General features: G+C 34.2%; 23 protein-coding genes and 1 tRNA gene (2 of these 24 running past the window's edge). 12 read left to right on the plus strand and 12 right to left on the minus strand.

The window, feature by feature from the left end; all coding sequences use genetic code 11:
- Both DK441_RS13925 and DK441_RS13930 read left to right on the plus strand, forming a co-directional pair.
- Positions 1 to 4,724, plus strand: the 3' portion of a protein-coding gene (locus tag DK441_RS13925; protein ID WP_109851266.1) for an immunoglobulin-like domain-containing protein. The gene continues 1,447 nt to the left of window position 1, outside the view; the window shows 4,724 of its 6,171 coding nt (coding positions 1,448–6,171); its start codon lies beyond the left edge, outside the window; its stop codon occupies positions 4,722 to 4,724.
- A 245-nt stretch (positions 4,725 to 4,969) separates the two neighbouring features.
- Positions 4,970 to 5,809, plus strand: coding sequence for a GIN domain-containing protein (locus tag DK441_RS13930; RefSeq protein ID WP_109851267.1), 840 nt, complete (start codon positions 4,970 to 4,972; stop codon positions 5,807 to 5,809).
- 193 nt (positions 5,810 to 6,002) lie between these two features.
- Here the strand turns inward: DK441_RS13930 and DK441_RS13935 are convergent, their stop codons facing one another.
- From DK441_RS13935 to DK441_RS13990, 12 genes are all read right to left on the minus strand, one after another.
- Positions 6,003 to 6,398 carry a thioesterase family protein gene (locus DK441_RS13935; protein ID WP_109851268.1) on the minus strand — a complete coding sequence of 132 codons (396 nt, stop codon included), beginning with the start codon at positions 6,396 to 6,398 and terminating at the stop codon, positions 6,003 to 6,005.
- Positions 6,399 to 6,461: 63 nt separating this feature from the next.
- Positions 6,462 to 7,817 carry a magnesium transporter gene (gene mgtE, locus DK441_RS13940; RefSeq protein WP_109851269.1) on the minus strand — a complete coding sequence of 452 codons (1,356 nt, stop codon included), beginning with the start codon at positions 7,815 to 7,817 and terminating at the stop codon, positions 6,462 to 6,464.
- 82 nt (positions 7,818 to 7,899) lie between these two features.
- Positions 7,900 to 8,766 carry a 16S rRNA (adenine(1518)-N(6)/adenine(1519)-N(6))-dimethyltransferase RsmA gene (gene rsmA, locus DK441_RS13945; RefSeq protein ID WP_109851270.1) on the minus strand — a complete coding sequence of 289 codons (867 nt, stop codon included), beginning with the start codon at positions 8,764 to 8,766 and terminating at the stop codon, positions 7,900 to 7,902.
- Positions 8,759 to 9,073, minus strand: a complete 315-nt coding sequence (locus tag DK441_RS13950) for a DUF4286 family protein (protein ID WP_109851271.1) — start codon at positions 9,071 to 9,073, stop codon at positions 8,759 to 8,761. Before DK441_RS13950 ends, rsmA begins: the two co-directional genes overlap by 8 nt.
- Positions 9,074 to 9,157: 84 nt before the next feature.
- Positions 9,158 to 10,945: a tetratricopeptide repeat protein gene (locus DK441_RS13955; RefSeq protein ID WP_109851272.1), complete on the minus strand. Its 1,788-nt coding sequence runs from the start codon at positions 10,943 to 10,945 to the stop codon at positions 9,158 to 9,160.
- 58 nt (positions 10,946 to 11,003) lie between these two features.
- On the minus strand, positions 11,004 to 12,275 hold the full coding sequence (gene serS, locus DK441_RS13960; protein ID WP_109851273.1) for a serine--tRNA ligase: 1,272 nt from the start codon (positions 12,273 to 12,275) through the stop codon (positions 11,004 to 11,006).
- A 214-nt stretch (positions 12,276 to 12,489) separates the two neighbouring features.
- Positions 12,490 to 14,388, minus strand: coding sequence for a histidine kinase (locus DK441_RS13965; protein WP_109851274.1), 1,899 nt, complete (start codon positions 14,386 to 14,388; stop codon positions 12,490 to 12,492).
- A gap of 376 nt (positions 14,389 to 14,764) precedes the next feature.
- Positions 14,765 to 16,090 carry an HTTM domain-containing protein gene (locus DK441_RS13970; RefSeq protein WP_109851275.1) on the minus strand — a complete coding sequence of 442 codons (1,326 nt, stop codon included), beginning with the start codon at positions 16,088 to 16,090 and terminating at the stop codon, positions 14,765 to 14,767.
- Complete coding sequence (locus tag DK441_RS13975; protein WP_109851276.1) at positions 16,087 to 17,019, minus strand: bifunctional riboflavin kinase/FAD synthetase; 933 nt, start codon at positions 17,017 to 17,019, stop codon at positions 16,087 to 16,089. The genes DK441_RS13970 and DK441_RS13975 overlap by 4 nt, the downstream gene beginning before the upstream one ends.
- A 165-nt stretch (positions 17,020 to 17,184) precedes the next feature.
- Positions 17,185 to 17,811 (minus strand): aminoacyl-tRNA hydrolase, encoded by a 627-nt coding sequence (gene pth, locus DK441_RS13980; protein WP_109851277.1) that lies wholly within the window; start codon positions 17,809 to 17,811, stop codon positions 17,185 to 17,187.
- A 200-nt stretch (positions 17,812 to 18,011) separates the two neighbouring features.
- Complete coding sequence (locus DK441_RS13985; protein WP_109851278.1) at positions 18,012 to 18,647, minus strand: 50S ribosomal protein L25/general stress protein Ctc; 636 nt, start codon at positions 18,645 to 18,647, stop codon at positions 18,012 to 18,014.
- 24 nt (positions 18,648 to 18,671) lie between these two features.
- Positions 18,672 to 19,613, minus strand: a complete 942-nt coding sequence (locus tag DK441_RS13990; RefSeq protein ID WP_109851279.1) for a ribose-phosphate pyrophosphokinase — start codon at positions 19,611 to 19,613, stop codon at positions 18,672 to 18,674.
- 146 nt (positions 19,614 to 19,759) lie between these two features.
- On the opposite strand from DK441_RS13990, the gene DK441_RS13995 reads away from it, so the two are divergent.
- The 10 genes from DK441_RS13995 to DK441_RS14040 all read left to right on the plus strand — a co-directional run.
- Positions 19,760 to 19,841 (plus strand) — tRNA-Leu (locus DK441_RS13995).
- Between the two features lie 1,446 nt (positions 19,842 to 21,287).
- Positions 21,288 to 21,875, plus strand: coding sequence for a UpxY family transcription antiterminator (locus DK441_RS14000; RefSeq protein WP_109851280.1), 588 nt, complete (start codon positions 21,288 to 21,290; stop codon positions 21,873 to 21,875).
- Positions 21,876 to 22,137: 262 nt separating this feature from the next.
- Positions 22,138 to 32,688, plus strand: coding sequence for an SDR family NAD(P)-dependent oxidoreductase (locus DK441_RS14005; protein ID WP_109851281.1), 10,551 nt, complete (start codon positions 22,138 to 22,140; stop codon positions 32,686 to 32,688).
- A gap of 15 nt (positions 32,689 to 32,703) precedes the next feature.
- Positions 32,704 to 34,473 carry an aminotransferase class III-fold pyridoxal phosphate-dependent enzyme gene (locus DK441_RS14010; protein WP_109851282.1) on the plus strand — a complete coding sequence of 590 codons (1,770 nt, stop codon included), beginning with the start codon at positions 32,704 to 32,706 and terminating at the stop codon, positions 34,471 to 34,473.
- Positions 34,470 to 38,267, plus strand: a complete 3,798-nt coding sequence (locus tag DK441_RS14015) for a beta-ketoacyl synthase N-terminal-like domain-containing protein (protein WP_109851283.1) — start codon at positions 34,470 to 34,472, stop codon at positions 38,265 to 38,267. Before DK441_RS14010 ends, DK441_RS14015 begins: the two co-directional genes overlap by 4 nt.
- 93 nt (positions 38,268 to 38,360) lie before the next feature.
- Entirely contained in the window at positions 38,361 to 40,943 is a 2,583-nt protein-coding gene (locus tag DK441_RS14020; protein WP_109851284.1) for an RND family transporter, read from the plus strand.
- A 207-nt stretch (positions 40,944 to 41,150) separates the two neighbouring features.
- Positions 41,151 to 42,038, plus strand: coding sequence for an outer membrane lipoprotein-sorting protein (locus DK441_RS14025; RefSeq protein ID WP_109851285.1), 888 nt, complete (start codon positions 41,151 to 41,153; stop codon positions 42,036 to 42,038).
- 223 nt (positions 42,039 to 42,261) lie between these two features.
- Positions 42,262 to 43,527: a GMC family oxidoreductase N-terminal domain-containing protein gene (locus DK441_RS14030; protein ID WP_109851286.1), complete on the plus strand. Its 1,266-nt coding sequence runs from the start codon at positions 42,262 to 42,264 to the stop codon at positions 43,525 to 43,527.
- Between the two features lie 81 nt (positions 43,528 to 43,608).
- Positions 43,609 to 44,439 carry a hypothetical protein gene (locus tag DK441_RS14035; protein ID WP_109851287.1) on the plus strand — a complete coding sequence of 277 codons (831 nt, stop codon included), beginning with the start codon at positions 43,609 to 43,611 and terminating at the stop codon, positions 44,437 to 44,439.
- Between the two features lie 185 nt (positions 44,440 to 44,624).
- Positions 44,625 to 57,671: the 5' portion of an SDR family NAD(P)-dependent oxidoreductase gene (locus tag DK441_RS14040; protein WP_160112096.1), read on the plus strand. The gene runs 5,397 nt beyond the window's last position; only the first 13,047 of its 18,444 coding nucleotides appear in the window; its start codon is at positions 44,625 to 44,627; its stop codon lies off the right edge, out of view.

Here is a 57,671-nt window from a genome sequence, read left to right on the forward strand (position 1 = left end):
GAATAAGAGAAAACTCATTAACTACTCTTGATATAACCAACAATATTAATTTAACAAGACTATATTGTGGAGATAATTCCTTATCAAGTATAGATGTAGCCAGTAATACACTTTTAGAAACGCTAAGTTGTGGCGGGAATCAGTTTGCAACCATAGATGTGAGTGCCCTTACCAAGCTAACAGATTTATCGATTGAGAACACTCCAACGCTTACAACATTAGATGTATCTAGCAATATAAACCTTGAAGATATTGAGGTGTATAACAATACCTTGTTAACCACTCTAGGTGTATCTAGTAATACAAAATTAATAGAGGTTTATATCAATAACACAGGTATAGCTACATTAGATTTTAGTAATAGTCCACAATTGGAGTATGTAGAATGTCAAAACAACAATACATTAACTTCTTTAAATTTTAAAAGCGGGAATACGAGCAGTATCGATGAAATGTATGCTACAGGCAACCCAAACCTTATATGTATTCAGGTAGATGATCCTTCTGCTAGCTATTTAAATGGTTGGGATAAAGATGCTACAGCTAGTTTTAGTGATGACTGTAACTGGACCTATGTGCCCGATGATAATTTTGAAAATTACCTGGAAACCCATGATGCCGATGGTAATTTTGTTTCAGTTGGAGATCCAACTAGTATGGGTAATGGAATTGCAAATGATAATTATGTGAAGACAGCCCAAATAGAAAATGTTTTAAATCTATTTGTGGCATTCCAAGGGATAACAGATTTTACAGGTATCGAGGATTTTACCGCTTTAGAAACATTCTTTTGTTTTAATAATGTGATCAATACAAGTTTAGACTTGACCAGTAACACCAACTTAAAAAGAATAGATGGGGGAGATATGGGATTAACTACTATCAATGTTACCGGATTAACAGCTTTGGAAAGATTAGATATACCTCGTAATAATTTTACAACGATTGATCTTTCCACAAATACGGCGCTAAAAGAATTAATAATTTCTTCAAACGATTTAACCGGATTAGATGTAAGCAACAATATTTTGCTAGAAGATTTACAAATTCACGAAACTACATTAAGTAGTATCGATCTAAGTGCTAATGTTAACCTTACTCGAATCATTGCATCCTTGAATCAGTTTACAGCATTGAATATCGAAAACAATACATTGTTAGAGCGTTTAAACTTAAGTAGAAACCCATTTTCATCCTTTGATGTGAGTCACTTAACAAACTTAGAGGAACTAAATTTAGATGAGACAAATATTGCTTCAATAGATATTAGTAAGAATAGTAATTTGGTAGAATTCAAGGCAAGAAAAATAGATGAATTAGTCGAACTGAATGCAAAAAATGGAAATAATAGCAGTTTTACAGAGTTTGAAGTAGACGATTGTCCCAACTTAATGTGTATCGAAGTAGACGATCCTACTGCAGGGTATTTAAGTGCCTGGGTAAAAGATGCTACGACTAGCTTTGCGCAATACTGTCGATTTACTACTATTCCTGATGATAATTTTGAAGCCTATTTAGAAACTCATAACAAGTTTGGAGGAACAGTTGCTTTAGGAAGTGCTAATAGCTTGGGTAATGGAATTATTGATGACAATTTAGTACCAACAGGAAAAATCGAGAACATACAACTCTTAACTCCAAGAAATGAAGGGATTGAAGATTTTACAGGAGTAGAAGATTTTGTGAGTTTAATTCGTTTGTGGATAGATGACAATGTACTAACCAATACTAGTTTAGATCTCACCAATAATACACTCTTAAAAAGTATAACGGTTACCAATATGGGACTCACAAGTATTGATTTAACAGGGTTAACCGTTTTAGAAGGCCTCGAAGCTGAAGATAACAACCTTACAAGTATAGATATATCTACCAATGCTACGTTGGAGTTTTTGAATGTAGCAGATAATGATATAACCAATATAGATGTAAGTACTAATGATTTAACAAGCCTAACCATTACTAATAATAGATTAGGGTCAATTGATGTAAGCACACAGACTAATCTAGTTTCGTTATACTGTGAAAACACGAATATCACTTCATTAAATATTGAAAACAATTCATTGTTAGAAAATTTAGAGTGTGGTGCTAATGCTTTAATTAGCTTAAATGTAACTCATCTTACAGATCTGTTTTATTTATCATTTAGTAATACCAGCATTGCTAGTATTGATTTAAGTAATAATACGAATCTAAGTAGATTAGTTTGTGATGTTACACCACTTTCTTCTTTGGACTTAAGTAATCAAAATACCTTAGACGATTTATCCTGTAAGAATAGCTTATTAGAGTATTTGAATTTAAGAAGCGGTAATAATAATGATCTTGATAATGTTGACGTTACCGGAAATCCAAATTTAACTTGTATAAGAGTAGATGATCCAACTGCTAGTGTATTGACTGGTTGGTTAAAAGATGCTGCAGCGAGCTATGCAGAATTTTGTAGATTGACCTATGTGCCCGATGATGTTTTTGAAGAATTTCTGGAAAATGCAGGCTATGGTAATGGAGTAGTTGATGATTATGTATATACTGCATTAGTTGAAGTTTCGGAAGGGATCGTCTTCCAAAACAAAACAGCATCTGACTTAACTGGTATTGAAGATTTTAGAGATGCATGGTACTTTGTGATTCGTAACAACCCTAACATCACTGGTGTTGATTTAAGTAAAAATGTTAAGTTGACAACACTTTCTTTACAGAATAATGATTTGACAAGTATTGATTTAAGTAATAATATCCTAATGGATAAATTATATATTGGAGATAATGCGAGATTAGGAAATGTTGACGTTTCAACACTTTCAGTTTTAACTACATTAAGTGTATCCAATACGGGTATTAACACCATGGATATCTCTAATAATCCATTATTAAGAGTATTAAATTTAAATGATAATAATTTCACTGAATTAGATATTTCTGGGTATTCAAGTATTATTCAATTAAGAATTGCAAATAACCAATTAACGTCCTTAAATGTTGCGAATGGAAATAACGATAATTTCACTTGGTTTGATGCACAAGGAAATCCGGATTTAACATGTATTAAAGCTGATAAAGTAATTCCTTTGTTTCCAGATATTTGGGAAAAAGATGCTACGGCGAATTTTGCGATTTATTGTGATTTAACGTATATCGCAGATGCCAATTTTGAAAATTACCTAGAAACGCATGATGCCGATGGAAATGTAGTTGCTCTTGGAGACGCTACAAGTATGGGTAATGGTATTGCAAATGATAATCAAGTAGCAACTTTAAAAATTGCGAGTGTCGTTACCTTAAATATTGCTAGTCAAAACATAGCCGATCTTACAGGAATAGAAGACTTTACGGCACTAGAATCCTTAAACTGTGATTATAATGACTTAACTTCATTAGACTTAAGCAACAATACCAGTCTAAAAGTTTTAGATGCAGCAGAAAATGAATTTACATCTATAGATGTAACAGGATATTTATCATTAGAAGAAGTAAATTTACGTTCTAATTCCATTACAAATTTATTGGTTGATAATAACCCCAACTTAAAAAAGTTAAAAGTTGGTAAAAATGCACTTACAACATTAGACGTAACAGCTTGTACTCAATTAGAAGAACTTGCTGTTCACCAGAATTTATTAGCATCTTTAGATGTTAGAAATGGAAATAATAACTTAATCACTGATTTCTTTGTTCTTTACAATCCTAACTTAACCTGTATTCAGGTTGATGATCCAACCGCTACTTATTTAAGCAGTTGGGAAAAAGATGATATTGCTAGTTTTAGTGAAGATTGTGTTACACCTGTAATTACTTTACTAGGAGACAATCCTCAAGTAATAGAATTAGGATCAGGATATACCGAGTTAGGAGCTACGGTTGATGATGGAGTAACCAATGTAGTGATTGACACTTCCGATTTTCAGGATACAGTTGGTAGTTATACAATCAGATATAATGCTACCGATGCTTCGGGAAATGTAGCTATAGAGGTAACTAGAACTGTGAATGTAATCAATAGCTGTCCGATCGTAAGTTTACCAGCAAATAATTTTACAATCACTACCACAAGTGAAACGTGTACCGATAAAGATAATGGAACAATTGCTATTAGTGCTGTTACCGTATTAGATTATAACACTACAATTAATGGAGTAGAGTATAGTTTTACTTCTGCATTGACAGTAGATAACCTACCACCAGGTACTTATCCTGTATGTATTGCCATAGAAGGCTTTGCAAGTTGTGAACAATGTTTTGAAATGGTTATTGAAGAAGCAGAGAGTTTAACAGGGAAAACCGAGCTACTTGCAGAAGCAGGAACTGCAAAAGTAAATGTTGAGGTAACTACAGGTACTGCGCCCTATATTGCGAAGATCAATAACAAAATAGTAGGAGAGTATACAACGAAGAATTTCATTCTAGATGTACAACATGGGGATGAGTTAGAAGTGTCTTCAAGTATAGATTGTGAAGGCAAACTATCTACCAAAGTTAGTTTGTTTGATCAAGTAAGTATTGCACCCAATCCAACGAAGGGAGATGTTACGCTTACTCTTCCCAATACTCAATTACAAACGATAAATGTGTCGATGTATAATGCATTAGGGACTCAGGTTTCTTCTGGGGAGTATATTATTACTTCGGGACAAGTCATATTGCCTATGAAGCAATTACCACAAGGTATTTACTTTGTGTCAATTGATCATAGAGCTACGTTTAAAATTGTGAAACAATAAAGAGAAAACCTTCATTTTTATCATTTCAACTTAACTGACCCTAAACCTGGTCCAAAGGTTCAATGTGATCGTAAAGAATAAAGAAATAGGAAATGAAAAGTATGATGATATATAGCCTTAGTAAGATACTGCTTAAAGAATATTTGGTAGTAAAATAAAGCTTCAGATTTTTTTTAAAGGATTCAAATGTGACTTTTTAAAAAAACGGTGTCCTATATTATAAAGACACTTAAACACAAATTGAAATGAGCCTTAAAATAAAAAAATCAATATGTATAGTTGCTTTATTATCCTTTAGTATATCTGTTTTTGCACAAAAAAAACCAAAAATTAAGGGCAACAGGGTTGTAAAAGAACTTACCAAAGGTATTCCTGAAACATTTAATACTATCGAAATTGATGATGAATTAAAAATAATTTTAAATCAAAATGATCAAAATGAATATTACCTAAAAACTGATGAAAACCTAATTGATATCGTTCAGTTTAAAGTAACAGATAGTGTATTAAAAATATATACAACCAATAGAATTGTGAGAAGTAGAAAACTAGAAATTAGTTTAAATGTAAAAGAGATAGAACATATTATACTTAAAAATAATGCTAAAATAAAAAGTGATAAAAAATTATTTTCTGAAAAACTATTTATCACTGGTTATGATTCTAGTTATTTGGATTTGAACGTAAAAGTAGATGATGTTAGAATTACTTTATATGATAAAGTGAAAGGGAAAATCAAAATCAAATCAAAAAACGCAGCAATTACTATGAATGGCAAAACAGACCTTAAAGCGTATGTTATTGCAGATAAAGTAAAAGTTGCCATGACCAAAGCTGCCGAATTAAGTATGGATGGAGATACAGATTATGCTTCTTTTGATGTTAAAGATTCATCGAAACTTAAGGCAAAAAAAATGAAAACTTCTTCTACAGACCTAAATACTTATAATTCTGCAGATGTATATGTATATGCTAAAAGAAATTTAGAGCTTTATGCACAAGGAAAAAGTATAGTGTACGTATATGGTAATCCCGAATTAGATGTTAAAACCCTTACTGATCGGACTAAAATCATAAAAAAGTAATTAACACTACATTAAATTATTTTTTATTACCAACTATAACTTGACTTGACGAAGGAGGGTGTTTGATTTATCAGACACCTTTCTTTTGTTTATAGTCGATTATATTTAAACTGTAAATTTATATCCTATTTATGCTGTATTATTGTTGTTTTTCTTTTCAAGAAACAATACACACGATGTGTCTCTTTATTATTTAAAGAAACAGAGAAGTAATTTCATCTGGGATCCTTGCCGGCCTTAGAGTCTCTTTATGTAAAAAACACCAACTTGTCTTTGCAGAAACTAATACCTTTTGAGTGGTTGTATTTATAATTTTAGTATGACGCTCACTCCTAACACCTCTATAATTATCGATCCAGGTTTGTAGCGTGACTTTATCATTTTCAAAAGCAGGACTATGATATTCTATATAATGATTAAGAACTACCCAAACATAAGTATTCCTAATGCCTTCATTGGTTCTGGATTCCCAATGCTTTTTGGCAACATCTTGTACCCATTGTAGATACACTACATTATTTACATGATCCATATCATCTATTGCTGATTTTGGAACAGTAAAATGGAATTCAAAAATTTCGGATTTCATGAATAGAAGAGTTGAATAGATTAAAAGTACAACTATTTTAAAATTTGAAAGAAGATTTGTGATCTAAAACCCTAAAATAAGTTTTGCTATATAAAAGAATAAGAAGATCCCAAAAATATCATTACTGGTTGTAATAAAAGGACCTGTAGCAATTGCAGGATCAATACCTCTTTTATCCAGAATAATAGGAACAAAAGTACCGATAAGTGCTGCTACGATAATAACACTCATAAGTGCTGCTGCTATTGTTAAGCTAAATGAAATTTCATACTTCATAATAAAACCAAAAACAATAATAAGTAGTGCTAATGCAGAACCATTAATTAAGCTAAGGCTTACTTCTTTTAATAATCGATTTAATAAACTTCCTTTTACTACATTATTTGCCAACCCTTGTACTATGATTGCAGAGGATTGAACACCAACATTTCCTGCCATAGCTGCAATTAGCGGAGTATAGAAAAATAAATCTCTAATTCTTGGATTGGTCATTACACCTTCAAAGCCCTGCATGATGAATACACTTCCTAATCCTCCAAAAAGGCCTAAAATCAACCAGGGTAATCGTGCTCTGGTAAGCTCCCATACATTATCATCTGCTTCTACATCTTGAGAAATACCCGCAGCTAATTGATAATCTTTCTCAGCCTCATCCTTAATAAAATCTACAATATCATCTATAGTTACTCGACCAACCAATACATTTTCTTTGTCTACCACAGGGATGGCTTCAAGATCATATTTTTGCATAATACGAGCTACTTCTTCTCCTTCGGTATCTACATCTACAGAATCTACTTTTGGAATATATACTTCGCTAATATGAGTTTTTGCAGAGGCAGTAAGTAAATCTTTAAGAGATAGTCTACCTTTTAACTTTTCATCTTTATCTACAACGTAAATAGAATGTACCCGAGTAACATTTTCTGCCTGTCGTCGCATTTCTTTAACACAACCAGCTACGGTCCAGGTTTCTTTTACCTTTACTAGTTCTTTAGCCATTAGTCCACCTGCAGTATCTTCATCATAGGTAAGAAGCTCTTTAATATCTTCTGCGCGTTTTTCATCCTCTATCTCTGCAATTACTTTTTCTGCACGATCATCAGGAAGCTCGGCAACAATATCAGCAGCATCATCAGTATCCATTTCTTCTAACTCTTCTGCAATCTCTTTTGCAGAAAGGTTTTCAAGAATACGTTCACGAAAATCTTCTTCGAGCTCCATAAGAGCTTCGGATGTTTTTTCGCTATCTAATAATTTAATAAGGTAGGTAGCTTCAGATAAGCCAAGTTCACTAATGATTTCTGCAACATCAGCAAAATGAATTTCACTAAGCATTTCGCGCAGACGAGTATCACCTTCTTCACGGATAAGGCGTCGTACCTGTTCGATTAACTCATTAGAAACTTCAAATTGCATATACTCAGTATTTAGTGATCCCCTTCACAAACGCCCACAAAGATAACCAAAGAATTTAATTGGACTTTATGAGTGTGTTAAATCACTTAACCTGTTGTTTTTCAATTAATAATGTCAATTCTATAAATTGATCAACAGACAATTGTTCGGGACGTTTAGTCAGGATTTCTAATGTTTTGATCTCATCATTCAATTCAAAAGTTTTAAGACTATTTCTTAGGGTTTTACGACGTTGTCCAAAAGCAGTCTTTACGACTCTGAAAAATAATTTTTCATTACAAGGGAGAGAGTATTCATTTTTTCTAATCAATCGCAATACCCCACTATCTACCTTAGGAGGAGGATTAAAAACATTGGGAGGCACGGTAAATAAATATTCTGCATCATAAAATGCTTGAGTAAGTACCGAAAGAATACCGTATGCTTTACTACCAGCTTTTTCGCAAATACGTTGGGCAACTTCTTTTTGAAACATCCCCGTAAATTCAGGAATTCGGTCTTTGTTTTCCAATGTTTTAAAAACAATTTGTGTAGAAATATTATATGGAAAATTACCCGTTATTGCAAATTGCTCTTTATCGAATATAACATCCAGATTAAATTTCAGAAAATCTGCTTCTATAACCCGAAATGTAGTGTTTCCTCTTAATGCTTCTGTATGCTCGAGATGAAAATTAGTGTTAAGATATTCGATAGACTCCCTGTCTAGATCCATAGCGATAACATCAATATCTTTTTGAAGAATATACTTGGTAAGAACTCCCATCCCCGGGCCAATTTCAATAACATTTTTATAGCCTTGCAGAGTAAGGGTATCGCCAATCTTTTTGGCAATATTCTCATCCTTTAGAAAATGTTGCCCCAGGTGCTTTTTTGCCTTTACCGCAGTTTTTTCGAAAGAAGATATAGGGTTTGAATTGTATTTTTTATTTTTTTTTGGTTTACCCATTCCGTTCACTTACAATTTCTAACTCTGTTCTAAACGCTACAAATTTACCAGTAAAGCGATTAGATTTTGACCTAAGGCGATCTGCATCCTCGTTATAGTATTTTTGTAAAGTTTCTTTATTGCTTGTAGTATATTGTACAGAATAGGTGATACCTCCCATTTCTTCTTCTACCAATACCTTGGTCATTAATGCTTTACTAAATTTTCCTGTAGAAAGCATATCAGGTATATGCTCTTCTTTCATCCACTCTAACCATTCATCATGGATAGTTTCTTCTATATTTATGGTAACGTTATATATGTACATGTTTATTATTAATGTTTTTGGAAGTCGTATTTAGTATAATGACCAAGGCGCAAAGTTACAAAGAAGTAAAGAGCTACAGGTGATTTAATTTATAGCATCTCCTCTTAGGGTTCTGTATTTTTTTCGTGCTTCTACAAAATAAATACTATCAGCGTGATTAAAAATTATCTTTTCGTATAATTCTTTAGCTTTTTCAGGCTCTCCCAGTTCATTCACATAGAGTTCGGCTAGCCAATAATAAGCATCATCAACAAGAATATCATCGTTATAAAATTCGATAATTTTTAGATAGTTGATTTTAGCCTTTTCGAATTGCTTTTCTTTTTCAAATAGCTTTGCCTGACGTAAAAAAGCTTCATCCTCAATTTTTTCACCTTTATGCTGAGTTAAAATAATTTCATACATCGTAATTGCGTCCTGATTTTTATTCTGAAAAGCTAATAGATCGGCTTTTGCAAAAATCTTTAAAGCAGTTTGAGTAGAGTCTTCAAGAGAATTATCACTGATAATTAGACTTAACTCCATGGCATCATTTGCAATCAATTGAGAGGTAGAAGATTTTAGTACATCGAGTTGTGTTTGTGCCCAAGCGAAATCCCCTTTGTAATAACTGGTTTTTGCGACTTTAAATCTGGCATCTTGTGCTAGGAAATTATTTTTTAAAGCATTTTGCACCTGGGTATAGTAAATTAACGCCTGATTAAATTTTTGATCCAATACCAGGATATCTGCAATTTTCATTTTTATTCTGGAAGACTGAAACCTTGATAGAGGTTCTCTATCCAGTATATCTTTTAAAAATAGAATGGCTTCCTGTTTTTTATCCTGATTAAATGCTAGAAAATGTGAATAATCAATTTGTAATCCTATAGTTTCTCTGCCTTTTCCATATTCCTCAAATACAGTATTATACTGTGCTATAATAGTTTTATGTTCTTTTTTGGAAGCATTATCTACTTTTGCTTTCAGGATGATTTTATGAGCAGTAAGCTTCATATCTTTTGAAGCAGGCGTTTCTAGAATATAATTTAGAATTTCTACAGCAGATTTAATGTCTTTTTCCGAAATAGCAATTCTGGCCAGATCTATAATGCCTTCTGGGCTTTCCTGTTTACGTTTGTATATTGCTTTTTCCTGTATAAATGCTTTTTTAAATTCCTTTTGTTGTACAAAAAGCCAGCTTAGCATTTCGTTGTATAAGATATCAGGATTCTGCTGAAGTTTTTTAATCAATAATTTTCTAAATATAACATTTGCCTCACTTGTTGGGGTATCTGTTATGTAGTCACTAAAATTTCGTTGTACAATATTTATATAATTAGGTTGTAATCGTAATAGTGCTAAGTAACTATCGAACATTTTTTCGAGTTTTCCCTGTTCTCCATAAATTTTGGCTAATTGTACATTAAAGTTTGCTCTGGGATTATTCTTCATCCCTTTTTCATAAATTAAAGCTGCTTCATCTAACAGGCTATATTTTTCAAAAGTTTGAGCAAGAGAATAGGCATGATTCGCATTATTGTTATCATAAGTTTCTATAGCCTTATTGTAGTATGTGCGAGCTAGCTCTGTTTTACCTTGTAGATCATAATGATGTCCTAATTCGACTAGAATTTGGGCATTATTTGGAACTTTCTCAATTCGCTTTTTTAGAATACCCTCAGCTTTATCAAAATGTTCTAATTGTTGGTGAGATTCTACTAACCCTAATAAATAATTAATTCGGTTTGGGTTTTTGGTATATAATTTTTGATAGATAGAAAGTGCTTTTTCGTATTGTCCCTGCTGAATATAGTTTTTTGCTAACTGCTCCGACTGCGCAATCGTCGAAAACGTAAAGAATAGGGCAATATAGAAAAAGATAAAGCGCATTTTGCAAGTTTTTTTGTAAAGATAACAAAATGCGCTTTAGTAATATGTTATGGATCCCTTAATCTATATATTCAAATCCGCAGTAAGGAACCAGTACTTCGGGGATTTTGATACCATTTGGAGTTTGGTAATTTTCTAATATACCTGCAAGTACCCTGGGTAATGCCAATGAACTTCCATTAAGTGTATGTGCCAATTGATTTTTTCCATTTGCATCTTTATATCTTAATTTTAAGCGATTAGCTTGATAAGATTCAAAATTAGATACAGAACTAATCTCTAACCAGCGATCCTGTGCTGTCGAGAAAACTTCAAAATCATATGTTAGTGCAGAAGTAAATCCAATATCTCCACCACAAAGGCGTAGTATACGATACGGTAATTGTAAATCGTTAAGAATCCCTTTTATATGATCTACCATTCCATCAAGTGCCTTGTACGAATTTTCAGGGGTCTCGACACGTACAATTTCTACTTTGTCAAATTGATGCAATCGATTTAATCCACGTACATGTGCACCATAAGAACCTGCCTCACGTCTAAAACATGGAGTATATCCTGTACAGCAAATAGGAAGATCGCTTTCCTGTAGTAGCTCATCTCTAAACATATTGGTTACAGGAACCTCTGCAGTAGGAATAAGATATAAATCATCGCCGGTTACATGATACATTTGTCCTTCTTTATCCGGTAATTGCCCCGTACCATATCCCGATGCTTCATTAACAAGATGAGGTACCTGAAACTCTTTATACCCAGCATCAGTATTTTTATCCAAAAAATAACTAATCAAAGCACGTTGTAATCGAGCACCTTTTCCTTTATACACAGGAAAACCAGCCCCCGTTATTTTTACACCCAATTCAAAATCAATAATGTCATATTTTTTGGCAAGTTCCCAATGAGGTAATGCACCTTCTTCTAAAACAGGAATATCACCTTCACGAAAAACCTCTTCATTATCTTCATCACTTTGACCATTAGGAACAGAATCATGAGGAACATTTGGGATTGTATATAATAATTGTATTAATTTCTCCTGGATATCGGTGAGCTCTGTTGATAGTTGCTTAGAACCTTCTTTAAGTTGTGCAGTTTTCTCTTTTAGCAGATTTGCTTTTTGCTGTTCACCGTTTTTAAACAGTAGCCCTATTTCTTTAGAGAATTTATTAGAGTCTGCTAGAGTATTGTCTAATTTGGTCTGTGTGGCACGTCGACTTTCATCCAAGCCAATAATTTCTTCTAAAACAGCAGCCGCGTCAAAATTCCTTTTTGTCAAAGCTTTTATATACGCTTCTTTGTTTGCTATGATGTTTTGTACTACTAACATGATATCTTTTTTGGGCGATTTCCGGGCTATTCGTTATATCTTTTTCTTGATCATCCTCAAAACCTATTCAAGGACCTTAATAATCAAGAAAAAGGATGCCACTACTATCCCTATCGCAATGAAGGAGCAAATTTAAAGAAAAGTGGGGTTTTAGATTGTAGTTCTATAGTGAATTTTAAGAAATTTATTTAAACCTATTTGCGAGTATAAAAATTTATGCAACCGGTACTTCTATATTGATAACTGTACCTCTTTGAATTACAGAGTCTATGAACATATTTCCGGATAAGGTACTTAACCGAGTCTTTATATTTTTAAACCCAATTCCATCAACTGCTTTTCCACTTTCGAAACCTACTCCGTCATCTTCAAAAAGCAGTTGTATCGAATCATCATGGTGATTAAGATAGATGTCGATATTTTTGGCTTTAGCATGTTTAAGACAATTAGTTAATAGTTCTTGTATGATTTTAAATAATTCTTCTGTAAGTGTCGGACTTATTTGGTTGATCTGATTTTTTGGATATGGGTGAAATGATATTTGTTGCCCGCTACCATTGATCACATTGTTTATATATTCCTTTATTAAGGAAGTAATCGGATTTTTTTGAAACTTTTTGGGAATAAGGTTGTGAGAAAAATCTCTTACCTGATTGTAAGTTTCATCAACTTGTTTAATAATGCTAGCTTCCTGATCATCGGTTTTATCCGAGTTAGAAAGTTGCAATTTTATACTTGCCAGATTGCCCCCAACACTATCATGTAACTCTCGTGCCAGACGTTGCCTTTCTTTATCTTGCCCTTCCATTGTAGCTTTGATCAGATTTAATTCCTGATCCTTCATCAATCCATATACTTTTTGAGTATTTACCTCTTCTTGCGATTTGTTGAGTGCTATTTGAGTCTTTAATTTCTGGAAATACATAAACAGCAGGCCAACTACTGGTAGGAGTACAGCGAGAAAACCGATTAAAAATGCCTTTTTGATAGTTCGTTGTCTTTCAAGCTCACTTTCTTTTAATAGTCGCTCTTCTTTAAGCGATAAGATCTCTTTTTCCTTTTGTAGCGTTTGATATTTAACCTCTAGTTCTTTTACAATTTTTTTATTTTGTTTTGTTGTAATTCGATTAGAAACATCTACATATTGAGTCATTAATGCATATGCATTTTTATAATTTCCACGAGTAGCATAAAGACTTTTTAGCATCTCGATTACTCTTTTTTGTAACTCTAGCCTATTCCATTGTACAGCATTTACATATGCAGAGTTTAATATCATCTCTGCCGAATCATAATCTTCTAATTTATAATATACCCGACCTATTTGATATACTGCTTCTATATATAAGTCATAGAAATGGTTTTCTTGAGCTTGCTCTTTTGCAGGCATAAAGTACTCCATTGCTTTGATGGTTCGATCACTAAAAAGCTCGATTCGCCCAAGTTTTAATCGAACTTCTATTGATGTTTTATTTGGAGTATCTGGAAGATCTTCTAGTACAGAAAAATAATATGACTTTGCCTTTTCACTATTGTTTTTATAATAATAAATATCTCCTAAAAACTTTCCAGCCAGTATTATGGTTTCTTTATTCCTGGATTCTGCAATGCAAGATTCGAAGATGGGGAGTGCTAGTTCATATTTTTTTTGCTTCAGATATACAATACCCAATCCAAGTTGATGTTTGTAATGCATAGTTTGCATTTCGGGAATAGGAGAATTAGTAATACCTTCAATAAAGTGTCTCATTGCACCATCATAGAGCCCGTTTTTAAGTTTTCCGTGTCCGATAATATGGTTTGCTATAGAAAGATATAATGGTTTGTTGGTGATATTTTCTTTTAGTGCTGTTGTTTTTAAAAGATCACCATAATACGTTATAGAATCGGTATTGCCTGCCTGTAGGTGTATTTGAGCTATTTTTTCGATAAGCTGTAGGCGTGTGGTAACATCTGGACTGTTTTTAAGCTGGCGATATAACTGTGAATCTACGGTATTAGGTATAATACCAAAAAAAGTATAACCAGTATCTTTCTTGTTTTTTTGACTATGCGCAGAAAAGAAAAACAACAGAAGGATGCTACAAATTCCCTTTATTAGATATGAATGCATTGTAATGATTTTTGTGAGTCCGAAATGAACTACACAAATTAGAGTGTATAATTTCGGGTTAAAACCGTATTTCCTTGATTTTAAACTATGCAAAACTACATAAGGTTTTGCAATGAAGTACTATTGGGGTCAAAAAATAACTTAATTTTAGCTTGTTGTATTTAAAAAAAGAGCAGTTTAGTTCTTTTTTACGGCATAAATGATGATACCATTTACACTTTGAATTTACCGCAATAAAAATTTTCTTTTCCGCATATGCTTCAGAATAATAATTAACCATAGCTATGGCTATGCTGAACTTTTCTTCTTTGCATAAACAAAAAATAACTGATTTTCTTTAACGGTAAATTCAAAGTATAACTAGTATAAGACTATTTTATTCTTTTTCTTCATATTTGAGAATCCACGGATTTGTAGTAAAATAATTCCACGTAGCACTGGCTAAGTCAACTTTTGGATCGATAAGTGTTTGGTATTTTTTACCATTAATAGATACTTTACTACGTACATAGATTGCAATATCTTTTTCTTTTGTAGCATATTCTGCCTTGAGTCTTTGTGCAAACTGCCACATGGCATCTGGTTTTGATGATACTAATCGCAACTGTTTTTTGGAGAGATAATCATTTTTACTAATTAGTTTCTGTAGTGCCTTAGGATCATTTTTGTCTACAACATAGAAATTAGTAGTGCCATAGCGACCTCTTAACATCATTCGCCAACTCATTCTATGACCTTCTTCTGTCCATAATACATCTCCCGGAATAATCCAGTGACGAATAGGGAGCAGGATTTGTATAACAAACCAGACGGTTAATACAGGGAGCAAAAATTTACGGTATGAAGGGATAATTACTTCTCCGGCACTATAAAATTCCTTTTTCCTCATAAACAAATGATGTATCCTTTCTTTAGAAAAGAAAAAGACCGTAAATGCCAATGATAAATACGGAAATATCCCTATTTGAAAAACAATAGAATTAAAAAGATGAAAAAATACACTAAAACAAAAAGCAGCAAGTCGAGTTTTCTTCCATAATAGTAAAGGGACAATTAATAGGTCGAATAAAATACCATAATAGGCAATAAAAATATGTGTCCAATGTTTCTGAAGAATATTTCCTACAATAGGATAATTTGCTTTGCCAGCCATCAAGTTTTTGGCAACAGTAAAGTCTAGCCAATCTGGATATAGTTTAGCAACAGATGCATAGGTATATACAATCCATAGTTGAGCAATAATTACCAATATACACCATCTGGGCATGGCAATTTTTTTAAGTAATGGGTTCTGTTTTACATCTACCGAGAAATAATTTCCTGCGGGTAAAGTGCACATTATTATACAAAGAAGTAACAGGAGATAGTAGTGATTGTTATAGGATGCTTTTTGCATAAAATAGACCCCTGCCCATAATATGGTATACCCAATCATGCTCCATCGATATTTAAAACCAATCATTACTAAAAGGCCAAAAATCCCCATTATAGCAAAATAATAATACATGCCATTACCAGGTAAGGGTTGTAAAAAATCTAAACCAATAAAATTAAAGGTAAATCTGGGTTCGACTAAGGTACGGGTAACCCAGCCTGTAAAAATAGCGCCAATAGCCTCTGAAGCAATCAGGAACCCAAAAAAAACTCGAAATATAATAAGAGAACTATTATCTACTTGAGTGAATAGCCAACGATTGATCATACTAAAGAATTTATAAAATCACGAGAGAAGTCTTCATCTTGCTGCATAGCATCTTGTAATTGCTCTAGAGAATCAAATTTTTTCTCATCCCGAATACGTTTTATCATTTCGATCTGAATCTTCTTGTCATATAAATTAAAAGAAGTGTCAAAGAAATGAGCTTCTATCGTTTGTTTGGTGCCATTTACCGTAGGGTTTGTGCCGATATTCATCATCCCAAAATAGGTTTTGCTATCAATAAATGATTTTACAATATAAACTCCGTTTTTTGGAATTAATTTGTAATCTTCTTCGATATGTAAATTAGCAGTCGGATAGTTAAGTTTACGCCCTAATCTTTTTCCTTTTACTACCTTACCAGTTAGCATAAAGCAATATCCCAGATATGCATTTGCTTTGGTAATATTTCCATCGAATAATGCTTTTCTGATTTTGGTAGAACTTACGGCAACATCATCAAGATCTTGCTTAGAAATTTCTTCTACAGTAAAATCATTTTGTACACCATAAGAAGCAAGATCTGTAATATTAGAATTACGATTGCGTCCAAACCGATGATCATATCCTATAATAACATGTTTTGCTTTAAGGCAGTCGATAAGCATCTGTTGCACATATTCTCCTGCGCTTAGACGAGAGAATTCTTTGGTAAATGGATGAATAACCAGATTGTCTAGTCCGGTCTTTTCTAAAATCTGTATACGCTCATCAATAGTATTGATAAGCTTGATATCAGAATCCTGTTGTAATACCATTCTGGGGTGAGGAAAAAATGTAAGAATAACCGACTCCAGATTATTTTTTCTGGCGCTTTCTATCAGACGTTCTATTATTTTTTTGTGGCCAATATGTACGCCATCAAAAGTACCTATAGTAACTACAGACTGAATCTGGCTATCATATGTTTTTGCATTTGTATAACGTTTCATCTGTTCATTTTTGATTTGATTTCAACTGTCAGATAGAATTCGTTAATGAATAATATAACCTGTCTATTGCTAGGTAGATAAGCATTGGTATGATTGTTATAACTCATTTCGAGAAGTAAGATTTTAAGCAATTGTAAAAATAAAAAATAGTTCTGAGACATTTCTTTATTTTCCGTTAAAGGTGTTCATTGTATTTGATGTTCCTGCAGTGGCAAAAGATTTGATCAAAGCGATTCCTTTTTCTAATCGTTCTGGTATAGTAGATTCTTCTTCAGGGCTCCACTCTCCCAGCACATAATCTACTTGCCTGCCTTTGCCAAATTCATTGCCAACTCCAAATCTAAATCTACAATATTTAGAAGTTTGTAATTGTGTTTCGATATCTTTAAGTCCATTATGACCACCGGCACTACCTTTGGATTTGAGTCGGATAGTACCAAAAGAGAGATTGATGTCATCGGTTACAACCAAAAGGTTTTCTAAAGGTATTTTTTCTTTCTCTAGCCAATATCGAACTGCTTTTCCGCTAAGGTTCATATAGGTATTAGGTTTAAGAAGTATAATAGTTCTCCCTTTGTGTTTGTATGTAGTAAGGTCACCTAGTTTTTTGGTTTCAAAAACGAGATTTTCTTCTTTGGCCAAAGCATCCAGAATTTTAAAACCGATATTATGACGAGTATTGTGGTATTTTGGACCAATATTACCGAGACCCGCAACAAGAAATTTTTTCATGAGATCTTCTTGAGTTTCATGGGTTTGTTTAGAAAATAATTTTTTAATTATCGAAAACATGTTGTTTTTGTTTGCGTAAGGGATAGGAGCGGCATCCTTTTTTTATTATCCAGAGACTAGTCGAAGGATTGCAAAAAAAGATACAGTATATAGCCCGGCCTCCACGCCGAAGTGGGGGTACGCCCCAAAAATTTCCATAAAAATAAAAAAAGCATTCTGAATTCAATTCAGAATGCTTTTATATTATATAATATATAAGATTATGCTTCTGCTGCAGGAGCTTCTGCGCCTTCGGTTGCACCTTCAGCTGCACCTTCAGTTTCTTCTTCTTCTTCTTCGTCTTCAACTGCTGTACGAGATGTTCTAACCATACAAACAACCGTATTGTCGGGATGTAGGATAGTAAAGTTATCACTTGCTATATCGGTAACAGTTAATTTATTTCCGATTTTTAGATTAGTGATGTCTCCTTCTATAACATCCGGAAGATTAGATGCAAGACCTTTTACTTTAATACGTCTTAAGTTAAAACGTAGCACACCTCCATTACGAACACCACGAGAATTTCCTGTTGTTCTGAAAGGAATCTCCATAGTAATTGGTCTATCGTCAAAAATTTCAATAAAATCGATGTGTAAAATTTTATCGGTTACAGGATGAAATTGGATATCCTGTAGGATAGCATTTATTTTTGTACCATTATCCAACGCTATTACCACGGTATGAACGTCTGGAGTATACACTAAGTTTTTGAAAGCAATTTCTGGCGCTGCAAAGTGTACAATAGTGTCTCCACCATAAATAACACAAGGTACCTGTCCAGCATTACGTAAGGCTTTTGTTGCTTTCTTGCCTACGCTTTCTCTTTGAGATGCATTGATTGTTAATGATTTCATTTTAAAAAATTTATTAATTATTATTTACATTATAAAGTTAGAACTGATCGACTGATTGTTATGAACTCGGTTCATCACATCTGCAAATAGATTTGCACAGCTTACAACTCTGATTTTACTACTTTTTTGTTTTAGAGGAATAGAATCGGTTACAATTAATTCTTCTAGTTTCGAGTTTTCTAATCGCTCATAAGCATTACCCGAAAGGATAGGGTGAGTACAGATCGCTCTAACACTTTTTGCACCTCTCTCTATCATTAGATCTGCCGCTTTGGTTAATGTTCCGGCAGTATCTACCATGTCATCTACTAATACTACATTTTTTCCGGTAACATTTCCAATGAGTTCCATATGTGAAATTACATTGGCTTTTGCTCTTTGCTTATAACATATTACTACATCACTCATTAATGCTTTAGAATAAGCATAAGCTCTTTTTGATCCTCCCATATCTGGCGAAGCAATCGTAAGGTTATCCAGCTTTAATGACTGTAAGTAAGGCAAGAAGATAGTAGATGCAAAAAGGTGATCTACTGGCTTTTCAAAGAATCCCTGAATTTGATCTGCATGTAGATCCATTGTAATGATTCTTGTAGCTCCTGCTGTTTCCAGCATTTTTGCAATTAACTTTGCAGCGATCGGAACTCTTGGTTTGTCTTTTCTGTCCTGTCGAGCCCATCCATAATATGGCATTACTGCTGTGATATGTCTTGCAGAGGCTCTTTTGGCAGCATCAAGCATTAATAACATTTCCATAAGATGATCAGAATTTGGATGTGTTGATCCAATAATAAAAACTCTGGACCCTCTTACAGATTCTTCAAAAGAAGGCTGAAACTCACCATCACTATAGGTCGATGTAATAACATTACCTAGTTTAGCACCATAGGCAGTTACTATTTTTTCTGCAAGTTCGGTACTTTGACTACATGTGAAAAATTTTGCTTCTATAACTGCGGTTGGCATAGGGTAAAATGTTGTATTGTAATGAGTTAAAACTTTTTTCTAAAAACAAGGTGCAAATTTAAAAATTTATTTTCACTCTAACCTTTATTTTGTTACTTATTTAATGGCTGGAAAAAAATATTTTGCTAATTTTGCCATCCGAATATGCTCGAGTGGCGGAACTGGTAGACGCGCTGGATTCAAAATCCAGTTCTTTCGGGAGTGTGGGTTCGATTCCCACCTCGAGTACTAAAACCCTAATAAACTTTTGTTTATTAGGGTTTTGTTGTTTTTATGAATAACCATAAGGCAACTTTTAAAATAAAATAGGGTACTGCTAAAAATGTTTTTTCGAGCATATCATACAATATATGAAGTAGTTTATACTATTGATACTTTTAAATAACTTTCAAACGCTCAAAGAGTTTGACAACTATATTCATTGTCGATAAAATGCCTATAGAAACCTGTGATTATATATATAATAATGAGACGATCTTGTATTTGCAAAAAAATGTCATTTTAGTTATCCAAATTGGATATTGCGCTTCCTCACAAAATAGTATTAGGAATATAAATTCTTGTTAAAATAAGTTTTTTTTCTACTTTTTGTTAAGTATTCATTAAAAACGAACAAGGTGTAATTATTTGATCCATAATGTGTTGTAATTATTTAAATCTGCTTGAAAAATGCAATGTGTTCAAATTGTTATTTATACTAGTATTCATAATAAAATTAACATAAAATTAAGAAGATATGTGGGAAAGTCATTATAATTTTACTGGTGAAATAATCTTTGTTAAAGAAACAAAGTGAAATTTCATTATCATTTCTTGTTCTTTTATTAGAAATAAGAGATGCTTAAAAGGAGAGCACAGGTCAAGCAAGTTTTGCTAATTGACCAACCCCCGGTGTGATTTTCGAATCTTATCGAATTTTAATAATACCAATACCCCACTAATTACTTTTTAAAACAAATAAAAATCAGTTGATTGGAAAATGCTAATTGACCAGCTTGAAGTATGTCTAATCGTAAAAATACATGTTCACAACCACACGTCTAATTAAGGTTATTTCTTAATAAGATTAAAGATTATTATCAACTCTTAAAACAAACCAACTTAATAATGACTACACCTAAACCACACCAGATTTTTTAAACGAATAAGAATCAGTTGATTGGAAAATGCTAATTGACCAGCTTATAGTATGTCCAATTGTAAAATATATCCACAACCACACGTCTAATTAAGGTTATTTCTTAATGAGATTAAAGATTATTATCAACTCTTAAAACAAACCAACTTAAATAATGACTACACCTAAACCACACCAGATTTTTTAAACGAATAAGAATCAGTTGATTGGAAAATGCTAATTGACCAGCTTATAGTATGTCCAATTGTAAAATATATCCACAACCACACGTCTAATTAAGGTTATTTCTTAATGAGATTAAAGATTATTATCAACTCTTAAAACAAACCAACTTAAATAATGACTACACCTAAACCACACCAGATTTTTTAAACGAATAAGAATCAGTTGATTGGAAAATGCTAATTGACCAGCTTAAAGTATGCCCAATTGTAAAATATACCCACAACCAAACACCTAAACAAGGCTATAGCTTTTTTAGTAGATCTTAAGTAAGATTAAAGATCATTTCAACTCTTAATAAACCGACTTAAATAATGAATACAGCTAAACCTAATCAGACCATATATCCTACAGTGGTATTGGAAAGAAGAAGAAAAAGAAATGAGAAAAATTGGTATATTTTTTATACCTCTCCACGCGCCGAAAAAATAGTATACAGTGATCTTTTGGCAAGAGAATATGATGCGTTTCTTCCATTAACCAGAACATTGAAAGTATGGAAAAATAGACAGAAGAAACTTATAGAATCTCCACTTTTTCCAGGTTATATTTTTGTAAACACTAAAATGAGTGAGATTTATGATATCTCAAGACTTCCCAAAATAGCTACATATATTAAATGTGGACAAAATCCTTCAGTCATTTCACCAAATGATATAAATACTATCAAAAAAATGCTATTACTTGAAGAAGATGTTTCTGTTGAAACTACTTTTTATGAAGGAGAACAAGTAAAAATTATTCACGGACCATTAACCGGTCACGAAGGCATTTTGGTAGAGCAAAAAGGTAAAACAAGATTTGGGATTCGTCTCAAAGAAATAAACCATACCGTGTTTATTAATGTTTGTACCAATATTTTACAAAAAATAAATAGTTCCAATCCGGTTAAAGAAAGGTAACCAAACCCTCTTCCTGTATTTTCAAAATATCCCTTTGGTGTTAATCTGGATTATTATCACTATCCACACCCCATGTCTTTAAAATTAAGTTTATAAAACACGAAAAAGCAATTTTGTGCTTAGGAAAGGGAACGAGCAGATCTTAATAAATTTTTATAAGAAGTATCAGAGATATTTGTCGATTTTATGTAGTTACTACACTACAAAAACTCAGAAAAATATTAACTATTCAGATACCTTTTCATAGTTACTATACAAGAAAATGATAGATAAAGAAATACTATTAGAATCAACAGAGTGTTATCTAAAATCTCTTATATCCGAATTTACTCAAATATCAATCGGAGATAATTGTATATCTACTCCATTTCAGGAGTTAGGAATCGATTCGTTTCGTATTCTGCAGATTATCAAGAAATTAGAAGAAGAATTCGGAACTTTACCAAAGACCTTACTTTTTGAAAATTTCAATATTGGTGATTTAAGCTATTATTTCGTTGATAAATATGAAGGAGTACTAAGAGAGAAATTTAAGAAAGAAAAGGAAGATAGTGACCGAGCCGTACACTCTAATGAAGAATCATTAAATTCTATCGAAAAAACTGCAAAAACAATTGATAATCAGTCTGATATATTTACGAGAAAAACTCCTATTCTTATATTAGAAAAAGAAGCTAATAAACATCCAGAATTACTAAAGCTGGTAGAAAAACTATTTAACCAATATAAGAATGAAGGTTCTGCATCAAGAGGTACAAGAAATATAGCTCCTAATCTTTTTATTGGGTCAGAAAAAAAAGGATATTTTAATTATAGCCGTTATAAGGATATCATACTAGTGTATAGCTATACAGGAGCCAAAGATTATCTATCCGTTATTACAGAAGAAATATATCAATACTGTATCAACAATAATTTCGAACTCAATCTTTTCACGGTCGATCAAGTAGAATCGATAGGAGGAGTTTTATTTACAGCCACTCCTTTTGGCGTTTTGTCAAGGGTAAATATAAAAGATTTCACGCTTCAAGGAAGCAAGATGCGTCGTTTACGATATCAAGTATCAAAGTTTGAAAGAGCAGGAAAATGTAGAACTGAGGAATATCAAAATGGTTCTGACAAAAAGATAGACAAAAATATTACCAGAATTATAGACGAATGGTGTGCGCCAAGAACAATGGTTAACCCACTCATTCATATAGTTAAAGAAGAAATTCTATCGGGTAACTTAAGTGCAGAACACAGGCTTTTTCTAACCTATCTCGACGATGTCCTGCAGAATGTAATCCTTATCTCAAAATTGTCATCAGAAGAGAATGGGTATTTAATGGATTTAGAATTCTACCCAAAGGAGATGCCTCTGGGAGGATTAGAATTTGCAATTGTAGAGATTATCAAAATTTTAAAAACCAAAGAGCATTCTACTTTAAGTTTAGGAGGTACATATGGTTGTAAACTAAGCTCTTCATCAAATGCAGATCCAGAATTAGATAAAACACTGGATTATTTGCGTGGGCAAAATATTTTTAATGATGAAGGAAATTTGCAATTCAAAAATAAATTCAGACCAGAACATAATACTGTATTTCTCTCCAGACCCGTAGGAAGCAATCCTGATAATGTAACCGATATTATTATGATGATTGCAGATCCGATCAAAATGCAAACTTCAGACCAAGAAAATCATACATTCACCAAATTATATAAGCAAACTGCTACATTAGAATCAAAAACAGGAAAACAGGATACATTAAATGCAAATGGAGAGTATAATCAAGTAAAAGAAAATCCACAAGAAGAGAAACATGCAGTGGTGATTGAAGGAGAAGAAAGGTCTGTTATGCTATCAAATTATGGTTATAACCCTTTAAATATTCCAGATGATCAGGTTACATTTGATCTAAAAACCGATTCGTGGGCCCAACTAGAGTTACCAGCTATTCAAAATCAGTTAGGCTTTTTATACACACAGCTGCAACAACCAGTTGATCTGGTCGAGAGTTTAAGAAGTATATTTCCTTTTTCTTATTTTACGTTAACCACTGCGGGCCGTACTGCAGAACGTGCTTTTTGTAAATCATGGCCTAAAAAAGGGAAAGTGCTTCAGAACCTGCTTTTTCCTACCATGATTTTTAATCAGATTGAAAATGGATTCACACCAATAGAATTACCACATCCAGAGGTATACAAGCTAGATTCTGAAGATCAATATAAAGGAAACCTAAATTGGGAAGCTCTTAAAAAACAAGTAAAAGAAGACCCAGAGTCGATAGCTTTTGTTTTTATCGAAATGAATGATAATGCTGCCGGTGGAGCGCCAGTATCCTTACAACATCTCAAACAAGTCAAAGCCTTCCTTTCAGAATACGCTATTCCTCTTGTTTTTGATACTACAAGAATTGTAGAAAATGCGTTATTCATCTTAGAACATGAAAACGAATTTACTGGGAAGAATGTCTGGCATGTAGTACGGGAAATGATCTCTTATGCAGATGCAATAATTGCAAGTTTGGCTAAGAATTTTTGCGTAGATAAAGGAGGATTGATAGGTACCAATGATGTTGAACTTTACAATAAAATTCAAAACTTTATTCAAGAAGAAAGCATTGGGCTTGATGTAATCGATAAAAAAGTTATTGCGTTATCATTTCATAACAGAAATAAGATTGAGACTAAGGTTCGTAATAGACTACAATCTGTACGCACAATCTGGAGGATTTTAAAACAACAAGAAATTCCTGTTGTACAACCCGCATTGGGGCACTGTATATTGATTGATGTTAAACAAATTCCTGAATTTAAATTATTTGAGTACCCAGTGGCATCATTTGTATCCTGGTTATATTTAAATACAGGGATTCGGGCAGGAGCTCATAATGTAGGAATGCAAAAAGATACAGAAATTAATAATCTGGTACGCTTGGCTATACCTGTAGGCATAAAACAGGAAAAAATAGAGGAAATTGCTAATAGGTTGATTAAAGCCTTTAAGAAAAAAAATAATATTCCTGAGATCTTACCAAAGGATAATCAATCAGAAACATTTGGTAATATACATACCAATTTTAACCTCAAAAAGTATCATAACACTTCTGGAGAAGTAGTTTCAAAAACACTCAATTCTGAAACCTCTTCAATAGATAACTATACTAATACCTCTGTTGCAGAAAGTAAAGGAAAATCTACCCAGATTGATTCAGATATTAAGGCAAAAGAAACAGGGGCGAATCAGAATATACATAGTGATAAGCCATACCAAACGGGTGATATTGCTATCGTTGGGATAGCCGGCCGGTATCCTAAGGCCAAAAACATGAACGAATTCTGGAATAACCTAACTCAAGGAAAAGATTGTGTCGAGGATATACCAGATGTTCGTTTTGGGCAACGCCTTCATAATAAGTTTTCAGAAAAATATCGAGGAGGTTTTATCGATGATATAGATAAATTTGATTCACTTTTTTTTAATATCTCTCCCAGAGAAGCTGAATATCTGGATCCTCAAGAAAGACTTTTTCTTGAAGTGGCCTGGGAAGCAATCGAAGACGCTGGTTATTACCCAGAAACATTAGTAGATGACAATGCTTCCCGAAATATAGGGGTTTATATAGGAGCTGTGTGGACACTTTATCAGGTAATCGGTACAGAAGAAAAGCTGCAAGGGAATTTTGTTAGCCCCAGTTCACATTTATGGGGTATTGCTAATCGGGTATCGTACGCTTTTAACCTTTCTGGCCCGAGTTTACCTATAGACACAGCTTGTTCCTCAAGTTTAAGTGCATTATATCTAGCTTGTGAAGCAATCTATAAAGGAGAATGCTCTGGTGCCATTGTAGGAGGAGTTAATCTTGACGTGCATCAAAGTAAAATAGACATTAATAAAAGTGGTGGAGCACTTTCGGCAGATGGCGTATGTCGTACCTTTGGTAAAGGTGCTAACGGCTATGTAGCTGGCGAAGGTGTAGGTGCAGTTTATATTAAACCTCTTGATAAAGCAGTAAAAGACGGAGATCATGTATATGGAGTGATTAAAGGTATTGCCGTTAATCACGGAGGAAAAACAAGTGGATTTATGGTACCTAGCCCTAAATCACAGGCAAAAGTAGTTACTACCGCATTAGAAAACGCTAAGATCGACGCACGAAGCATTGGTTATATCGAAGCACACGGAACAGGAACCGAACTTGGTGATCCTATAGAGATTTCTGGTTTAACTACAGCCTTTCAGGAATATAATGTAGATAAACAAGAATGCTCTATAGGTTCGGTAAAAACCAATATCGGACACCTTGAAGCCGCAGCTGGTATTGTAGGATTGCACAAGGTACTCTTGCAAATGAAATATAGAAAACTAGTTCCTTCTCTGCATTCTTCTGAGTTAAACCCTTTTATCGATTTTGAAAATTCTCCATTTTATGTCGAGCAAAAGGTTAAAGAATGGAAACCTAAGACAATAGAAGGTGTTCAGTACCCGCTTCGAGCTGGTATTAGTTCTTTTGGAGCTGGTGGAGCGAATGCACATGTTATCATTGAAGAATATGTAACTCCGATTGAAGAAGAAAAAATACCATCTTCAAAATTTAAGGAATATATCTTTCCGCTTTCTGCTAGAAACGAAGATCAACTTCAGAAAACAGCAGCTCGTTTGTGTGCATTCCTTCAGGATGACTTGTCTGGAGAAAAACTACTTGCTTGTAAAGATATTGCACATACTTTACAAATAGGAAGAAAATCTTTTGATCATCGCCTGGTTATAATTGCAAAAACGAAAAAAGAGCTGGTTCAAAAACTTACTTTATTTATTGATGGTAAGCAAGATAATACGATGCTTGTCGGAGAGGTGAAAAGTAGCCAAAATATTACACGTTTATTAAACCGTAAAGAAAAAGAAGAATTTATTAAGTTCCTGTCCCAGAGCGGAGACCTAAGTAAGCTAGCACAACTCTGGAGTGTTGGATTTCTTGCAGATTGGCAAGGAGTACAAAACCTAGAAGCAGGAGCGAAGATTTCTTTACCAACGTATCCTTTTGCAGATAAAAGACACTGGATTTCTGATACTTCAAAATCATCCAACCTTAGCTTGCATTCAACCACTGCTCTTCATCCGTTAATCGATTCTAATGAATCAACATTCGAAAGACAGGTTTTCAAAAAAACCTTTCACGATAAGGATTTCTTTATATACGATCACTTGGTATCTGAAATTCCAACTCTACCCGGTGTTGCTTATCTGGATTTTGCACGTAAAGCAGGAGAGTTGGCAACCGGAAGAAAGGTTCAAATAATTAAAAATATTCTCTGGTTAAGCCCACTCACCGTAGTCGATTCGGCCCCTAGAGAAGTATGTATAGAATTGAAACCTAACGGAGGATTAGTACATTTTGAAGTATTTAGTGAAGAAGAGAATAATACAAAACAAATATATTCGCAAGGAAAACTTATATATGCAACTCATCAGGAGTTAACTGCAGAACCCGAATATATTGATTTAGAAGAGATTCGTACAAGATGTGCAAAAGTTACCAACGGAAAGGAAGCGTATCCACTTTTTAAGTCATTAGGACTAGATTTAGGACCTAGTTTTCAAGTGCTTCAGGATATTTTCAAAAACGATGATGAAATATTGGGTGAGCTTCTTATTCCGGAAATCCGAAACAATGATTTTAATGATTACTTGCTCCATCCTTCGCTTGTAGATGGTTCTTTTCAGGCAGGTATGGCAGCACAACTAGGAGCGCAAACAGGTGAAATGTTTGTACCATATTCAATTGGTGAAGTCGAAGTTTTACAACCGCTGAAACCAAAATGTTTTAGTTATGTCAAAAAAGTAGATGAACCAGGGTCAAAGGTTTCCAAAGTGAATGTTTTTATTGTAGATGAGGACGGAATGATACTTGTGAAAATCAGAGAATCTATAGGAGTTCCACTGGTTAGTGTTCACGAAAAACCAGATCAAATTAAAGAAGAAGAGGAATATTCAAAATTATATTACTCTCATGAATGGCAGAAATCTCCTTTAGAACAAGAAAAAGTATTAGCTAATGAATCAGGGGCTATTTTACTTTTTAGCCCAGATGAAAAACTCCAAAAAGTTTATAAAGATCGTTATAAAAAGAATGAAGATATTATACTGATCGAACCAGGAGATAAGTATAAGAAATTTGGAAACCATAGATATAAGGTCAATCCGAAAAATCCAGCAGATTTTAAGAAGCTTTTTGAAGCTTTGGATACAGAGGTCATCAAAAAAATATGCTTTGCCTGGCCGATAGGTGATGAATTAAAAGACGATGACGAATATAACGAAGGTTTTATTGAGAAATCTTTTGATAATGGAATTTATTCATTCCTTATTCTCTGTCAATCTTTGATAGAACAAAACCTAGACAATATTCAATTATTATATCTGTATTTAGGGCAAATAGATGCTACTCAACCGCATCATGAAGCGATAAATGGCTTTGCTAAAACCCTTCAGATGGAGCATCCAAAATTGTATTGTAGGATTCTAGAAATCCAGCAATCAAAGAATTCCTATGATAAAATTCTGGATATAGCTTTAACCGAATTACATTCTGATAATTCTAACGAAATGACAATTCGTTATCAGGAAGAAGAACGTTATATCAGAAAAGTAAAAGAGTTTTCTCTACTTCAGGATAAAGATGCTGATACGACTGATAGTTTTGGGCTAAAAGAAAACGGAGTATATATTATTACTGGTGGTGCAGGGGGATTGGGACTTATATTTGCAGAATATTTAGCTGCTCAATGTAAAGCACGGTTAGTACTTACCGGGAGATCGAAACTCTCAGATGAACGTAAAATCAAATTAGATAAATTAAGCGAAGCTGGTGCAGAAGTAATATATATACCAGCAGATGTTTCGATATCTAAAGATGTAGAGAACCTGATTAAGGAGACCAAATCGAAGTTCGGAGAAATTAACGGGATTATTCATAGTGCAGGTGTTTTGAGAGATTCATACATAAGGAATAAAACACGTGAAGAAATGGAAGCGGTTTTTGCTCCCAAAGTTTACGGAACGTTGTATTTGGATAGCGTAACCAAAGATGAAGATCTGGACTTTTTTGTAACGTTTTCATCTCTTGCGGCTGTCGGAGGAAATGCAGGACAGTGTGATTATTCGTTCGCAAATCACTTTATGGATTCCTTTGCAGAGAAACGTAAATTCTTACAGGAAAAAGGAGAAAGATCAGGAGTGACATTAAGCCTTAATTGGTCTTTATGGGCAGATGGTGGAATGAGGTTGGATGAACAAACTGAAATTTTCTTTAAAAAGAATCTCGGGATAAAACCTTTAAGTATCAAAACTGGCCTGGAAGCATTTGAAAAAGGTCTTCATACCCCAAAAGCACAATTTGTTGTATTAGAAGGAGTACAGGAAAAAATAGAAAGAGCCTGGGGTATTAACGAGCAAGAAACTCCGAAAGCTGAGGTAATCGACTCTGAAACTTCAACAGACTCTGAAGTACTGGTGGATCAACAAGCAGATAAAGAATTATTTACAATGGTTCGGAATGCATTATCCGAAATTGTTATGGAGATGTTGAAACTGGATCCGGAAGATATTTCGTATGATAAGATATTATTGGATTTAGGGTTTGATTCTATAGGTTTGACAACGTATTCAAACAGAATCAACGAACTTTATGAATTGGATATAACTCCGGTACTCTTTTTTGAATATCCATCAATTAAAGAAATAGCAACATTCCTCTCCAGAGAACATAAGAATGAAGTACAGAAAACTCATAAAGTTTCAGGAGGTGCTTCTTCCTCTGATACCAGGAAAGAAGTTAGTCAACCGTCAAAAAGAAAAGAGCAACAATCAGATACGGAAAAAGGCATATATGGTATCAATAAAGGGTGGAATGCAAGTGCATTGGATCCACAATCTCAATCTTCAGGAGTAGAACTATCCACAGAAAGCCGTTTTATAGATCAACCTATTGCTATAGTAGGTATGAGTGGCGTTATGCCAGGGTCGGAAAATCTGGAAGAATTCTGGGAAAACCTGGAGAATGAAAAGAATTTAATTACTGTGATTCCTGAAGATCGATGGAATTGGGAGGATTACGATGGAGATCCTTTTACAGAGAAAAATAAAACCAATTCTAAATGGGGAGGTTTTATGAGTGACGTAGATAAATTCGATCCTTCATTTTTCGGTATTTCTCCTAGAGAAGCCGAAATGATGGACCCACAACAGCGAATATTTTTAGAAACAGTATGGAAAGCTATTGAGGATTCGGGACATAAAGTTTCTGATCTATCGGGTACCAAAACAGGACTATTTGTTGGAGTAGCAACAAGAGATTATGCCGATTCACTAGTAGATAATCAAATTCCACTTGATGGATATACTGCCTCAGGAAACTCGCATTCTGTATTGGTTAACCGGGTTTCTTTCCTGTTAAACCTTCGCGGGCCAAGTGCTCCGCTGGATACAGCGTGTTCTAGTTCTTTGATTGCAGTTCATAGAGCAATAGAATCAATACATACTGGGAGTTCTGATATGGCTATAGTTGGAGGAGTACAGCTAATGCTTACACCTGCAGCTTATATATCATTTGGAATGGCAGGTATGTTAAGCGGCGATGGTAAGTGCAAAACCTTTGACAAGAGTGCAAATGGATATGTAAGAGGAGAAGGCTCAGGAGCTATATTTCTTAAGCCTCTGGATAAGGCAGAAGCCGATAGAGATCATATTTATGCCGTTATTAAAGCAACTACCGAAAATCACGGAGGAAAGGTTACCATGCTTACAGCACCTAATCCTGTAGCTCAAACTGATTTGCTTGTTGAAGCTTATGAAAAGGCTCATATTGACCCCTCGACAGTTGGATATATCGAATGCCACGGTACAGGTACCAGTTTGGGAGATCCTATTGAAATTCAGGCGTTGAATAAAACATTTTCAGAATTATATAAAAAACATGATAAAGTTCCTGCAAAAACTCCTCACTGTGGTTTGTCTTCTGTAAAAACTAATATTGGTCACCTGGAGACAGCAGCCGGAATAGCAGGAGTACTGAAAGTACTACTATCTCTTAAGCATAAAAAAATACCAGCAACGCTTCATTTTGAAGAACTTAATCCGTATATCAATCTTAAAGATAGCCCACTCTACATTGTAGATAAAACACAAAATTGGGAGGTTATAAAGGATGATCAGGATAACACTCTACCAAGAAGAGCAGGAGTAAGCTCGTTTGGTTTTGGAGGCGCAAATTCACATATCGTTTTAGAAGAATATATTCAGGAAGAAGACCATTCACAAGTTCAATCAGATGAACCACATATCATTGTACTTTCAGCAAAAACTGAAGATCGACTTAAAGCATACGCTCAATTACTATATAACCATATAGAAAAACACGATATTAATATTATTGATCTTGCTTTTACACTTCAGGTAGGAAGAGATGAGATGAATGAACGATTGGCACTGGTAGTACTTTCTATTGAAGAACTGAAAGAGAAACTTTCAGACTACCTAAGTCAAAAAGAAAATATGGAAGATGTTTTCTATGATAGAATTAAACAAAATAGTGCAGCTGTAATAGACTCCACAGAAAATAATGACTTCTCAGAGAACCAGATAAATAAGTACATTAATGATAAGAATTATTCTAAGCTAGCCGAAGCTTGGGTAATGGGTATTGATATAGATTGGGTACAATTTTATGAACAAATAAAGCCAAGACGTATTAGTTTACCAACATATCCTTTTGCTCGTGAAAGATACTGGTTTAATTTGGCGGATAGTGAAAAATTGAAATCTGAAGGAGAATTTGAAAAACTTCATCCGTTGTTACATTATAACTCCTCTACACTAAACCAGCAATGTTATACTTCTATTTTTAGTGGTAAAGAATTTTTTGCAAAAGATTATAAGATACAACAGCAAAATGTAATGCCTTTTACTGCTTGTTTAGAAATGACATATGTAGCAGTAAAAAATGCAATGCCGGATTTTAATGAATCTACATCTCTGGAATTACGAAACACTTCTTGGGTAGACCTGCTTCCTCTTAAAGAAAGTAAAGAAGTCAATATATCCCTTTTTGAAAATGATTATAAAGGAGTTGACTATGAAATTTATAGTACAGAAGGAGAAAAAGAAATAATTCATTGCCACGGAGAAGTTACCATGGGGGCAAATCAAACTTCAACAAAGATAGATATAGTACAACTTAAAACTCATTTTGCACCAGAACCATTGGATGCAGAAAAACTTTATCACATTTTAAAGCAAATAGATATGAGTTATGGACCTTCTTTTAAAGGAATAAAAAACTTTTATAAAGGAGAAGATCAGATCCTTGCTCTATTAAGTTTACCAGAAACTATAGTAGACGATTATGAAAAATATACTCTTCATCCGAGTTTACTAGAGAGTTCGTTGCAATTGGCAATCGGTTTATTAACTGATCTGGATCCAAAATTAAAGCAACCCATATTACCCGCTGAAATAGGATCTATGAAGTTATTTTCTCCTTGCCAAAAAGAATTATATGCCTGGGTGCGATACTCAAAAGGAAGTAAACCAAAAGATGATATAGTGAATATAGATATTGACCTCACTGATATATCAGGAGAGATATGTATTAAAATGAAGTCTTTGTCATTCGATAACTCCTTACATAAGCAATCTATTAAAAATTCACATAAGGATTTTGAAATGTTAATAAATGCCATACAGAATTATGATTCAAACCAAACAAAATATACTGATACAGAAGATCACACTGTAAGTTTTGATAAATTATTAAAGGATGTATACTAAAGGAAAGATAAGGTCATGATAGTAATCGACGATATATTGGAAAAAATTGTTTCAAAGGAAATAGAGAAGAAAGAAGCTTTAAGATTCTTTGAAGAATTACCCGAAGAAGAGAAAAGTTATTTGGTTTCTAAACTAAAAACGCATTTATCAAATAATGCTAACTCGGTTGAGAATAACTTTTCTGAAAAAAAAGATAATACACTTAAAGCGGTGACCGAGCTTCAGTTAAATGAAGAACATAAGAGATTCATTGATCAAATGGCTCAGAAACTGGAAAAAATTGCATCAAAATCCAAAGAAAATGCATCCGAGTGTCAGACATATTTTGTAGATCAAAGAAGAACCGGAGGATTGAAAAAAGCGTTAAAACGTTTACAATTTCATCTAACATATAGCAAGGGTGATGGAGCATACCTTTATGATATTGATGGCAATAAATATATTGATATTGCTAGTGATAATGGAGTTAACTTATTTGGTCATCAACCAGACTTTATAAAAGAAGCTATCTCAAAACGGTTGGATAAGGGATATCCTTTGGTAGGGTATACAGAAGAGCTCTCTCAGGCAACCAAACTTTTTAGTGAACTTACAGGCCATGAAAGAGTGCTCTTTACACAATCTGGTACAGAGGCAGTTATGTGGGCAGTAAGGATTGCTCGTGCAGCTACTCAAAAGAAAAAAATAGTAATTTTTGAAGGAGCCTATCATGGATTATCTGATACAGTACTTGCAGCCAAAGATCAGTTTGGCAATAGTATAGCAATGGGACTGGGAATGGTGCAGGAATTTGCCGATGAGCTTATTGTTCTGGATTATGGAAACATGGGCGATCTGGATATTATAGAAGATAGAGCACACGAAATTGCCGGGATTCTGGTAGAACCCGTACAATCGAGAAATCCAAGTAATCAGCCTGTTGAATTCCTAAAGGAGGTACGCAAGTTAACTCTTGAAAAAAATATCCTATTAATAATGGACGAAATGATTACAGGATTTAGGGCTTCTAGTAGTGGAGTACAGGGACTTTGGAAGATTAAAGGAGACCTTGCTACCTATGGAAAAGTTCCGGCAGGAGGAATGCCTTCTGGAATGATCGCAGGATTTACTAAATACATGAATTATGTAGACGGAGGATCATTTGACTATGATGATGATTCGATGCCCAGTGTTAAAAAAGCACTTATGGCTGGCACGCATACAAGAAACCCAATTAAACTAGCTGCAACACTAGCAATACTCATCGAATTTAAAAAAAGGTGTTCAACTTCAGAAAACAAAACTGGTGAGTCGAATTCTGACTTCTTACAGGAATTGAATGAAAAGACCAGACTCATGTGCGAAGAACTGAATTCTTTTTTTAAGATTAAAAATGTACCATTAATAATCGAGTATTTCAGCTCATTATTTAGATTTAAATTTCTTGATGATCCCAATGGAGTAGTAAAAGAGTTAGTTTTTGTTTTGATGAGAATAAATGGTGTTGAAACCAGCCCTTCAGGCAACTGTTTTTTAACATTAGCGCACTCTGATAAGGATATTAAATCTATTATAAGAGTTGTAAAAAAAAGTATTGATACGCTATTGAAACAAAACTTCTTTTATATATCTGATAATATTGAAGAAGATGAAATAGTAGAAGATATTCTACCAGTAGCAGCTGTCATTCAAGACAGAAGAAACGATCCCGAACAAGGGATCAAAAAAAATGATCAAATGGAAAAATTAAGAAAATTAATTATATCCGATTTGAATAATTTTCAAGAAAAAGGAGTAACAATATGACAGTAGCAATAACTCAAAATGTTTTACAAGAGATCATAACGATCTTTGAAACCACACTACGACTCCCTGCAGGGAAATTAGATCCTAATGCTAATTTCGAGGATTTTGGTATTGACTCCATTATCTCAATGGAATTGATCAATAAAATATCCCGTAAGTTTAACATTACACTATCCCCTTCAAAATTCGTAAATGTAAACACAACTCAAGAACTTGCTGATTTACTGGAAGAGGAAATAATCAGTGTCAAAACGGATGATATAGACAATGTGCCTGAGACAAATAATTCACCAGAAATACAGATAAAATCAGCAATCAAAAGTCCGACAACCGAAAAAAACATCAACTCAAATTCTACAAGAGATCGAACATCTCGAGGTAGAAGATCTGTTAAAGAATCTTATCATAAATTATTACATTTTATAGATCAAAAATATAAGATAGATCTGTCACACCGTTCGTTTAGATCGATTGATGAAATAGTTGATGTTTTGTTATCTCATCATAGTGATGATTTGATGCAGTATTACAACAATTTGGATCAAAGTAATGAGAACGATTTCAATGGAAAGGAAAAACAGATGCCTATTGCAAATGTGACAGCTAAACCATCATCCCAAAACTGCGATATAGCTATTGTTGGTCTTAGTTGTAATTTTCCCGATGCACCTAATATTCAGACATTTTGGGAAAACCTGGTTGATGGTAAAAATAGCATCAACGAAATTTCGAAATCAAGATGGAATTGGGAAGATTATTATCAAGAATCAGTCTCCTCAGGAAAGACTATCTCTAAATGGGGGGCAATGATCAATGACATTGATTGTTTTGATCCTAAATTTTTTGACCTTGACCCAGAAGAAGCAATGCTGATGGATCCTCAAGAGAGGTTACTGATACAAGAAGTCTATAAAGCATTTCAAGATGCAGGAGTAGCACCTAAAAAATTAGCCGGGTCCGATACAGCTATATATGTTGCTTATGAGTATTCAGAATATGAAAATTATCTAAGAAAAAACATAGATAAAATACCAGTAGGTAAATACGGACCTGTTTTCAGCTCTTCAAGCCCTACATATTATCTGGCAAACAGACTTTCGTTTTTATTTGATTTTTATGGACCTAGTGAGTCTATAAATGTTAACTGTGCAGGATCTGCAGTAGCAATTAATAGAGCCTATTACTCATTACTAAATAATGAATGTAGTACTGCAGTTGTAGGAGGTGTATCTTTAAATTTATTTGAAGATGATTACATCTCATTATCACAATATGGTATGTTATCACCTACAGGAACATGTGGAGTCTTTGATGATGAAGCTAATGGTTTTACCAGAGGAGAAGGAGTAGCAGCCGTTGTTCTAAAAAGATTGGATGACGCCAAAAAAGATAATAACAGAATTTATGGTGTTATCAAAACCAGTCATCAGAATAATAGAGGTAATGCCAGGTTTTTGTCGGAAGTAAAACATGAAGCGATTACCAATGTTATAACTAATTGCTATCAAAAGGCTTCAATAGCTCCAGAATCAATAAACTACATCGAAGTTGATGGGTATGCGACAAAATGGGGAGATTCTTTTGAATATGAGGGAATTAAAAATGTATTTAGAGAACATAAGTCAAAAGAAAAAGAATGCGCTTTAGGTAGTGTAAAAGGAAATATAGGAAATCTGGAGGCTGTTAGTGGATTGGCTAGTTTTATTAAACTGGCACTTTCACTATATCACAAAAAGTTTCCGATGACCATATCAGGAAAAAAGATAAACACCTTTCTAGATATTGATAACCCCTCTCATCCTTTATACATAGCTAATAAAGAGTTACCTTTTGATATATTACGTGAGCATAATGATACTCCAATTAGGGCAGGGCTTAATTCTTTTGCAGATAGTGGAGTTAATTTGCATATTGTTTTAGAGGAATATCCTATTAAAGCGCCGGTATCCAAAATAGAAACTACAACGGCATCTCAGTTATTTGTTCTTTCTGCAAAAGATGATGAACGTTTGGATGAGTATGTTGATAACTATATTGATTATTTATCTAATAGTAAGATTGATTCATCTTTCGAAGATTTGATTTATACGCTACAGGTAGGTCGTGATGCCATGGATGAAAGATTGTCTATAGTTGTCTCCTCTCACACAGATTTACTTGAAAAGTTGATCATGATCAAAAATTCGGGTAAGGAAACATCATTGGAAAAGGAAGGAATCTTTTACGGAAATATCAATCGTAATAAAGAAAACGGAATTATCAAAATCTTAACAAAAGATATGATAAGTACTATGGTTGAGCAAAGTCTAAAGGCTGCAAAGTGGGAGCAGCTTGCACAACTTTGGACCAGCGGTCTTCATATAGATTGGACCATGGTTTGGAAAAACAAAAAAGTACACCTAGTATCTTTACCAGATTATCCTTTTGCCAAAGAAAGATATTGGGTTGAAATAGATGATATAGAAAAATTAGATTCTAAAGAAAAACCGCCAGTATCAAAGAGTATAAAAAATAATGAGATTCGGGTAATTAACGAAAATCCTGTACAGGCAGAGTGGTTCTTTTTCAGGTCTGATAACGGTGTGGAGAGTAACCTTATGAAACCCACCGAAAAAATAGAGCTTTTCCTGAAACATGAAATAGCCTTGCAAATAAAAAAACCAATAGAAAAAATATCTGAAGATAAGAACTTCCTAGACTTAGGAATGAACTCTATTGGACTAATAACCATGATTGCACAAATCAATGATTTATTAGAAATTAATATATCACCCGCTATTCTATTTAATAATTCAGAAATCAAAACCCTTACTCAGTATGTAGTAGAGAACCACTTGGAAAAAGTTGAAAAGATACAAGCCACAAATGATAGGGAGTATAGAGATAAAAGTATAAATGAAAAAGAATCAAAATCTAACGGGGTAGCACCTAGTCTTATACGTAAAACATTGGTACCTATGCAAGTAAAAGGTAAGAAACGACCTGTTTTTGCAGTTCCGGGTGCAGATGGAAATATAATAACCTTGCAACACCTTATTTCAGCATTAGGAATAAAACAACCATTCTATGGTTTAGAACCGGTAGGGATTACAAAAGAAAATACTACTCTTGATAGTGTAGAAGCTATAGCTAAAGCCAATATAGAAGCAATTAAAGAAGTACAGTCTACTGGTCCATACCGTTTACTGGGGTTTTCTAATGGCGGTACAATTGCCTACGAAATGGCTAGGATTTTATTGGATCAAAAAGAAACGATAGAAGCTTTAATACTTGTGGATTGTATGTCTCCTACAATAGCAGGTGGTCATATGATTGATGATTTAGTAGAAGGGATTAAATCTATTTTCATTAACGCATCTGGTCAGAATGTGATCTTGGATGCAGAGCAATTAAAGCAGGTTCCTGAAAACGAAATTGTTGATTATATATATGACAACGTTAAGAATCTAGGATTTAATTTTCCGAAAGAACAATTGGCGACAAGTATCTACACCACAATTGCAAATGATAAATATTGTCGCGCTTATACGCCTTTAAAATTACCAGAAGAAATAGAAATATTGCTTTTTAAAGCCACAGATGGTTATATGGATGCATATCAAAATGCTCCAGAAGATTACGGTTGGAATGCATTAGTACATAAGCCGATCCTTATCCATCCTATTGAAGCTAATCACTTTTCAATTATCGATAAGAATAATAGTAAAAAGATTGCTAGAAAAATAAATGCTTTTTTCAATAAGACTACATCAAAAAAATCTACCGTAAAGCAAAAAGTACTTCAAAAACACTAATAAATTAATAACAGATAGTGTATGATTAACAGCCTATACCAGTAGAAATTAAGCTCTATTGGATTACTGTTTAAACATGTAATAAACCTTATTATGAGCAAGAACCCAAAATCCAAAACAAATTTTTTCGAAAATGTTACGCAAATGGTTCGGAAAAAAAGACTGATTATCTGGTTAGCTTTTGTAGCTATTACAATATTTACATTTTTGGGAATACCAAAGACCAAATTTGACATGACTATTGAAGGGTGGTTTCCAGAAAATGATGAGGTTTTAGTAGCCATGGATAAGTTTAAAGCAGAATTTGGAAGCAATGAAGGAGTATACATAGCGTATAAGCCTTTAGATGGAGATGTGTTTTCTACTAAATCTTTAGAGGTAGTAAAGAAAATTCGTGAGGATATTCTCCATACGAAATATAATAAAGATTCAACAGCACTAAAACATATTGTTAAAGTTAATACACTCGTTAATGCTTCTCTTTTAACAGCAGAAGGTGATGTATTGGTTTCCCGAAAATTGGTGGGGGATAATGTTCCGACCAAACAGGAAGATATCGAAGAGATTCGTAAGCTAGCACAATCTCAAAAGTCTTTTCCATTACTTTTCTTTTCAAAAGATATGAAGTATGGAGGAATACTTATCGAAACCGATTTTGGGACTGAGTTACTAGAAGAGGAACTACCTATCGTTACAGATGAAGAACTTGTTGAAGACGCTCTGGAAATGGATGAAATGGTCATTGCCGATATGAGTGAAATTAAAAAAAGTGAAGAAAGAATCCGTTTCAAACGTGCAGACTTAAGTGAACTGGTTCCTTTAATGGAGGAAATCAATACTATTTTAGATAAACCGGAGTATAAAAGTCACCTAGAATATTATGCAGTGGGAAATGCTCCTCTGGCCTATGAGCAGCAAGCTATAGCTATTAAAGAAGCAGGCCCAATTTATTTAGGACTTTTATTGATAATATCTATCCTGTTATGGTTTTTTATCCGTTCATTTAGTGCGGTGGCCTGGTCGCTTTTAATAGTTATAATAAGTGCTGTCTGGACTGTTGGTTTGGCAGGTTGGTTAGGGGTAGAAGTAACAGTTTTTCTAATGCTAACAATTATGCTGATCTTAACTGTTGGAGTATGTGATGCTGCACATATATTTTCGGGCTATGTATATTTCAGAAATCAGGGAAATGATCGAAAAACAGCAATACAAAAAGTTTTTGCATCAACTAATAAAGCAATTGTATTGACGGCATTTACTAATATAATAGGTATGTTGGCTTGTTTTCTGATTCCAATTCCCCGTATTCAGGTTTTTGGTATTATGTCTGCGGCAGGTGTAGCTTTTGCCTGTATCCTTACCATCTTCTTTTTGCCCCTATTATTAGATGTATGGGCTCCTGGAAGGGAAAATACACAACGAAAAAAGAAATTTAAGTTATCGACAGGTAAGTATCTACCTAATTTTTCCATGTTTTTACAAAAAAGATTAAATAGTGTACCGTCGATAGTGCAAAAGAATCCCATTAGTATTATTGTGTTATTTCTACTAGTGTTAGGAATAAATATTTATGGTGTAACTGTACTTAAAATAGATACTAATATTGCTAATCAATTTGTCGAAGGTAGCCCTTATAGGGAATCTGCAGATATTATCGACGAGAAAATGATGGGAAGTCTAAATATGGAAATTTATCTGGACTTATCTAAAGCAAACGCATTTGAAAATCCATTTGTCCTGAATACAATTGATAAACTGCAACGCAAGTTAGAAACCAAATATAATGATGTAGTTGTTAGGACATCATCTTTGGTAGAAGTTGTAAAAAAGGCTAATAAAACATTGAATGAAGAAAAAGAAGAGATGTATACCATTCCTGACCATCAAAACGCTTTATCCCAAACCCTTTTTCTTTTTAACCTGGCAAACCCAGAAGATCGTAGAAAACAAGTTTCTGATAATTATAGTAAATCTCATATTTCTGTGCAATTATACAATGTTGGTTCTCTTAAATATCTAAAAGTATACGAAGGCATGCAAAAGGATATTGATGAAGCAGTAACCATGCTCAAACAACAATATCCCGATACAAAAGTATCCATAACAGGCGCACTTCCTATGAATATGAGATTTGTACAGGTTATTGCCAGTAATGGATTGCAGGACATTATTATGGTTTTGATTGCGGTAACCATAGTCTTGATTTTCGTTTTTGGATCTATACAGGGAGGTTTGATAGCAATTATTCCAAACCTTATCCCATCCATGTTAACTTTAGGATTATTGGGATTAACAGGACGTTCTGTAGATATAGATATCCTGTTATTACTTCCGGTGGTAGTTGGTATTTCTGTAGACGATACCGTACATTTTATCAGTCATTATCGTGATAAGCTAATGATAGAAGGAGATGTTAAAAAAGCTTTGTATCATACGATAAAAGAAGTTGGTCAAGCAGTTACTTTTACAAGTTTAATTTTAGGATTAGGCTTTGGGATACTATCCTTTTCGGCGATGGAGGGAACTGCAAATGTTGGAAAATTTGGTTCAATCGCGATTTTTTCAGCTTTGATGTGTGATCTTTTCTTATTACCTGCTTTGATCTTGGTTTTTAAACCAAAATTTCAAAAGAAAGGAAAGCCAAAATTTCAAAGAAAAATGGTAGTGCAAAAATAATTCTAAGCAAAGTCATAAAAGGTAAAATATCCTCTTCCAATACTTTCGGCAATTACATCGATTTTCCTTTTCCTTATGGCTTTTGCTTAAAGAGGCGAGTGATCAACGACGTCTCACTTGTATAGTTGTGGTTTAATTATCAGGAACAAAGGTTATTTGACCATATAAATTAGTATTAAAATTTTTTTCAACCTAAATAAATAAATAATGAAAAAAAAACAGATTGTTTTATTGGTTGTTATGGCCGTTTTGATATCGTCATTTTCAAAAAAGATATTGCCAACTCAGTCAGCAAAAGATATCATGACAAAGGTGCAAAAGGTAGCTAAAGAATCCTTTAATACATCAGTTCAGAGAATAAAATTGGCTACCTGTAAATACACTGTATCTAATAAAAGGATTGTGTGTACTGAAGAAGCAAGAAATAAATTGCTGGAAAGTGTTGCAAAAAATTATGGAGAAAACCATCGGGATAGCCGATCAGTTTCTATTATAATTGAACCTAAAAAAGAACAGGGAGTAGGTATGTTAACTTATGAATATGGTGAGCTTGGTAAGGATAATGATAGCTGGATCTACTTGCCAGAATTGAGTAAAGTTAAACGTTTGGCATCAAGCAGTGATAGTAATGATAGTAGCGGAAGTTTTTTCGGATCAGAATTCTCACTTGAAGATATGGAAGACCTGAAAATTGATGAATATAACTACAAAATTTTAAAGGAAGAAAACTATAAAGGGCGCGAAGTATGGGTTATTGAGTATACTCCCACAATAGAAAGGGCAAAAAAATCAAAGTATAGTAAAACAATATCATGGATAGATAAAGAAAGATATATTAGTTTAAAAAAGAACTTATACGTTCGGGGAGATCATTACAAACAATTGACGATGTCAAAGATTGAAAAAATAGATGGCGTATGGATCGCAAGGCGATTAACGATGAATAATCTTAGCACTCGTACAATAAGTATAATGAATATGATTTCGGTAGCCTTTGATCAAGAAATTTTGGACGATTTTTTAACTACAAGGACTTTGGAGGATTTTACGTTTAGAGAACGTAACTTAATCAAACTTCGCAATAATTTGAAATAGGATATAATTATTCGATACACAAAAAAGCTTCACAAAAGAAACGATCGTAAACTTTAGAATGTAGGGTGAGATCGCCAAACCATTTGGTGTAAAAGTTTGATAATCATAAGTGAAATGGGTATCAATAATAGATAATTATCATTGTGCAGAATCATGATTTATCAACATTTTATAGTTATCAATTCACTACAAACTCACAGAAACTTTATAAGGAATAGTACATATGAAATATTCAAACAATGAGGAGCATTTTGATGCTATTGTCGTAGGTTCAGGAACTTGCGGTGCTACAATTGCAAAAGAGTTAAGCAAACAAAATAAAAAAGTCTTAATCTTGGAACGAGGAGGCAATGCACCTCTTAAAGAATCCATTATGGGATATGCCAAAATTTCTAACGAAGTACGTGTTGCAGATAAACTGAAAGATTTAAGAGCTTTTACTACCGGAGGCACAACAGCTATGTATCTTGCTGTAGCAGACCTGCCACCCATAGAAACTTTCAAGAATTTAGGAATTGATCTTACAGAAGATCTCGAACAAGTACGTAAAGAATTACCAGTCGCCGAGATTTCGGATGGATTTATTGGTAGTCAGGCAAAAAGATTGGGTGAGAGTGCCATAGAATTAGGTTACAACTGGAAAAAGAAATTGATGTTGGTAGATCAGTCAAAATTCAATCATAAAAATTATTATGAAGTAAAATGGAAAGCCAGAACCTATGTAGAAGATGCGATTAGAAATGGAGCAGTTTTGGTTAACCAGGCCATTGTTTCTAAGGCAATTCTTGATCATAAAAAGGCTATTGGTGTTGAGTACCAAATTGGCCGAAAAAAGAAGGTGTTTAAAGCATATGGAGAAAAAATAATTCTCGCTGCAGGTTCACTGGCTTCTCCTATTATTCTTAAAAATAGTGGAGTCAAAAATGTAGTGAATCAAGGTTTTTACATCAATCCAAGTATTGGTCTTATAGGAAAGGTTCCGGACCTTTCATCTGCAGAAAACTTTTGCGGTTGTATGGGAGCAAAGCTAGATAATGATATCGAATTGATGGATGCTAATTTTCATCGCTTCCTATTCAATGTAGGGATGCTCGTCTCTGGTAAACCTTTACGCATAGCCTCATATCCAAAACATATTGGGATAACAGTTAAGGTCAAAGAACCCGTTGGAGGTAGACTTACCGAAAGTGGAAAGTATCATAAGGAGCTGACAAGTAATGATCACCAGAAATTAGAGAAAGGAATGGAAGCAGCTAATGAAATATTAAAAAATGCCGGAGCCAGAAAAATCTTTAAAACCGACCTTATATCTGGAGGAGCTCTGGGAACCATAAAAATAAAAGAGCATATCGATGAGAAACTTCAGACAGAGTATAGCAATTTGTACGTCTGTGATGGCTCTGTACTACCCGAAAACGAAAGAATAACACCAACTCTTACGCTTGTTTGTCTGGCCAAATACCTAGCCAGAAACTTGATAGCTTCTTAAAAAAATAAGTAACCAACTAAACAATCTCAAAACTAGCAAAAGCTAACGGTTTTGAATTATAACACAAAAACAATAAATATTATGGAACATTCTGAAAAAAATAAGACCAACGGTTTTTTATTGGCCTTAACACTTTTAAGTATTGCGGTAGGAGTTGCTGCTCCTTTTGTATGGAATAGATTTATAGATGGACAATTAGGGGGTATAACCTTAATTTTGGTTGAAGTACTATTACTAATATTTATTTTGGTCTCAGCTCATTCTCTATGGAAAAATTCGGGCTCTGGCCAATGGAAAATGAAATCAGATAAGAAAGGAATGGTAGTGTATACCTTAAAAGTTCCGGGAGAAACTTGGTTAAAAATTAAAATAGTAGGAAGACTTAGAGCCAGATTAGCTAGCATTTTAACGCTTATGCGAAACCCTGATGCTGCAAAAGATGTTGGTATGTTTGATTCATACTATATAAACGGATCAGACCCAAACTTGGTTGGATCTGATCCAAAACTAGTGTATTATACCTTTAAACAGAAGCTTTTTCCTCCTTTCAAACATAGAGAATTTGTGGTTAAATCAGAGTTTTCACAAGACCCTGTTAGTAAAGAAATGAAGTTTAATTTTGTAGCTGCTCCAGATAAACTACCTGTTAATAAGCGCTGTCATCGGGTGACAAAAATGCATAATAGATGGCGATACACTCCTTTAAAGAATGGAGAAGTAGAATATGAATTTGTATACGATGCAGTTGACCCAGGAGGATACTTTCCTTATGCATTGGCAAACTGGTTAATCCCTAGTATGCTGCCTTATGCATTTGCAAAAATGCCCAAAATATTAGATAAAGAAAAATACCGTAATGCTGAAGTAGATTATGTTCGGGAAGTTGACCAACCTGAAGAAATGATGATATAAAAATCGGATATAACTTCTTTATTTAATTTCTTGCTACAGTAGATTATACGTTAGAGAAAATTTTTAAAAGAGGTACATTATATCTACACCCACCCATTTAGATTTCAAATTATATTCAATTAACCAAGGCTGTAAAAAATTTGGCATAGAAGTTTATTTCCCAATTTTTAATGATTATAAATACAATGAATAAAGTGTCTGAAAATCGAACATATAGTTTAAACATACCACAAATGTTATGGGATGGACTGTCTGAAAACTGGTTAATGAAAGAACTAGGTGATATACATTGGAAAATGATATCAGAAGGACTGGAAACAGAATCAGACAAGTTGATTGATAGTAATGGAAATAGGCTATATGCTAGCTTTGTTCGAATAAAATGGGAATCTAATAATTGCCTGAGTGAATTCAGTGAAAACGAAGAAATAGAGATTAAAAGCCATCTATCGAAGTATGGTAAAAAGATGTTTTTTAGTAATGGTCAGGTAAGCGGACATAATAAAGACATAAAAACAGAATTGATGTCCGTTTTTTCTTCTCGAAATTCGGGAAATAACGAGAAACTCGTAAAAGGAACACCTTTAAACGTAGAGCATAAAAATATTCCGGTTCACAATAAACTTCCTGAAATCGCAAAAAACTTTTTTAAAGCGAAATCCTGTTTTTTTCAATCCGAAAAAAATGAAGAAGATAACGATATAAAAGAAATAATACTTAATGATAACTCTTTTAATATCTCTACCGATATAGAACCTTTGTTTCAAAAAAGATATCAAATTGATTCTTATGATGATATCAATGGTGTTGGGCTTTTATATTTTGCTTCGTATCCCAAAATAAGTGATAAATGCGAATTGAGTTTTTTTCAGAAAAAATACATTGGAGAGATTGATAATTATAATTGGGCCAAAAATAGCTCTACCATTGCAAGAGATATACACTATTATGGAAATGCAAATGCAAATGAAGAATTAGTATATAATCTGGAACATTTTTCTTTCCTGGATGAGAACACAATCAAGCTAAGCTCTTCTTTAGTAAGGGAAAAGGATGGGATGTTGATAGCAAAGATATTTACAATTAAAAAAATATCAGAACCATTAAACATTGCAAGTATTTGGATTAGAGGAGAAAAAGAAGATGAGAAAGAGTCTTTTTCAATACTAAATACACCTAATCTGGAAACTGCTAAATTTTCAGATAATCCCTCAATATTTAATCAAAATATTAAAAAGAATAGTGATCTAAGTGAAGAACAATTATGCGAAACTATGGTCAGCTTTTTTTCTGAAATTTTAGAAAACAAAGAGATTACCATCCATACAGACTTAAGAAGGTTTGGTGTTGAGTCTATTGTATATACCGAACTTTCAGAACACCTCAATATAGAGTATGGCTTGCAAAGTAATCCAAGTACATTTTATGGATTATTTACAGTGAAAGAAATTGCATCTTTTCTACTTTCAGACCATAGTATTATATCTGGTTTAAAAGAAGATAACGAAGTTGCAAATACTAAGAAAAATCATATAAATTCTGATGATATTGCCATTGTAGGGCTTTCACTAAAGGTACCTGGAGCAAATAATAAAGAAGAATTTTGGGAAAATTTGGTGAATGGAAATTCTTGTATCACTAATACACCAAAAGAGAGATGGGATTGGCCAGAAAATATAGATATAGATGGTATTCATAAAGGGATCAACTATGGAGGATATATAAAAGATGTGGATAAATTTGATGCATCTTTTTTCGAAATATCCCCAAGAGAAGCAAAATTAATAGACCCGCAACAAAGAATTCTTCTCGAGTTAACCTGGGAACTAATTGAAAATTCTGGGTGCAAACCTTCATTACTAAAAAATAGTAAAACAGGTGTATTTATAGGAGCTAGTGGGAGTGATTATGAAACGTTATTACATAAAAACCCTGAAATTAAAGAGTTTTCGGCTACGGGAACAGCGATGTCAATGCTCTCAAACAGGATTTCATATTTTTATGACTTTGATGGCCCAAGTTTAACCATTGATACAGCTTGTTCATCATCTTTGGTTGCCATAAATAATGCAGTTGCAGCCATCCAACAGAACCAATGCGAACAAGCCATAGTTGGAGGCATACATCTCATGTGTGAACCAACAAAGAGTATTGCTTACAAAGAATCCAATATGCTAAGTGTTGATGGTAAATGCTACACTTTTGATGACAGGGCTAATGGGTATGTACGTGGTGAAGGAGCAGTACTACTTCTTTTAAAACCAATGTCAAAAGCGATAGCCGATAATGATAATGTGCTAGCTTTAATTAAAAGTACAGCGGTAAATCATGGAGGCTATTCTGGAGGGGTAACTGTACCTAACCCAAACAAACAAAGGCAGCTCATTGAAGAAGCATATACAAAGGCTAATATTGATATACAAAATGTATCATATATAGAAACACATGGCACAGGAACCAGCTTGGGGGATCCTATAGAAATTTTAGGTTTGACCAAAGCTTTTCAATCATTACAAGGTCAAAAAAATAAAAAACACGCACCTTGGTGTGGAATAGGATCAGTAAAAACCAATATTGGTCATTTGGAAGCAGCATCTGGAATTGCCGGACTACTCAAAGTAATTATGGCTATGAAGCATAATTATTTACCTCCTACTCAAAATTTCAAAAACATAAACAGCAAAATTGAAATAAGAAATAAACCTTTTCATATCCTGGAAAATGGAACTGAATGGTTAACAGGCAAGGATCAAAAGAGAGTTATTGCAGGAGTAAGTAGTTTTGGAATTGGTGGAGCAAATGCCCATGTAGTTATTGAATCCTATGAAAACGATGAGATAGAGAATTCTAAAGCAATCGAAGGACCACATTTATTTATATTATCAGCAAGACGAGAAGAAATACTGAAGAGTTATGTAAAAAGCATGCTGAATTATATGAGCCAAAACACATCTATGACTCCCTATCAATTGTCATATACCTTGCAAAGTACCAAAGAGGAGATGCAACATAGGTTAGCTTTTGCATATAATACTATTGAGGATCTCAAAACATATTTGGCAAACTTTCTGAAAGGAACTTTTCAATCTAACATTTATGTAGGTAGTATAAAAAAATCAAAACTAAACCAGCTAAATAAGGATGAAGTTATCCTAGATAGCTTGGATTTGGAGCACGTAGCCGAACAATGGTGCCTGGGGAAGAATATAAACTGGAGAAAATTATATCCGATTGGCACTAAAACCCTGGAAGTTCCAACATATCCTTTTGATCACAAAAGAGGATTTTGGGCTTCTTATAAAAAACAACAGGATATTGTTGAAAAACATCCTGAATTAACTCCGTTAAAACTACAAGAAAAGGATAATACTTTTGGAACTTTAGAAGAACTCCCGATTCCTATACGAGTTTTACACACTACAGATGATACTATTATTTCTTCAGATGAAGGTTTTGATAAAGCATCAGTTTCTAAACCTGCTAATATCTCACTCAAGGCACTTAATGCTATTGAGTCTGAAGATATACACCCGAGAGTAACACCCAAAGCACAGTTTACCCTTGACCATACTGCTGGACATGCATTAGAAGCATCTAATGCTTCAAAGGCGATCTCTTCTATAAAATTATATGATAGGAGTCAGGGAATTTACAGTCTTGATATTGATACAAAAACAGGCAATACACTTTCTAAAGAATTAATAGAAGAATTGGTGCATAGTCTTGATTATGTAAAAAACCTTCCGTTGTTAAAAGTATTGATATTAACAGGCACGGGTGAAACGTTCCTTCAAGGTGATCGGGAGGCTTATAATGAATCTATAACTCAAGGGCTTTACCAATCTATAGTGTCTTTTCCTTATCCAATAATAGCAGAGATGCAGGGAGATGCCATGGGATCAGGTTTCTTACTGGGAGCTTTATGTGATTTTATGGTTTGTAGTGAGGACTCGCGATATGGTTATACAGATGTAACAGTTGGATTGTTTCCTGCTATGGAAGAAGAATCTTTGTTTGGTGAGCGTTTTGGAGATGTGCTTTCCAGAGATTTTTTATATCGTTTTGGAGTATCGACAGGTGCTTCTTTGAAGAAAAGAGGTTGGAGTGTTCCGATTGTTACTTCTAATGAAGTGCACCAATATGTAGAAGATCTAGCCTTATCATTGAGTGAAAAGCCTGTAACTTCTCTTGGCTTATTAAAGCGACATCTTGGTCGTGATCTAGAGAAGCAAGTAGCAGGATTAAAGCAGGGAAATACTTTTAAGGCAGAAGGTGAATTTATAGGATCTGATAATGTGGTAACCACTCGATCCAAATACATAGAACTGGAGTCCCCTATAGAGGGAGTGCTCACAATCAGGATAGCTACAGGAGATAAAAACTATAAACTAAAAACCCTTATTTCCGGTTTAGAAGATATTTTAAATCAGTTAGAAAATACATCGGCTTATAAGGTTCTTGTACTTAGCAGCGCAGCCAAAGACTTTTTAAGGATATCTAAATTATCAAGCTCAGTAGAGGAGATCAAACAACTTCAAAATCTACTGATTAATGCTCCTGTTCCCGTGATTACAGTTTTTGAAGGAAATGCTACAGATATAGGTTGGCTACTAGGTCAGTGTTGTGATGTGTGTATCTATCATACCGAAGGTATATATTCGGCTTCGGGGCTAGTTGGAGTAGCAGAATTATGTAGTTTATCACTTCCGTTTTTTGTTCGTGGGTTAGGAGATTACCTGGCTCAGGAGGTATTGCTTACCGGTAGGGAGTATAGTGGTTTGGAGTTACAACAGCAGAGAGGTTCTGTAGTGCTTTCAGCAGATCCGATTATAGAGGCCTTAGATCAGGCTGGATATTGGTCATTGCTACCTATTGAAGTTATACGAGATTGGAAAAAGGCTCAGCAGACGATATTAAGATCAGTATTAGATAAGTTACCAATCTGGATAGAAAGCGAAGAAGTAGGTTCAACCTCATTACCAGAGGTAGCAACAGAAATAGAATTAAGATCACAAGTTATAAAGGCTACTTTACATCCAGAAGGAATAGTGGAGGTAAAGATGGAAGACCGAGAGGCCAGGAATATGTTTTCAGATGCCTTTATGGAAGGAATGATAGAGGTCTTCGATCATATAGCCGCATCTTCCATATACAAGGTGGTGATCTTAACGGGATATGACAGTTATTTCATCTCAGGAGGAACTAAAGAAATGTTACTCGATATACAGGAAGGCAAAATTAAATTTACTGATACTACAATATATCACTTAGCCATGGATTGCAATATTCCTGTAATTGCATCAATGCAGGGCCATGGTATTGGAGCAGGATGGTCTATGGGTATGTTTAGTGATTTCCCAATATTGAGTATAGAGAGTCATTATGTGAGTCCTTATATGAATTACGGATTTACTCCCGGGGCAGGCTCGACGTTGATTTTTCTGGAGCGTATAGGTTATGATCTTGCGCGTGGTACATTGCTAACGGGAATAGAATATCCGGGTCAGGCATTAAAGAAAAAAGGAGTATCCTTACCGGTTGTTTCCCGTAAGGAGATTGGAGAGTTTACATTTGCATTGGCCAGAGAATTAACGCGTAATACACGCAGTAGTTTAATTGCCTTCAAACATCAAATGACCCATGATATCAAGGATCGTTTAGAAGATACATATACTCGGGAGTTGTCTATGCACGAAGAGACTTTTGTAGGACGTTCGGATACCCTGGAGCGTATAGAAGGTAATTTCAATACTACCTCAGAAGATACTCAGGAACAAGTACCTCTTACAGAGAAAGCTATTTTATCCAAGCCTGAAAAAATACCACAGTATGCAGATGCATTACCGATGATTAAAACTAATCTCAAAACCTTACTGGCTCAGGAACTACACATGGAAGAAGACGAAATTGATGAGGATAGTCAGTTTGTAGATCTAGGTTTGGATTCAATCATAGGAGTAACCTGGATAAGAAAGATCAATGAAAAATATAAGATTTCCATTAACGCAACCAAAATTTACAGTTATCCAAACCTTATAGAATTTAGTCGTTATGTTAAAGAGGAAATGCAGAAACTGGGAGTGTTGCCTATTCAGAAAGAAGCAATACCTGTAGAGATTAATACACCAATAATATCTCAGAGTACAGATACTTTGTCATCAAATCAAAGAGAATCTACCTCAAAACCTAAAGTATCAATACCAACATCGGATTTAAGATTAAAAGATAACCCCCAACCCATAGCCATCATTGGTATGGCAGGTCAGTTTCCTATGGCAAATAATGTGGAAACTTTCTGGGATAATATTGTAGAAGGGAAGAACTGTATAAGTGAAATTTCTCAAAAACGATGGGATATAGGTAAATATTATCAAGATGGAGAAGCTACTCCGGGAAAAACGTATAGTAAATGGATGGGAGCACTTGAAGAATATGATCTTTTTGATCCTTTATTTTTTAATATATCACCATCTGAAGCAGAATGTATGGATCCACAGCAAAGGCTGTTTCTGCAAACCTGTTGGCATGCTATAGAAAATGCAGGCTATAATGCTAAATTACTAGAGAAAAGTAAATGCGGTGTATTTGTAGGTTGTGGCCAGGGAGACTATCATTTGCTATCTGATAATATGCGAACAAGTGCTTACGGTTTTACAGGAGGCGATAACTCAATACTGGCTGCACGGATATCTTATTTTCTGAACTTGCAAGGCCCTTGTTTGACTATCGATACAGCTTGTTCTTCCTCATTGGTAGCGATTGCTAATGCTTGTGATTCATTGATTCTGGGTCAGAGTGATCTTATGCTGGCTGGAGGAGTATATGTTGGAGCAGGGGCAGATATGCATATCAAGACTTCACAAATGGGAATGTTATCATCAGATGGCAAATGCCATACCTTCGACCAAAATGCTAATGGTTTTGTGCCAGGCGAAGGGGTTGGAGTAGTGATGTTGAAAAGGCTTGAAGATGCAAAAAATGATGGAGATAATATCCTTGGAGTCATCAAGGGTTGGGGCATTAATCAGGATGGTAAGACCAACGGGATTACAGCTCCGAATACCGAAGCTCAATCTAAGCTACAAGAAGAAGTTTATGATAATTACAGAATAGACCCATCTTCTATTCAGCTGGTTGAAGCACACGGAACAGGAACTAAGCTTGGAGATCCGATTGAGGTTGAGGCTTTGGTAGAATCCTTTACAAGATATACTTCAGAAAAAGCATATTGCGCACTGGGTTCTGTTAAAAGTAATATTGGCCATTGTTTAATGGCTGCGGGAGTCGCAGGGGTGATTAAACTCTTGATGTCATTGAAATATAAAAAACTGCCCCCAACCATTAATTTCGAAAACCTGAATGAACATATCAGTATAGAAAACAGTCCATTTTATGTTAATACTCAACTCAAAGATTGGCAAGTAGAACAAGATCAACAGCGACAGGCAGCAATCAGTTCTTTTGGGTTTAGTGGGACTAATGCTCATATGGTTATCTCTGAATATAATTCTGGAGAAAATAACACACTAAATTCAAAAAGTAATCAAGATACAGGTTATGTTTTTCCCTTATCAGCAAAAACAGAAGAACAGTTAAAGCAAAAAGCTGTTGATATACTAGCGTATTTAAATAAACAAGAGCAATCTTGTGATTTGGATCAGGTAGCATATACCATGCAGATTGGAAGAATGGAGATGGAATATCGTTTGGGGGTGGTAGCAAGTACTCAAGGTCAATTAGTAGAAAAACTAAATGGATATATTGATGGAAAAAAACAGGTTCAAGATACGTTTGTAGGAAAAGCAAAAAGTAATGAAGATACAATTTCATTATTTTCAAAAGATACAGATTTACAAGAAACGATAGATAAATGGATACAGCAGAAAAAGTTATCCAATCTAATCAAATTATGGGTTCAGGGGTATGACCTGGATTGGAATGAACTGTATGGAAAAGTTAAACCCCAACGTATTCAATTACCACTTTATCCTTTCGCCAAAGAACGATATTGGATTGAAGAAAATGAAAATGAAAACAGGGTAGAATCAATACCCGAACAAGAAGTAACCCAAACACTCTTTTTTAGCGAATATTGGAAAAAAGAACAACATACGATTACTCCGGTAAAGAAAGAAAATCACTCAATTATTGTTTTTGCAGACAAGGATTTCAGTGAAATGTTGACAAAAGAAACACCAGATAGCTTGTCTCGGGCTATAGTTGTGGAGCAATCAGATAATTATCAAAGAGTTACATCTCAGTTGTATAAGTGTAGTCCGGATAATACACATGATATAGAAAAAATACTTACCGTTGTAAATGATCAGGAACGTAAACCAATTCATATTCTTTACCTGTGGGCAAAAGGTCAGGGAGAAGAAGGGATTTACAGGTTGTTTGATGTGTTTAAAACAATCAGATCATCAGCTTTACCAGTAGAACACATAACACTTGTAGGACATTATAACACAGCTGAGGTGAATACTTGTTGGGACTATTCCTGGATAGGTTTTGAACGGTCTTTAAAACTACTGCTACCCAACACAGAATTATCTTTGTTTTATATTGATTCTCCGATATATTCATTGCAATTAATAGCAGAAGCATTGCAGTGTAATGGAGTATTGTGGTATAAAAATGATCAACGATATAGGTTGTCTTTACAGTCTTCGATACCCAATAAAGTAACTAACGAATCTGTTCTTAAACAAAAAGGGAACTATTTAATTACCGGAGGGTGCGGAAAATTAGGCTTACAGTTTGCTCGTTTTTTGGCAGAAAATTATCAGGCAAATTTATTATTAATAGGTCGAACACCAATATCTTCGGTGATTGAAGAGCAATTAGCAATAGTAAAAGATGCTGGAGCAGGACAAGTACATTATCGATCTGTCGATGTTAGTGATAAAGAAGCGATGTTGGCATTACGATCACAACTACCTTTTGAGATTTCAGGAATTATTCATGCGGCAGGAATAGCATCTTCACAACCTTTTTATCAGCGCTCAACAGATGATATCAAAACTATACTTTACCCCAAAACCTATGGGGCCATTGTACTCGATGAGGTGTTAAATCAACCGTCTTTAGATTTTATCTGCTATTTTTCATCGGTATCAGCTTTTTTAGGAGATTTTGGATCCTGTGATTATGCCTTAGCAAGCCGTTTTCAGATGGCGTACAGTTTTTATAGAAAACAAAAACCTGAGTTGAAAAGCAAAACGATGGTCATCAACTGGCCATTATGGGAAGAAGGAGGTATGGGAACCAGTGATGCCGAGCAAGCTTCTTTTTATTTAAAAAGTAGTGGGCAGGAACCATTAAAAACATCTCAAGGAATAGGATTATGGCATGACCTTATAAAAACAGATAAACTGCAAACCTTGGTTATGTTAGGGAAACCATCAAGGATAGAACAAGTTTTAAATCGTTTGTATGTTACAGAGCAGTCAAAAAGTATAGAAAATGTATTAGTCAATACAAACAATATTAAAAAAATAGAAAGAGAACTTCGGGATCAAGGGATTTCGGCGAAAGATTGTGTAACTAATGATCTAAAACAACAGATAGCAAGCCTGACAAAAATCAATCAGAATCGATTAAAGGTAGATCAAAATCTTACCGAGTATGGTTTTGATTCTATTAGTTTAGGTAAACTTGCCTCTAAGCTAACAGCTTATTTTGAAGTAGAAATAACCCCAGCAGTATTCTTTAGCGCAACTACAATTCAAAAATTGGCAGATTATATGCTGGAGGAGTATGCTACACAGATAAACAATTTTTACATTACTGAATCCAATAACACGGATGAAAAAGGAATCAATAATACAACTCTCACCACGAGGTTAAAAAGTATTAAGCCAATACTTGATAATTCATTTTCCTCACACCTTTATCCTAAACAGATAAGTTTATCAAATATTGAACCTATTGCAGTAGTGGGGATGTCGGGACGTTTCCCACAAGCACAGACAGTAGATCAACTATGGTCGTTACTTTCAAAAGGCAAAGATGCTATTACCGAAATACCAACAAATAGATGGGATTGGAGTGATTATTACATAGCTCCAGACAATACTAATAATAAGATAACAACAAATAAAGGAGGTTTTATTCATGGAGTTGATGAGTTTGATCCTTTGTTTTTTGGAATTTCACCGCGTGAAGCTGAATATATGGATCCGGCAGAACGCTTATTACTGATAGAAACCTATAAAGCTATTGAAGATGCCAGGATATCTCCAAAGGAAATCAAAGGTAAAAAGGTAGGTGTTTTTGTAGGAATGGAAGAAGGGCAATACGATCAGATTACCGGAAAACCAGGAATTACCACTACCGGAAATGCAATGATAAGCTCCAGACTTTCTTACTTTTTGGATCTTCAAGGGCCGGCTATTGCAACAAACACTGCCTGCTCTTCAGGATTGGTAGCACTTCATCAGGCAGTTTCCAGTCTACGTCAGGGAGAATGTAAAGCAGCTATTGTAGCAGGAGTTTCATTGTTGCTTTCACCAGAAAGTTATATAATGATGAGTGAGGCAGGCATGCTTTCCGAAGATGGGCGTTGTCATACATTTTCAAAAAATGCCAAAGGTATTGGAGTAGGAGAGTCTGTCGTAGTTCTAATGTTAAAACCATTATCGACAGCTATAGCAGATGATGATACTATCTATGGTACAATTAAAGCTAGTGGAATTAACTTTGATGGAAAGACTAATGGAGTTACTGCTCCTAATGGAGATAGACAGGCTGCATTAATTGAAAAAATCTATACTGATCACCAAATCAATACAAATGATCTATCTTATATCGTTACGCATGGAACAGGTACCAAATTAGGAGACCCTGTTGAAATAAATGCATTAGCCAAGGCCTTTAAAAAATTGAAAGAAGATCAAAATTCTTTAGCAAAACAGGAATATTGTGCCCTAACCAGCTGCAAGAGTAATATAGGACATACCCTGGCAGCATCAGGCCTGGTGAGTGTTGTTAATTTACTCAAAGCGATGCAACATCGCCAAATACCGGCAAGTCTCAACTGTGTTGAAGAAAACGATTATATAACTTGGAAAGATAGTCCTTTCTATATCAACAAAAAGACAAGAGCATGGAACAAGGATCAAAGTAAACCTTATCTGGGAGCTGTGAGTTCTTTTGGAAGAAGCGGTACCAATGCACATGTTGTAATAGAAGAATTTGAAGTTCCTGTAGAAAGTAAACAGCCTATACCAGTCAAGACTCGGGAAGAAAAAGTGATGATTTTACTCTCAGCAAGAACTGAAGAGCAGTTGTATCAAAAAGCGCGTGATGTGTTGAATTTGATCTCAGAGCCTAAAGAAACTTTTAATGTACAGGATTTGGCATATAGCCTTCAGGTATGTAAAGAAGAGTTTGAGGTACGCCTTGGGTTTCTGATAAATAGCATGAATCAATTGATTGAAAAACTGGAAGCATATCTGGAAGGTTCAGAAACAGTAGAGGGAATCTTTTTGGGTAAAGTAAAACACGGTCAGGAAGATATGAATATTATCAATGGAGATGATGATATGAAAGAAGCAATTAAAAAGTGGATTACCAGAAGAAAACTGCCCAAACTAATGGAATTATGGGTTAAAGGATTGGCTATAGATTGGAAAAAATTCTATGGAGAAAATCACCCCAAACGTATTGCATTACCTGCTTATCCTTTTGCACAAGATCGTTATTGGATAGACTCTACTCAAAAATATTCGAAAACTATAGGAAGTACCTTACATCCATTAGTGCATTATAATACCTCAAATCTCATTGAGCAAAGCTATAGCTCAACATTTAGTGCAGAACAGCCTCTTATAGCTGGATATAGATATCAGGATAATATAATAATAACTACAGGAATATACCTAGAAATGGCAAGAGCGGCAGTCCAAATGGCTGTACCTTCCATAGAAAACTCAACAGTTATTCAATTAAATCATTTGAAGTGGGGAATGCCCTGTATAGTCGATAAAGATAAAAATATCAAGGTTTCATTATCGGTAACGAACGATAACAAAGTTTTATATGAAATAAAGAATCAAGAGAAAGAAAATCAAGAGACTTATTTTTTCGGAAATGCAATACTCAGAACAAAACCCGAAATCACAAAATTGGATATTTCAGAACTTAAAAAACAAATTAAAGCCGAAAAGATAGAAATATCTGGCTTATATGATGTTTTAAAAAATGAAGGAGTAAGTTATGAGAAACCTTTTCAGGTTCTTGATGAAATATACGTTGGAAACGAGCAGGTATTGACAAAACTTGTAATGCCGGTAACAGAGTATAAAAAATATGTATTACATCCAGCGATAATAGAAGGCGTTATACAAGCGAGTACGATGTTATCCCCAGAGACAAAGGCATTGATACCGGTAGCTATGGGAACTTTAACGGTAATTTCTGCTTATACTGAAGAAATGTTTGCCTGGATAAGAACAACACCAGAAGAGCAATCCCAAAGCAGTTCTATAAAACTTGATATTGATCTATGTGATAAGAACGGTAATAGTATAATTATCATTCGAGGCTTAGAACTGGTAAAAGCTTGTGAGTTTTTACCCCTTTATAAGAAAACATCTATTATAGAAAGTGACCTGAATTGGGATAAAGTTAGCTACCAGACTCAATGGGAAGAACAACCCATTAAACCATCAAAAATTGAGGTAACTCATAAAAATGTATTGATTGTATGCAGCGGAAATACTTCCGGGTTTGAAGAAGAGATACAAAAATATCACAATCAGAAAGAGGGAGGCAAAACTTTTGTTATAAAGGTTTCTGATAAAACAATACAGGTATCAGATAAAGAATGGCAATGCGGAATAAACGACCCTAAAGGTTTTCAGGTTTGCTTACAGCGTATTGATACTATAGATATTGTGTATTTTCTTTCTCTCGAAAATAAATTTTCTCAACCAGTTGATCAAACAGAATTAAGACAGAATTACGAAACGCAAGAGATTCAGTTTTTACGTCTTGTTAAATCCCTTAAACAAGAAAATAGCATTAAAGAAAAAATTGAAACCTATGTATTGACATTAGATACGCATACGATTCATGCAGAATCTAATCAATTTATCGGGGCAGGAATTACAGGTTTAGCCTATTCTCTTGCACAGGGGAGTTATCAATTCCGTATTAGAAATCTGGATGTATCTTCAGAAGATATAGAGACGTCAAAAGAGCATGCTCAACTACTGGAAATGATCCTA

This window comes from Aquimarina sp. AU58, assembly GCF_900312745.1.
In the GTDB taxonomy this organism is placed as follows: domain Bacteria; phylum Bacteroidota; class Bacteroidia; order Flavobacteriales; family Flavobacteriaceae; genus Aquimarina; species Aquimarina spinulae.

Bases quoted from the DNA above. Each gene is read 5' to 3' on its own strand.
- DK441_RS13930 (WP_109851267.1), top strand. From the start codon at position 4,970: ATGAGCCTTAAAATAAAAAAATCAATATGTATAGTTGCTTTATTATCC.
- DK441_RS14020 (WP_109851284.1), top strand. From the start codon at position 38,361: ATGAGCAAGAACCCAAAATCCAAAACAAATTTTTTCGAAAATGTTACG.
- DK441_RS13975 (WP_109851276.1), bottom strand. From the start codon at position 17,019: ATGAAACGTTATACAAATGCAAAAACATATGATAGCCAGATTCAGTCT.
- DK441_RS14035 (WP_109851287.1), top strand. From the start codon at position 43,609: ATGGAACATTCTGAAAAAAATAAGACCAACGGTTTTTTATTGGCCTTA.
- DK441_RS14030 (WP_109851286.1), top strand. From the start codon at position 42,262: ATGAAATATTCAAACAATGAGGAGCATTTTGATGCTATTGTCGTAGGT.
- DK441_RS14000 (WP_109851280.1), top strand. From the start codon at position 21,288: ATGAATACAGCTAAACCTAATCAGACCATATATCCTACAGTGGTATTG.
- mgtE (WP_109851269.1), bottom strand. From the start codon at position 7,817: ATGCAATTTGAAGTTTCTAATGAGTTAATCGAACAGGTACGACGCCTT.
- pth (WP_109851277.1), bottom strand. From the start codon at position 17,811: ATGTTTTCGATAATTAAAAAATTATTTTCTAAACAAACCCATGAAACT.
- DK441_RS13955 (WP_109851272.1), bottom strand. From the start codon at position 10,945: ATGCGCTTTATCTTTTTCTATATTGCCCTATTCTTTACGTTTTCGACG.
- DK441_RS13990 (WP_109851279.1), bottom strand. From the start codon at position 19,613: ATGCCAACCGCAGTTATAGAAGCAAAATTTTTCACATGTAGTCAAAGT.
- DK441_RS13935 (WP_109851268.1), bottom strand. From the start codon at position 6,398: ATGAAATCCGAAATTTTTGAATTCCATTTTACTGTTCCAAAATCAGCA.
- DK441_RS13985 (WP_109851278.1), bottom strand. From the start codon at position 18,647: ATGAAATCATTAACAATCAATGCATCTCAAAGAGAAAGCGTAGGCAAG.
- DK441_RS14010 (WP_109851282.1), top strand. From the start codon at position 32,704: ATGATAGTAATCGACGATATATTGGAAAAAATTGTTTCAAAGGAAATA.
- DK441_RS13965 (WP_109851274.1), bottom strand. From the start codon at position 14,388: ATGCATTCATATCTAATAAAGGGAATTTGTAGCATCCTTCTGTTGTTT.
- DK441_RS14025 (WP_109851285.1), top strand. From the start codon at position 41,151: ATGAAAAAAAAACAGATTGTTTTATTGGTTGTTATGGCCGTTTTGATA.
- rsmA (WP_109851270.1), bottom strand. From the start codon at position 8,766: ATGGGTAAACCAAAAAAAAATAAAAAATACAATTCAAACCCTATATCT.
- DK441_RS14005 (WP_109851281.1), top strand. From the start codon at position 22,138: ATGATAGATAAAGAAATACTATTAGAATCAACAGAGTGTTATCTAAAA.
- DK441_RS13970 (WP_109851275.1), bottom strand. From the start codon at position 16,090: ATGATCAATCGTTGGCTATTCACTCAAGTAGATAATAGTTCTCTTATT.
- DK441_RS13950 (WP_109851271.1), bottom strand. From the start codon at position 9,073: ATGTACATATATAACGTTACCATAAATATAGAAGAAACTATCCATGAT.
- DK441_RS14015 (WP_109851283.1), top strand. From the start codon at position 34,470: ATGACAGTAGCAATAACTCAAAATGTTTTACAAGAGATCATAACGATC.
- serS (WP_109851273.1), bottom strand. From the start codon at position 12,275: ATGTTAGTAGTACAAAACATCATAGCAAACAAAGAAGCGTATATAAAA.